Here is a 42,791-nt window from a genome sequence, read left to right on the forward strand (position 1 = left end):
CAAGCCTTATTTGAGGCTTGATACCCCGCCATGCCCTTTCGCTGAATAGTTACCCCGCAAGCAGACCTTGTGCCACTTGCGGGGATCATTATGATTGCTCCCTATGACGGGAGAACATTAGCTGGGAATGGGATTAGATAATCTCCGTCCAATCCTCCTGGCTCTTGCGGACGTAAGCCTGGTAGCGACGCTTAGCGCTCTTCTCCGTCTCGCAGAAGAGCTCCTCTGCGTGCTCGGGATCGGCCTTCTTCAATGAAGAGAAGCGAACCTCGCCCATGAGGTAATCCTGGAACTTATCCCACTGCGGAGCCTTAGAGTCGAGCTGGAACGGGTTCTTGCCCTCCTTGGCGAGCTCAGGATTGAAACGCCAGAGGTGCCAGTAACCGCACTCAACGGCCAGAGCCTCCTCGTGCTGTGAGCGACCCATGTTACGCTTCTCCTCCTTCGTACCCTTAATACCGTGGTTGATACAGGGAGCGTAAGCGATAACGAGCGATGGTCCGGGATAAGCCTCAGCCTCACGGATAGCCTTCAAGGTCTGAGCGTTGTCGGCACCCATAGCAATCTGAGCCACGTAGATGTAACCATAAGTGGTCTCCATCAAACCGAGGTCCTTCTTGCTCACACGCTTACCGCTGGCGGCAAACTGTGCAATGGCACCGATAGGAGTAGACTTAGACGACTGACCACCTGTGTTAGAGTAAACCTCGGTGTCGAGCACCAGGATGTTCACGTCCTCACCGGTAGAAAGCACGTGGTCAAGACCACCGTAACCGATATCGTAAGAAGCACCGTCACCACCGATGATCCACTGTGAACGCTTCACGAGGTAGTGCTCGAGGGTCTTCAGCTCAGCGCAAATGGGGCAGCCCTTCTCTGCGCCAGCTGCGATCAGCGGCTTCAATTCGGCAGCTGCGGCCTTAGAGCCGTCGGCGTCGTTCATGTTGGCCATCCAGTTGTCGGCGGCTGCTACGAACTCCTCAGGAACATTCTCGTTGCCCTTGGCCTCATTGAGCAAGTGGCAGATGCGCTCCTTCATCTTCTTGTTGGCCAGTGACATACCCAGACCAAACTCACAGAAGTCCTCAAACAGAGAGTTGTTGAAGGCAGGACCCTGACCCTTGTCGTTCTTGCAATAAGGAGTAGAAGGTACAGAAGCCGAGTAGATGCTTGAGCAACCTGTAGCGTTGGCAATCATCTCACGGTCACCGAAAAGCTGGCTAATGAGCTTCACATACGGAGTCTCACCGCAACCAGCGCATGCGCCAGAGAACTCAAACAGAGTGTCGGCGAACTGAGAGTTCTTCGGGCTCTGCTTGATATCGATGAGGGCTTGCTTTGACTTCACGTTCTTCACGAGGTAAGTCCAGTTGTCGGCCTCCTTCTTCATTGCGGGATCGTCCACGTTGAAAGGAACCATCTTCAGGGCCTTCTCAACCTTGCCTGTCTCCTTGTTCTTCTTACCCGGGCAAACGTCAACACAGTTGCCGCAACCCAGACAGTCGAGAACAGAAACCTCCATACGGAACTTCATACCCTTGATTGCCTTTGGAGCCAAGATATCCTGAGTCTCGCCATCAAAGCCAGCAGCCTCCTGCTCGTCGAGAACGAACGGACGGATACAGCCGTGAGGACAGCAGAACGAACACTTGTTACACTGGATACAGTTCTCCACATTCCAAACAGGAACGAATGCCTCCACACCACGCTTGTCGTAAGCGGCTGTGCCTGTCTGCCATGTACCGTCAGTAGTGTTGAACTTAACGAAGTCAGAAACCTTCAGCAGGTCACCGGCCTGAGCGTTCATCGGGCGAACAATCTCCTTCACGAATGCGGGAGCGTCGTCCTCGACCACTGCGTCATCAGCGAGGTTTGCCCAAGCGGGGTCAACAGCCAACTGCTTATACTCGCCACCGCGATCAACGGCGGCGTAGTTCTTATTGACCACATCCTCACCCTTCTTGCCGTAAGACTTCACGATGAACTTCTTCATCTGCTCCACAGCAAGCTCAGTAGGAATCACCTTAGTGATGCGGAAGAATGCTGACTGCAGGATGGTGTTGGTGCGGTTGCCAAGGCCAATTTCCTGTCCAATCTTCGTTGCGTTGATGTAATACACCGTGATGTTGTGCTTAGCGAAGTAGCGCTTCACCTTGTTGGGGATGAAGTTGACCAGCTCATCGCCATCGAAAATTGTGTTGAGCAGGAATGTACCACCGTCGCGAAGGCCACGTGTCACATCATACATGTGCAGGTAAGCCTGTACGTGGCAAGCCACGAAGTTTGGCGTGTTCACCTGGTATGCGCTGTGGATGGGCTCGTCGCCGAAACGCAAGTGTGAGCAAGTGAAACCTCCCGACTTCTTAGAGTCGTAAGAGAAGTATGCCTGGCAATATTTGTTGGTGTTGTTACCAATGATCTGCACCGAGTTCTTGTTGGCGCCAACGGTACCGTCTGAACCCAAGCCGAAGAACTTAGCCTCGAACAATGAGTCACCACCCATGGGGATTTCCTCCACCTCAGGCAGGCTGGTAAACGTAACATCGTCGACGATACCCACTGTGAAGTGATCCTTCGGAGTGTTGAGATCGAGGTTGTTGAACACAGAGATGATCTTGGCGGGTGTGGTGTCTGATGAACCGAGACCATAGCGGCCACCAACGATCAGCGGTTTGCGAGGATCGTCGTAGAGGGCAGCCTTCACGTCGAGATACAAAGGCTCGCCATCGGCTCCAGGCTCCTTGGTGCGGTCGAGCACGGCAATGCGCTTCACCGTGTCGGGGATAGCCTTGCGGATGGCCTCCACGCTGAACGGACGATAGAGGTGAACGGCGACCATACCGACCTTCTTGCCCTGCTTGGTGAGGAAGTCAATGGCCTCACGAGCGGCCTCGGTAGCCGATCCCATGAGCACGATGATATGCTCTGCATCGGGTGCACCGTAGTAGTTGAAGAGGTGGTATTCGCGGCCGGTGATCTTTGAAATCTCAGCCAAGTGCTTCTCCACGATGGCGGGGATGGCTTCGTAATACTTGTTGCAAGCCTCGCGGTGTGTGAAGAATGTCTCAGGGTTCTCTGCGGTACCACGCGTGTCAGGACGCTCAGGCGACATAGCACGGTCGCGGAAACGCTTAATCCACTCAGGATTAACGAGCGGGCGGATGTCCTCCATGTCCATCTCCTCAACCTTGTGATACTCGTGAGAGGTGCGGAAACCATCAAAGAAGTTGATGAAAGGCACAGAGCTCTCGAGCGTGGAGAGGTAAGGCACAGCAGAGAGGTCCATCACCTCCTGCACAGAGCCTGAGCAGAACATGGCGAAACCTGTCTGGCGGCAAGCCATAACATCCTGGTGGTCACCAAAGATACAGAGTGAGTGACTGGCCAACGTACGAGCGGAAACGTTGAATACGCAAGGCAGCAACTCACCGGCAATCTTGTACATATTGGGGATCATCAGGAGCAAGCCCTGTGAAGCTGTGTACGTAGAGGTCAAGGCACCGGCCTGCAGTGAGCCGTGAACAGCGCCAGCGGCACCACCCTCAGACTCCATCTCCTGTACGCTGACAGTCTGACCAAAAAGATTCTTACGCCCCTTGGCAGCCCATTCGTCGACGTGCTCGGCCATAGGAGAAGACGGGGTGATGGGGTAGATACCAGCAACCTCGGTGAACATGTAGCTCACGTGCGCGGCAGCGGTGTTACCATCACATGTCATGAATTTCTTTTCTTTTGCCATTTTTCTTAAAATAGATGATTAATGTTTATGTATCGTTTTGTTTTATTGTAAAGTATCGTTGGGGTGTTGGTCGGTGGTTTGTGGCAACCTAAGCTATGGTTTTTGGCGACTCCATTGTTAGCCATTGGCTAATAAAGGAAGCCGAAGAGCCAGAGCGGTATTTGGTTGTCGCGGCCCACCTCCGTGTTATATCGTGCGTAGATGGTGTCGCCCGTGTATCTCACTTTGCCTGTGGCTCGGGCGTCGCACACTCGGTATTTCTGCTTTCCGTCGATGAGGTAGAACTGGTTTTTGGTGCCTTGGTTGACGAGATGGTCCTTCCACATGGTGTTGACAAAGAACGTTTCCATGAGGTCTTGCTCATCGACCTTGATGGGATAGATGGCGTACATCAGGTTGGGGTTGTGCATCATGACCTTTGCCGGCTTCTTCGGGAACCTTTGTCCTGGCGAGTAAATCATGTTGATGAGCCGCGCATCGGCCAGGTATTTGATGTAGTTCATCACCGTGGCGCGGCTGGTATCGATCTGCTGAGCCAATTGCGAGACGTTGGGCGCCTGCGGCCCGTCGACAGCGAGCAAGTAAAACAGCTTCTTGATTTTTGTGAGATACTTCAGTTCTATCTGCTTGATGAGCAGTATGTCCACCTCGGTCATCATGTTCATGGTCTTGAGCAGGTTCTCCGAGAAGTTACTGTTTTCCAGGAAGAATGGGTAGAATCCATGGTGCAAATAATCGCCAAAATAGCGAGCCGGACTACAACTGGGCAGGATTTTCTTAACGATATGCTCGTGGTTATTTACGATTTCGTCGAGCGTATAGGGCTGGAAATTCTCTCCAGTCATGAGGTTCAGATACTCGCGAAACGAGAAACCGCGCAAGTTATAGCTCTTTACGATGCCGCCAATCTCTGGGTTTTCCTCCTTCAATCGCATGACACTCGATCCCGTGAAGATGATTTTGAGTTGTGGGAAACGGTCGTAACACAACCTCAGTTCACGGCTCCAGTTGGGCTGTTTGAACACTTGGTCGATGAGTAACACACGTCCACCTTGATTCACAAAATCCTCGGCGAAATCGGCTAACCCACGTCCTTGGAAGTAGAAGTTGTTCATGTTGATATAAAGACACTTACGGTCTTCCTTGCCATAGTTTTCCTTGGCATATTCCAACAGGAACGAAGTCTTTCCCACTCCGCGCGTTCCCTTAATACCAATGAGCCGTTCACTCCAGTCAATCTCGTCCATGAGGACGCGCTTGACTGTCGCTTTGTTATGCTCCACGAGGTAGGCGTGTGTACGAAAGAAAACCTCCATAGCGATCTTTTTGATTAGCTCGGTAATTCGATGCAAAGATAATACTTTATTTTATTATTGCAAAGTCAAGGTTGCAAAAGTTTCGCATTTTATATTTTTTAATCTTATCGGAACGCTCGTGAGGAGCCGCCTCTATGCAACATTGGGGCGGAGAGCGTCGGCAAACGGGGCGAAGCAGGCAATTCGACAAGGCATCCATGACAAAAGATGCACAAAATGCGAAGTAAGCCATGGTTCGAAGTCGTCAGAAACATCGACGAACAAAGGCGACAAGCCAACCCTGCGAATGCCGGAGAACCCACCGAGCACTCCAAAAGAAAGCCAAGACACCCAGAAAAGAAAGGACTTCTTACCGCAAAAGAATGGGCTTATCACCGCAAAAGAATGAGCTTCTTACCGCAAAAGGTTGACGCTTTCGTCCTCCCGTTGGCCCTTTTTTCGTAACTTTGCGCTAACCAATTGAACCCTGACAAACGATGGATTTATATATTTTCAACCCCGAACACGACATCATGCTGGCGGCCAACCGCGACCGGATGACACCCCCACGAGCCGCCCGCGAGCTGCGCCACGACCTTGGTTTCCTGCCTGCGTTGTGGGCCCCAAAGGGCGATGTGGTGCTGGTAGACGACGCTTCCTTTGCCCATGAAGCCTTTGCGTCAACAGGACGCGACCTACAAGCCACATTGGCCGACCGCCACATGGCGCGCCAACTGTTACGCTCCGTGCCGCCATCCGAGCTTCGCCTATGCCCTTGGGGTTGGGATCGCTCCATCGTGCACGAGCTTCGCGAGATAGGAGTGGCCTCCGAATGGCTTCCCACCGACGTCCAACTCGATGCCATTCGCCGCATGAGCCACCGCGCCTGGGCGGCTGAAAACCTGCTCACTCCCCTACGCGAAGCGCCCGGAACGATTGGAGAGAGCCATGCAGCAACCACTCTCGACAGCTGCCTCAACCTCTTGCAACGCCACAGCAACGTTATGGCGAAGGCACCTTGGAGCAGCAGCGGGCGCGGAGTCAGACCGTTGTCGGTCCATGACCTGACACCTTCAACACAAGGGTGGCTCACCCGCATCATCGCCGACCAGGGTGCCGTGATGATAGAGCCCTATTATAATAAGGTGTTGGACTTCGGCGTTGAACTGACGAGCGACGGCCACGGCTCGGTCCATTTCAACGGCCTCTCGCTCTTCTACACCGAACATGGCGCCTATGTGGGCAACCTCGTGATCGACGAATCGGCCAAATGGCAACTGCTCAGCGCCTACATCGACCGCCAACCGCTGACCCACATCATCGACCGCCTGTGCCTTTTGCTGGGCGACGCGCTGCGCAACGTCTACGCCGGACCGCTGGGCATCGACATGATGGTGGTGCGGCAGGACGACACCTTGCTGTTGCACCCCTGCGTAGAGATGAACCTGCGCGCCACTATGGGCCACGTGGCATTGCTCGTCTGATGAGGTTCGATGTGTTAATCATTCCTATATTTTAAGGCAGAATACGGTGTGTTGCGTCATTTCTTTGTAACTTTACAAAGATTAACAGAATAAGAAGGATACACATCCAACCTGTCTGACGGCCACGCTCCTCCCCCATTGCGCAAGCCGCAGCACAGCAAACAAGCATACAGCTATGCCTAAACAAAACGAACCGATACCCTACGAGGTGGGCGAAACCTACGTGTTCACCGTCCACACCATCCACGACGACCTCTGCGACCTGGTCGACGACGCAGGTCTGCACGTCTATCTGAAGCACACCGCCGGCCTCCACATCACCAAAGGCCAGGCCCTTCGTTGCCGAGTCACCGCCAAAGGGCAGTTTCGCCCGAAGGTGGAGCTCGACGAGGAAGAAGCCCTTGCCGCCTCCAACAGCCAAGTCTCCGAAGAGGCCATCAACACGCTTCTCGACACCGTTCGGGGCGACTGGAACGGCGCTGGCTTTGCCTCGCTATTGCTGATGAGCGAGGTGGAGGACCTCACCTATACCGCCGCTTGCCGCCAATGGATCGACAAGCTCATGGCCGACGAGTGCGACCTCACGGCCGTTCGGCAGGCCGTGACGCGCTTTATGGAGGAAACCGACTTCCTCGGCCTCTGCACGCCCGCCGAGCGCGACACCTACCAGCAGCGTCTCACTGAGGCCATCGACACGCTCGACGGATACATTCGCGCCTGCGACTTGCTCGACGAGGGCAACGCCATGCAGTTTGTTGACCAATTGTTAGACAAGCTCGACAAGGCCGGATACGTGTATCAACCCGACACCAACTTCCGGATACTGGCATGCCTCTTCCTGATCGACCGCTCACTTGTGGACAACTGCATTGGCCGTTTGTTCGACGTGGTGCGCCGCTGGCCACTTGCCATCTGGACCAAACCGCCCTTCAACAACACCCTGTTGAGGACGTTGCAACTGTATATCGACGAGAACATTGGGCGCGTGGACCGCAGTTCCGAGAACGGCCGCCTCGTGCGCAACCTCATGCAGGCACTCAGCATACTCCTATTGTTGGGCGAGCAAACCAACGACGCCACCCCACCCACCCTCGACGAGCGCGTGAACCTCTCACGTCTCTGCGTGCTATCCACCTACATCGACAATTTCAACAACAAGGGATTGCTCAATGTTGCCATCAACAGTTTGCTGGGCAACCGATTCTACCGTCCCAAATACTCGCTGGCCGAAACGGCTGGCGACCATGTGGCCTATGCCCTGAAACGCAGTCCAGCCAACGCAGCGTCATGGCCCGTAGGCACCAACAGTTGCTACATCGACGGCCAGGTGCGCCTCAATGTCGGCCCAGAAGGCATCACCCTACAGACCGACAACCCGAAAGCCAAGACGGTTCTGCCCGACCAGATAGCGCTCTGGGGCCATCTGCAGGTCATTGCCGACCGCCGCGCCATGCCCTCGCTCTCGGGCGACATCACCGTGAAGGACAGCAAGCGCCTATGGGAAGCCATCGAGCGCGACCTCTTCACGGCCAACGCCGCCTCATCGGTCAGCCCCACAGCCTCTGCCCAAGCAGCCAAGCCAAAGTCGCTCCATAGCGTGGGCGACAGGGTGAACATCTGCATCCGACGTGTGGAAGAGGGCGTGGACGACGACGACTTGCTCTACTGCTCCTTCGAGGGCGAACGCGAGGAGCGTGGCTATCTATACCTGCACGACGTGGTGGGATACCTGCGCCATGTGACTCTGTGGATGTTTGAAGGCACCACTGGCCACCCACTGGTGCTCGAAGCACGCATCGTCGACGAGGACAGCGACGGCCTGTTCCGCCTCTCTATGAACGAACTGATCAAAGACTTCGTGTGCGAAAACTACAATCCCGGCGACCCCGTGGTGTGCTCGCTGGGCACGGCCCGTAGCGCCTCATCCAACAAACCCTACGTTCCGGCCATCAGCGTCTACGGCGAGAGCGTCAGCCTCACGGGCTCCTTCGACGAGGACTTGCAGCGTGGCGACTTGGTGAACGCCATCTACGAGAGCAAGGCCGACGACGCCTTCCACCTTCGTTGCCGCATTGTCGACCGCGCCGACGGCGAGAAGGTGAACCCGATGGTGGCCTTCCACGAGCTGCTCCTCGAATATGCGGTGGGCGACGACCAAACCCTCGACGAGCCCACCGTTCCCCAGCCCGACACCCAACCTACCGCAACCGACGTGGAGAGCGACGCCAAGTTGCTCGACGCCACCTATGTGAAAGAACTCATTCGCATACTTGATCGCATGGCGGCCATCGACGCCGACTATGTGCGCTCCTACAATTACATTGCCTACGCACGCGTGCTCTGCCTGATGATGCCCGATGGCGAGGCGCGCGCCGACTACTATCGCGGCCGCAAGCAACTCATCGAGATGCTTTACGACTTTGCCGTGAACGACACGGTCGACGCGGCTCAGCTCGACCGTCTGCAGAGCGAGGACGGCGAACTCTTCGCCGAGGACACGCCCCTGCGCGACAAACTACAGCAGTTGCGCATCATCAGCTACATGGGCTACCAAGTGCACGACGATGAGTTGCAGCACCTGCGCGCCACCACGCAGGGCCTGACGCGCGAGATGGCCTCGCTCGCCATGGCCTACAACATTCTGCGCGAGAACAACATGGAGCCGCAGGCCAACGACATCTTGAACCGCATAAAGAACGCCCTGCGCCTCAACGGCTACGAGTCGCACCTGAAGACATACGGAGGCGGCATCGAGTCGCAAACGGTGGAGTTTAAGACATCCATCGTCTATCCACCCGACAACGACTCTTATCCCGACATGGCGCGACAGATGCGCACCATCCTCACCGTCATCGCGGCATTCCTCAACACCGACGGCGGCACGCTCTACATCGGCGCCAACGACAGCGGTGCGGGCGTGGGTGTGTACGACGACCTGTGCTACAAGGAGTTTCACGGCGACAAGGACAAGTACCAGCGCGCCGTGCTCGACGGCGTGGCGCTCACCTGGGGCAACAGTGTGGCGTCGTTTGTGAGTGCCGCCTGGGACACCGACAACACCAGCGGCAAGGACGTGCTGGTGGTTACGGTCAATGCCTACGCACCTGGCGTCGACATCGACGGCAAGTGGGTGTACCGCAACGGCAGTGGCAACCGCCACCTAACGAAGGTCGAATTTGAGCAGTACAACGCGCGCCGACAGGAGCAACGCGCCAAGGAACTACAGGGCACAACCCCAACGACCGAGGCTCCGACGACGCCAATCGCCAAGCCTGAGGAAGCCCCCCAACCGGCCACGGCCGTCCAAGCGCCGTTAGCCGCGCCTCAACCAGAGGCCCCTGTGCCAACAGCGCCGACAATTCTTACCAGCAGTGGGCGCAAGAACGTGTTGGTGGAATATGCCGAGGGATTCCTGCCTTACGAGGCATGTCTGAAGTTTATGCCCAACGGCAAGTTCTGCAAGATTACCGATTACGACTTTGACGACACCTCGGAGCTAACGTTGCCCGTCTACGAGGACGACCTGCGCGACCACTACCTGATACTGGGCTACGAGGATTTCACCATAGGCAAGGTGCCCATCAGGGAACTGATAAAGGTTGACGACTACATTTCCTACAACCGTTACACCGGCTCGCGCCTACTCTTTGCCGCCATCGCCTCCAACGACGACGGCCTTGTCAGCGTAACGCGCGAGAGCAAGACGGGCGGCCGTGTCATGGTGCGCCTCGACACCATCGGGCGCATCGCAGAATGCCGACTGTCGAACCGCGGCGACCGACTGGTGAACGAGGGCATTGCCGAGTGTGCCTTGGGTTACGAAATTGCGCCCGCCTCAGTATTCGAGCAGGCCAAGACCATCCTCGACCGCGACGCGCGCACCCTGGGATTCCCCATTGCCACCATGTCGCCCGACGTGAAAAATGCGCTACCCTTGCCTCCCACCTTTTAATAAGGTGTAGGCATTGATGCCACTATCATACACAACAGGTGTTTATCGTTCAGCAAACATGACCATAAATTAACCACGAATGATTCTATATTTCAGTCTTTATCCCAAATCGGTCATTAGATTTCAATTCTTGTTTGCGTTTGTTTCGAGCAGATTGCAACGGGTGCGTTGAAGCCATAGCGGGCTATGGCGAAACGCAACCGGAAGCAAGATGCCGAAAGAAACGCTGACAAGAGTTGGAAAGAAACCATAAAATCATAATAACTCACCCATTTCGGTCTAATGACCGATTTGGGTTTATCCAAGAACACACGAGAGTGTTCGCTTGGACGCAAAAGGATTCTTTTGATGAATCGTTCATGGTTAATTTATGGTCTGTTGTATGTTTCGCACAAAAACTTCGCAACCACGCGCCTATCACATAGCCGATAGGCAACCAGCCTCAACCCCCACTTCCTTCGGGCTTTGGCACCTTGAAAACAGCCGACAGGCCTCTCCTTATTTTAACACTTATTCCCAACGACAAGCACCCTCGCTCTCAAATGCGCAATTCTCAGCGACATTTGCAAACGCCTGTCAATCAACACCTTAACACAATCCGCATCTTCTCTGCGCTCCGTCTTCCATCTTCCACGCTGCGAAACATGCCTTTTCGAGGTGCGATAGATGGTCTTTCGCAACACGATCGATGGTCTTTCGAGATGCGATACATGCCAAACCTCAACTCAAAACATGCCTTTTCGCAAAACGTCGGGGCGAAAAGGCCGTTCCGATTCCACCAAAACGGCATTTTGGCTTTATGGTTCGCGCAAAATCACGACACAAGTTTCTAACCAAAAAACACGACAGGCGCGTCTTCGTTACCATTCGCCTCAGCCAACGCCATTAGGCTTTGCTGGGCGCATCTTCGGTTTCGCCCTGCGATGAAGCCGACGCCTCGCGCTTGGCATACTCGGTGGGCAGACAACCGAAGTCTTTCTTAAAACACGATGAGAAATACTTGGGGTCGTTGTAGCCCACGGCATAGGCTATGTCGGACACATGGGCATTGGGATTCTTGCGCAGCAACTCGATGGCCGATTTCATGCGGATGGAGCGTATGAAAGCCGAGGTACTCAAGCCCGTTATCATGCGCAGCTTCTTGTAAAGCGTCGACTTGCTCGTGTTCATCAGTTCAGCGAAGGTGGGCAAATCGAAATCGGCGTTGTCGAGATGCTGCTGCACCATTTCGATGCATTTATTGAGAAACTCCTGGTCGGAGCCCGTAATCTTCACATCCTTGATGCCTCCAAAGAGCTTGTCGCTGATTTCCTTGTCGGCCTTTTCCTTGTGTTGCAACAGGTTCTTGATGCGCACCTGCAGCACCGATGTGTTGAACGGCTTGGTGATGTAGGCGTCGGCGCCTGCCTGGTAAGCCTCAGCGCGCGCCTCGTCGTCGTGCTTGGCGGTAAGCATAATGATGGGGCAGTTGGGGGCGTCCGGCCTATTGCGCAGCTCCCGCGTCATCTCTATGCCGTCCATCACCGGCATCATGACATCTGTCAGGATGAGGTCCACCTTCTCGTTGTCGACCACCTCGATGGCCTCGCGCCCGTTGTAGGCGGTGAGCACTTGGTAGTTGGGTTCGAGCAAGCGCTTGAGCAGGAGCAACAATTCCTCATTGTCCTCCACAACAAGGATGGTAGGTGCCTGCTTGTTGGCCGGCCTCACGGGCTTGGTGTCGGCAGTGGTGCTCATGTTGGCCACCATCATCTGGTTGGAGTCTTCTATCTCTTCCTCCGCAAAAGCATCACGATTGATGGGGAGCGTCACCGTGAAGGTGCTGCCCTTTCCCAACTCGCTCTCCACCGCAACCGTACCATGGTGAAGCGTCACAAGGTCCTTCACCAGCGACAGGCCAATGCCCATGCCATAGGTGTTGAAGCGGCGGTGCTCGCCTTCGTAGAACCGTTGGAAGAGCGAAGGCAACTTGTCGGCGGCAATGCCCGCGCCATCGTCCTTCACACGGATGATGGCCCATTGGCCGTCGTCGCAGGTGAGCGACACCTCGATGTGGCCATCCTCACGATTATACTTCGTGGCGTTCGAAATGAGGTTGTAGAGTATCTTGTCGAGCTTGTCGCAATCAAAGTAGCCCTCAATGTGTTCGGGCTGGCAGTTTACCGACAACCGGATGTTCTTTTTGTACGTGATGGGCATGATGCTCTCCACCTCATTGCGCACAAAATCGCTCACAGAGCCCTGCGACACACGCAGGTGCTGGTTGCCCGTCTCGGTCTTACGGAACTCCAGAATTTGCTGCAACAAGCGCATCAGGCGGTTCACGTTGCTATTGATGGTTCGGCAATCGTCCTTCGCCTCGGGGTAGGTTTGCACCAATTGGCTGATAGTGGCCGATATGATGGTGAGCGGCGTCATCAGGTCGTGGGTGATATTGGTGAAGAACTGCAGCTTCTTGTGGTTCAGTTGTTCAATGTTATGGCGCTCCATGTGTGCCAACTGCAACTGGCGGTTCACTTCTTCCTTGTTCTTAAAATAGCGCACCACCATGTAGATGGCACACCCCATCAGGATCACATAGACCACCCACGCATACCAGCGCAGGTAGAAGGGCGCCAACACATGGATGTGTATAACCTGCTCGTCGGCGCTCCAGTTGCCCGATGCGTCGGTATGGCGCAGGCGGAAGGTATAGCTTCCCGGCGTCAGATTACTATACACCACCTCGCTCTGACTGGCGTCGGGATACATCCAATCGTCGTCGTAGCCCTCCAATCGGTAAGAGAAACGCGGACAGGTCTCACTGTTGTAGTTGAACGAGGAATACCTTAGCGTCAGTTCACGCTGCATGGGCGCAAGTGTAAGCGTCTCTGTGTAGGGAGGCAGCAGTGGGCTGACATCGTTGCGATCGTCCTCTTTCATAACACTAATGGGTGTGCCATCAACCAAGATGTCGGTAATCATGGGGCGGAACGGATTGGCCTCGCCGGCAGGAAGAAGGTCGGGGAACGAAACGAAACCGGTGTTGAAACCAAACGTGATGCCGTCGGCGTTGTTGGCCGACGACTGCCCGTAGCCAAAGTATTGCGATCCGATGACCATGCGTCGCTGGTAGGTGCGCATGCCACCCACAATCCCATCGGTGTCGAACGAGAGGCATATCAACTCGTTGCGCATAGCGATCCACAGGTTGCCGTTGACGCTCTCCTCGATGCTATACACCTCCTTATCGGGTATTCCGAAGCGACTGCTGGCGCTCACAAACATGTCGCTCTTGGCGTCGTAAACGAGCAGACCCTCCTCTTTGGTACAGGCCCACACACGTCCGCGGCGGTCGACGAGCAGTTTGAACACGTTGCGCAACACCAGTTCGGTGTCGGCCAATCGAGTGTATTGACGCAACGTCATGTCGTTTGGTTTGCTTAGGTCGCCCCGCAACCTAAGCAGTCCGTTTTTGCGAGTGCCCAGCCAGATGGTTCCGTCTGCGGCGCTCGTGATGGATCGGATGTCAGAATTGGCGAGCAAGCCAAGCTGCTTGCCCTCCACATGCACCCCCTTTCCATTGGCAAAGCGCACGCTCAAACCTTGATAGGTGCCTATGAGCCAGTTGGAATGTTTGTCGAAAGCAAGACAGTAGATATTGTCCGTCTTGATGAAAGGGCAATTATCCTTGTTGAATTGCCGCGTAATCTTGCCATTCTCAACGACATATAGTCCCGCAAACTCTGTTCCCACAAGGGCGGCGTTAGCCGTCAGGGGCTTGATGAAACTGGCGGACGACGGTAAAGACACCAGGGAGTAGTTGTCCTTCTTGTTGTCAGGATAAACGAGAAGTCCCTTGCGTCGCAATCCCACCCACACGTTTCCGTTGGGCATGACCTCAAGACACGTAATGACATCATTGTACAAATAGCGCGGGGGCAACAAGCGTTGGCTGAAAAACAAAGGGTTAGTTTGAGCCAGAACCATTCCATGCTGACCTGCAACCGCCCACATCTGGTTGTCGCGGTCGCATAAGAAACATGAGGCACCCCTGCCAAAATAATCGGGCTCCGGATTCAGGGAAGCCGGCAAGGCCAACAGGTTGCTATGGGGCTGGTCGGCATTCTCCACAAGTGTAAGGCCTTCGTTGGTTCCCACCCAGAGCAGTCCCGTGTTCTGGTCACGGTTGATGTCCCATATAATGTTCGACTGCAACCGTCCGTTTGTGTTGACCAAGGTGTACTGGGTGAGCCTCAGGGGCTTGTTGGTGTCGTAAGGATTGCTGATCTTATAGAGTCCACTGCCCCATGTTCCAACCCACAACACCCCATTGCTCTCATACACGACATGAGCCGATTGTTGCGGATTAAACGAGGGCATGGCGTAGAAACTCTTATCGGATGGATTGTAACGGTAGAGCCCGTGGTCCCACGTGCCAATCCAGACATATCCCTTATGGTCCTCAAACAACGTGGTGATGGATGCTTGTGGCACCTTGGCATTGCCCCTTTCGCTGCATTGAAGCACAAAGGTGTCGTCCTTCGGCTGATAGCGATAGAGTCCTCCCTCACTTCCGATCCACAGCGTCTCGTCGCGGGTGAAGAGCATACATTTCACAATGTTGCTATTGGCGAAGTCCTTGAAGTCATAGCTTTGGGTGCTTCCATCCTTCAGGTTCATGCGGCACACCCCCTGGCGCGTGCCAATCCAAAGGTGGTTGTTGCCATCGTCAAGCATACAGGTGATCTCATTGGAGGGAAGCAGGTGCGGGAAGAGCAGCGTGTTGCGATAACACTGCACATGACGGCCGTCGTAACGGTAAAGGCCGTTGGATGTGCCAATCCACACAAACCCGTCGTGGTCTTGGTAGAGTGCGGTGATGTCGTTGTCGGGGATGGTCTCCGACAAGTCGATGGGTACAAGGCGCATTTGGGCCAACGACTGGCCTTGAATCGTAAGGACACACAACAACAGGCTGGCCATGAGCATGCACGTCCAACGCCCCAAGGGGTTGCGAGTTATTAGGGTTTTCATTCCGTTATGTTCCGTTTTGGAAGATTAGCCTGCATCGGCCGACAAACCGACGATATGGCCACGGCCATTCCGCATGGCCGAATCATGTATTGGGTGCCCATTCCGCAAGCGCCCATTCTCTATCTACATAGGTGCAAATATACACATTTTTCTACATGAAAAGGGATGAACGCCCCACTTTTTCGTCGAGAAAGATGCCAAAAGACCATTATCGTTGTTTAACGGTTCGTTTCTCACCCACATTCGACGAGCCCCCATCGGTCATTGTAACGGAACGGAAAGGAGATAAGGATGTTGTTGATTCTTGTCAACGTTTCTTGCATTGGGAAACACCATTCTACCAAAAACAAAGCCGCCTCGCCCATGATCTTGTCGACGGCATGGGTGAGGCGGCAGTAGGGTTAATGCGCTACCGAATGTTGGCGAAGCGCTTATTTCACTTGGACAGACGCCTTGTGTGCGGTGCGTTCCTTCTGTATGATGGCCTGCATTTGGCTCACGGTCTCTGGGTTTTCGGCGGCCACATTGGTCGTTTCATACGGATTGCCGTTGAGGTTGTAGAGCTGTGGTAGCTTGTCGTTGCCCGTCTCGATCTTCGGGCCCCAAGTAATCATCTTCGGGCCATTGCTGGGCTCAATGTACTTCCATTGCTTGGTTCTGACCGACAGCACACGTGAGGTGCTCTGTTCCACCACATAATCGCGACCAACCTTGTCCTTGCCGAGCCACGATTGCAGTTGGTCGCGACTGTCGGCGGCATCGCGCTGTGGAATGGGAACGTTCAACAGGCTGGCCATGGTGGCCATCAGGTCGATGTGGCTGATGAGCGCATCCGACTGCTGTCCGGCAGCAATGGTCTTCGGCCACCTGGCGATAAACGGAACCATCGTTCCTCCCTCGAAGCTGCTATACTTACCTGAGCGGAACGGTCCCGAGGGCTTATGGTTGCCCAGAAGTTCCTCGGCGCGGTCCTGATAGCCATCATCGAGCACCGGACCATTGTCGCTGGTGAGGATGACAAGCGTGTTCTCGTCGAGGCCAAGCTTCTTCAAGAGGCTCGTAACCTGACCCACCGTCCAGTCGAACTGCGCGATGGCGTCGCCACGAAGGCCCAAGGTGCTCTTGCCGCGGAAGCGCTGATGCGGGAAGCGGGGCACGTGAACGTCGTTGGTGCAGAGATACATCATAAACGGTTCGTCGGCATGACGCTTGATGAAGTTCAAGGCATGGGCCGTAATCGAGTCGGCAATGTTCTCGTCCTTCCACAGGGCCTTGCCACCGCCCTTCATGTATCCGATGCGGCCAATGCCGTTTACCACAGCCATGTTGTGGCCATGGCTCGGCTTGAGGTTATACATCAGCTCGGGGTTTGTCTGCCCTGTCGGCACCCCTTCGAACGGCTTGCGATAGCTCACTTCAATGGGAGCCGATGGGTCGTGGTTAGCCACGATGCCGTTCTCGATGAACACACACGGCACACGATCCGACGTGGCGGCCATAAGATACGAGTAATCGAAACCCAGATCGCCCGGTCCGGCAGCAAGCGGAGCGTTCCAATCTTGCTCGCCTGTCTTGTCGCCCAAGCCGAGATGCCACTTTCCTATGGCAGCCGTAGCATAGCCGCGACTCTTGAAAAGGTCGGCCACGGTGAGCTGTTGGGGCTTGATAATCATTGCCGCATTGCCCGGAGCCACATCGGTGTCGGGACGACGCCAAGCATATTCGCCCGTGAGCAGCGAGTAGCGCGATGGTGTACTGATCGACGCCACGGCATGGCAGTCGGTGAAGCGCGTACCCTCCTTGGCCAACTTATCCACGTTAGGCGTGGACACGCCCTGCGCCCCGTAGCATCCAAGGTCGCCATAACCAAGGTCGTCGGCCACGATAAAGATGACGTTGGGCTTGTCGGTGCGTTGGTGATGCGACTTTTGCACTGCCGTGGCGGTGAGTGCCAACGGCATGAGTAACGCCGAAGCCAAGAGGACGTTGCTCTCTTCTTGATGTTTCATAATGATTTGTTGGTGATAGAATAGGTTGTTTGCCGAGGCTCGAGCGCCCCCGACATGTTCTTTTTGATGTTTGACGCGACAAGCCAAGGCGCGTTGTCTGAGAGAACGCGCCCCGCTTAGGCCCCAATCAAGCCCCGTTGAGTGAGCGCACAAGACGCACAAAACCATTGGGCAAGACCTCCGAGACGGCAGAGCGTCGGGCGCCGAGCGATGGGCCGACAGGTCACTTCACGGAGATGAAGTCGCCCTCAATTTCCACTTCGCCGACGATGTATTCGGCTGGGATCACACACTGGCCGTTGTTGAATTGCTTATCGCCTATATACGCCTCTTGCCACATCTGTTGGCCGCCTACCTTCTGAGGACCAGCAAGCTTATGACCAAACCTCACGCGCAAGCCCTTGCAGCCGAAGCCGGGGGCAGGCAGAACCTTCACGACAAGAGCCTTGTTCTTCTCTGCGAGGAAGTTGTTGAGCGTCTGCCCATCGGCAGCCACCACAGTACCATTGCGACTGGCAGCCGTTACGCTGGCTGTGGTTTGCTGGGCGTCGGCGGCCTCTTCGGCGGCACCCTTGGCGCTATTAAGACTGATGCGAGGTTCGCTGCTGTCGTCCACGAGGATGTCGTCGACATAGGCAATCCAGTCGGCAGCCAGTGTGTGTGTCGACTCGGCGTCGGGCACCAGCACCAAACTGTGGATGTCTACGCCATTGGCACTCTTGATAGGGAACACCGCATCGGCCCACTGTCCATGAGGAACGTCGGTCGTGGAGTAGACCCAGAACTGCTCCACATCGGCGGTTTGGCCCACTCGGTCGTGGCGTTTGCCAAGTCCCACGAGCATCACCCTACCGCCCTGCGGGCGATTAACGAGCACGTGAACTACCTTTCCTTGGGGCGTAAGGGCAAAGGGCTTGGCGAGATCGATGCGCACACCATAGATGTTAGATGCCAGATGCGAACGCCTGAAGGCCACGACATTATCGCTGGTGTTGCCCCGACGATCGGGGTTCGTTGTGATGGCGGTGTGACCTTCGAGCCTTCCATCGCGGAAAGGCGAGTCCTCCCAACGGTCGTAAACGCCGATGGCGCGATAATCTTTCTGCTCAAAGCCGATATGCTGGGCCATGGCAGGCATGGCGCAAAGGAACGATATGAATAGGAATATGCTATTTTTCATGATGTGAAATGTGGTATGCGAAGGGGTGTAAACAGATGATTGACACATGTAATGGCACGAACACACGATTAGTAAACGGCCACCTTCTGCAGCAACGGGCACGCCTTGCTATCATCGATGACGATGCGCAGGGCCTTGACCGTCAAGCCTTGGTCGTAGTTCTTGGCCGTGCTGCCGTTGAGAGGCACTATGCGACGATAGCCGATGGTTGTAGTCTTGCAGCCGTTGGCCACACGTTTCCACTGCTGTCCATCGGTCGAAACCTCAATGTGGAAGGCCCTAACACGCTGTCCGCGACGTATATGCTCCATGAGATCCACGTAGCGCACCGTCTGCGGGCGGCTCCATGTGAGGGTGAGCGTAGCCGTTTTCACATCATCGTCGGTGGCCCAATAGGTGAGCGTCTTGCCGTCGGTGAGGTGCTTCACACCATAGTTGCGCTTGCGACCCGCCTGCCTTATGTTGGTGGCTTGTATCTTGGCCTTGCGCGCCAAGTCGTTGCCCAAGCGACTCTTGAGCATCACTCCAAACTCCTTCAGCACCGTAACGTCGGCCTCGGGCAGGCGTCCGTCGGGTCCAGGAGGGCAGTTGAGGATGAGCGTTGAGTTGCGTCCCACCGTCTCAAGATACATACGGAACAGTCGTTCGGCCGACATGGGCTTCTCTCCGTTATGCCAGAACCATCCGTGGTCGGTCAGTTTGGCGTCGCTTTCGCCCGCCTCCCAGGCCCATCCGTCCTCGGTGCCGTACATACCATTGTTCTCTGGGGCGTAGCCCACTTCCTCGGCCGACCAGTTGGTCTCACCTGCCCAGCCCTCTTCGTTGCCAATCCACCGGGCCTCACCGCCCACACCCCACAAGATGATGTCGGGGCAGACCTTATGAATGGAGTCGCGCAAGTTGGGAATGTCGTAATACGTGGAGCGGTCCACCTTCAGCGTGGTGTTGCGTCCGCCATAGTATCCGTCGCCGCCATTGGCGCCATCGAACCACATCTCAAACTGATCGTCGCCATACTGAGCCAGCTCAGCACACTGGCGCAGGAACACATCGTTGACATATCGGTCGGTTCCGTAGTGCAGGTTGTGGCGATCCCATGGCGACACATAGAAGCCATATTTCAATTTTAGCTGACGTGCCGCCTTGGCAAAGTCGCGTGGAATATTGGTCTGTCGGCCGTTTTCGTTGCCCGCCAACTCCACCGAGTGGGTAGTGGTAGCCGTGGGCCACAGGCAGAAACCGTCGTGATGCTTCACCACAGCAATACCACCCTTCATGCCAGCGGCCTTCACGGCCTCGAGCCATTGCTTGGGATTGGGTGGCAAGGTGGGAGCGAACGTGCGCTCATCCTCACTTCCCAGTCCCCACTCACGGTTGGTGTAGGTATTCATGCCGTAGTGGAAGAAGGCATAAAACTCCGTCTCCTGCCAGCTCATCTGTCGGCGCGTGGGCACAGGAAAGACGTAAGCCGGCTCATTGTCGGGGTTAGCCAGTTGCTGCGGCGTCATGTCGAAGGGCGCCGACTGGGCATGGATGGCCATGGGGAAAAGTAGGCAGGCCACAAAGGCCAGAATGGGTTTGGTCATAGGTAGATAATATATGAAGATAATGATGTTGCAGAATTTAGGTAGTAGTGGAGACTATGTTTACTGGTCTTCGACCTGAAACTTATCGACGAAATACTCTACGGCAGTCAACAAATCATCCAAGTCGTTTTTCACGACATCCAAAACCATATCACCGTCAATGTCAAAATAGCCATGCGCAATATGGTTACGAATACCGATTACGTCTTGCCAAGGTATTTCGGGACGTTCACATAGTAGCTTCGATTGGGATATTTTATCAATCTGCCTTACGCTCTCACCGATAGCTTCTATTAGCATACAACTCGCCGCAAGCACCTTCATTCCCTCGGGTGAACAGTAATAGTCGTCAGAACTGAGTATGTCTTGATTCCATTCCTTTAGGTGAAGGATTGCTTGCCTGATTTGGTTGAAAAGCCCTCTTATTCTATTCAATGACATAGATACCATCTTTATTTATTTCCTCAAGTAAGAAAGGATTCATGTGTTTGTGGATTCTCACCACATCAACCGAGCACTGAAGCAGATCTTCCAAAAAGCGCTTCAAACGAACCATCATGTAAATTTTAGGTTCCATATCCACGCACACATCAATGTCGCTGCCGTCATTTTGCTCATTTCGCGATACGGAACCAAATATGCGCAACGACTTAACGCCGAACAATGTTTTCAGCTCTTCGGCATGTGAAGCAATCAGTGATATGTATTCCTTGGTGGTCTTCATAAAGGTATTCTTTGCAAAACTGCTTTAAAGAGGTAATTGGGGCAATGCGTTATTGTCATTTATTTAGGTCTATTCGTATGCAAAGGTACGACAAAGGATTGACATTTCGGTTGTGATAACCGAAAAAAACATGGTCGTAGAACAATTATCCTATCCAAATGGCAGAACGTAGGGTTATAGACCATATATCCCCACGGAACAGGAGAAAAGCACCAGGACGGAACAAGAGCAGGCGCAAGGGCAGAACGACGGGATGATAGGGGAAGAAGAAAATTGGGCAATGGGTGGGCGAAATATGGGCGAGAATAAAGCGAGAAACGTTCGATGGGCGGGCGAGAAAGCCGCAACCGCACGCAACGCCGAGGCTTTTCGCACCCCGACGAGCCAGCCAAGTCCAGCAACACAAGAAGCCTCGCCCAACAACACAAGAAGCCTCGCCCACGCGACGAATAACGATTGGGACGAGGCTCCTTATGATAGGGCTATTGGAAAGCGAGGGATTAGTTGCCGTTAATCAACTTTTCCACTTCGTCGATGATATGGCCCACCCCCTTCGAGGTGGCGCTGTCGGTGCTCTCATTCACCTTCTGCTTCACGGTTTTGGTAACCTGCTTCACCACGGCGCGACCAATGGCTCGACCAGCCTCATCAACAATCGTGGTGTCTTTCTCGCTACGCTGCACCTGAACATCCTGGTCGGGATCGGCCTGGTCGTCGGCCGACGCATCCTCATCGCCCAGCGAGAAACTTCCGGCACCTTTCAGCACCGCTTTCTTAATGGCGCTGGCCACCTTGTCCTCATCGGCCGTAAACACGTTGCCGAGGAATCCCAGCGACACGCCTATGTCCTTCGGTCCAACCTGAAGCGTGGTGGTAGAGAACAGGAAATAGTTGTGATACTCGATCGTTTGGTCAATCACCATCTCGGCAACGCTATTGCCAACAACTTTACCAAAGAGGTTGATGCCCTGCGAAAGGGGGTCGCTGTCGCCATTGTCCATGGCTTGTTCGAGGCCGTTGGTAATGTTTTTCATGATGGCACGCTTGTGCGCCCGCTCCGACGGGTTCGACACGGCCAGCACCACGACGGTAATCAGCAGCACGACCAATGCCCAAAGCAGGTTGCGGCGACGAGAAGCGGGCTGCTGCGCCCCATTGCCAGGCGCCGCGGTGGGTTGCGCCTGAGAGCCACCCACCGAAGAGATGGGAGGTGGTGGCGGCACCGACGCTCCAGCCGTCTGGTTCTCGAAAAGAGGGCGCAACTCCTCCACCTGCCAAGCGGGAGCCCACTCAGCCATTCCATCGGTCCAGACCAGCGTGTCTGACCCAATGCCTTTCAGTTTCAGCTCAGCCACCGAGAACGGTCCTTGCTGAGCATCGTTTTCAATGATAAAATAGTTCATGACAGAATCGGTTATTCCACGGTGACACTCTTGGCGAGGTTTCGTGGCATGTCTACATTAAGTCCTTTCTCCACGGCGATGTGGTAAGCCAACATCTGCAAGGGGATGACGGAGAGCAGCGGGGCCAGCGGGGCCAACGTGTCGGGCACCTCAATGACGGCGTCGGCAATCTTGCTCACCTCATCGTCGTTGGCCGACACCACAGCGATGATGCGTCCGCCACGCGCCTTCACCTCCTGCATGTTCGATATGATCTTCTCGTATCCCTTGTGGTGCGTGGCCACAAAGAGGCACGGCATCATGTTGTCGACCAAAGCGATAGGGCCGTGCTTCATCTCGGCTGCGGGGTATCCCTCAGCGTGGATGTATGATATTTCCTTCAGTTTGAGCGCTCCCTCCAGGGCCACCGGATAGTTCCAACCTCGTCCGAGGTAGAGGAAATTGGTGGCGTAGGTGTAGGTACGCGCCAGGAGTCGAATGTCCTCATTGTGCTTCAGCACCTCCTCGATCTTGGCGGGGATGGCGTTAAGCTCATGAATCATATCCACATACTCCTTCTCATCGATGGTGCCCTTGGTGTGTCCGAGTGCCAAGGCCAGGAGGATGAGGCATGTGAGCTGACCCGTGAAGGCTTTGGTGGAAGCCACGCCAATCTCCGGTCCCACATGGATATAGATGCCCGTGTCGGTCTCGCGTGCGATGCTCGAGCCCACGGCGTTGACGATGCCGAAGATGCAAGCGCCCTTCTCCTTGGCCAGCTTGATGGCGGCCAGCGTGTCGGCGGTCTCACCACTCTGCGAGATGGCTATCACCACATCGGTGGGATAGATCACCGGGTCGCGATAGCGGAACTCCGACGCGTAGTCGACCTCCACCGGAATCTTGCAGTAGTGCTCAATGAGCTGCTTGCCTATGAGACCAGCGTGCCACGACGTTCCACACGCCACGATGATGAATCGCGAAGCTGAGAGCAGACGGTCGCGGTTGTTGCGCACGGCGCTCAGCACCACATCGTTGTGCACATTGGGGTCGGCGTAACCTGTCGAGGGGTCGTAGGCGTCGTTGCCACCCATGTCGTCCTCGGCGAAGAGTCGGCCACGCATGCAGTCGCGCAGGCAATTGGGCTGGTCGAATATCTCCTTCAGCATGTAATGGGGGAATCCTCCCTTGTCGAGCATGTCGAGATCCATGTCGATGGTCTTCACCGACACGTCTACGTGCTGGTTTCTGAGGTCGGTGATGTCGAGTGGCTGTCCGGGATGGCAAACGGCGATCTGCTCATCATCCACATACACCACATTCTTCGTGTACTCGGCGATGGGAGTGGCGTCGGAGGCGATGAAAAACTCGCTATCGTTCTCGCCAATGCCAATCACCATAGGCGAGCCCTTGCGTGCGGCCACCAAGGTGTGGGGATCGCGCTGGTCGAGCACGGCGATGGCGTAAGCGCCGATACACTTGCGCAGGGCATGGCGCACCGCCTCAGCGAGGTTGCAATGGTGGGTTTGCTGCGCATATTCAATGAGGTTGACGAGCACCTCGGTGTCGGTGTCGCTATTGAAATGGAACCCACGCTGCTTCAACTGGTCGCGAAGCAAGGCGAAGTTCTCGATGATGCCATTGTGAACGATGACAAGATTGCCTGAGTTGGAAACATGGGGATGGGCGTTGCGCACCGACGGCTCACCATGGGTGGCCCAACGGGTGTGGGCTATGCCTACCGCGCCGCTGCAGTCTTTGCCTTCGGCGGCATGCTCCAGGTCGCTCACCTTACCCTTTGCCTTATACACATGCAACTCGTCGGCACCATTGATGAGCGCCACTCCCGACGAATCGTAACCACGATATTCCAAACGATGAAGTCCTTTCACCAAGATGTCGAAGGCTTCACGATATCCAATGTATCCTACTATTCCACACATAATCTACCAAAATTATGGCGGCAAAATTACAAAAAGTAATTGAGTAAGCCCAACATTTTGCTATGTTTTTTGCTACATTTCTAACATAACGTAACCACAACCCCCTCCAAAGGGGTAACATAGGGCACCTCGGGGATTCATTGGGAGAGCGAGGGTTATATATATAATAAGGTGTAGCGGCAACCTGCCTCAAGCCACCTTAAACTGCCGTTGGCTCTCGTCGTAATAATAGCCGTTGTTGCGCAGATAAGCCTTCAGCTCCTCGGGGTCGCGCCCGTAAGCGTAGCAAAGAGCCTCCAGGGTGTCGTACATCTCGTCGCGGAGATAGAGATTGATGCTCGAAACCAAAATGGCTGGGTCGTGAGGAAGATAATCCATAGCTTAAATATTTTAGGGATGCGTTGTGAATCGATAGAATGAGGAATCGGAGCGCTGATGAATGGAATGTTGAAACGTACTGAAAAACAGATCCGTAGAAAACGAAAAAAGATTGAAATCGGCCTACTTGCCGAGATCAATCTTACCGCACAGGATGCCCATGGTGCACACGAGGGCCATGACAATGGCGGCGAATCCTACATAAATCATCATATTGAATCCTTTCTTTATAATAAGACATCTGTTCGGTTGGAGAAAAGCCCGCCAAGCTTACATTTTGCCATCATTGGCAAAACTCCTTAACGGCAGGTTGCTTTCAAGCGAACCTTGCAAAGGTACTGACTCTTTCCGACCCACGCAACCATTCTCCAAACAAATGTTCCCATGGGTCGTTCTTCTTGACATGGGTCAACGGAACGCAACAAAAAAGAAGAATTCTCCACCAAATAGCCAAATTGATTTACATCAAGTGTAAATTTGACATATATCAAATAATTAAGCGTGAACCCATTTTTCTTCGTTTCAGATGACGGATATATCGCACCACCTGATTAACTTTGCGGACGTATTAAAGGATAAAAGGATTGTAGTATGAATGACAAATTGACAACGATGAACGAATTGAGCAGTCGCCAGATTGATCTCAAGGTTTCTATGATGCTGAGCAGCCGTCGCGCCGCCTTGGCAGAGAAGAAGGCCAAGAAGGCCTAACCATCGCTGGTGCTCGTTGGCCTTCTTGAAAGGCTAAGGGCCAAAAATCTTTAGGCTGATTACTTGGCAGATATGCCGGTAATCAGTTTTTTTGTGCCCCAACGTCATCTTTTGCACAAACATCCAAGCCATTACCCAACGCCCTCGGCCCACCTCCTCGCTCGCTTAACGCCCCCACCCCATCACGACAAAGCCATAGACCCATGAGCGCCTCATCCCCATGGCAACCTGTTTTGTATCGTTTTTTGGTTAAAAAGTTGTGTGGAGATTTTGCGCGAGATAGAGAACCCAAATGGCGTTTTTGCGGTTTGGCGAGATGAAATCTAAGAGCAGGGCTCACCGTTAGGCATGTTTCTTCTTGAGGTTTGGCATGTTTCGCACCTCGATCGGGCATGTTTCGAGATGCGAAAGACCATGTTTCGCACCTCGGTTAGGCATGTTTCATGGCAAAAAATGTGGAATCGGGTGAGGGAAAACGCCACGCGCAATCATAAGTTCCTTATTATTAGCCATTTGCATAAAACACGCAAGAATCGCGTATTTGCAACCAAGAGCTTCCTCGCTGGCGGATAAGTGTTAAAAAAGGGGGATACATGCCAACCTTTTTCAGGGGCCACAAGGTTGCCCGTAGCAGTTCTCACGTTCAGAAACACTACCCGTCCCACCCATCGCCCAAGCGTCAGAAAGGGCAAGCCACCTCTGTAGCTTGCCCTTCACCATGCTGGCTTGCAACCAGCTATCATCCTAAATCCTCATAAACATGTTCATGAATCTTTCAACCCATTGTCCTGAGGTTTACATCAATCCTCCATAAACTTCTTGGCGGAGCGCAACTGGTGGCGCATCACGCTGAGCAGCTGCTGGGTCTCCTGCAAGAGGTTCAGGTAAACCATGTCGACCTGCATCATCTTGCTGGTGCCACTCTTCTGCATGCGGTTGATGTGGGTCTTACGAATGACCGAGAGGTCGTCCTTGCACACATCGGCCTCAGCCAGCACACCGCGATACTGCTCGTAGCGGTTGGTCTCAATGGCCTCGCAGGTCATCTTCATCAAGTCGTTCACACGGCGTCGAACGGGCTCATACTCGCTGATGTAAGCGGCGGGCACCGGGGTGAAGTTGTTGTCCACATGCTCCTTCACAGGCAGCATCATGCGGCGCAAGGTGTAGATATACTGTTGGTCGGAGTTGATGCCCACATGGAACCACGTGTTGCGCTCAATGGCAATATCCATGGGCGAGCGCTTCAAGCCGAGCAACTCCTGGCGACGGTATTTCTTCAGCACGTCGAGCTCGCGGCGCAGCGTCTTGTCGCTACCACGCAGCATCTTCACGTTCTGGGTGTTGAAGCCGTCGAGCACAGCGTTATATTGCTCCAAGGCCAAACGGCACACCTTCGACTGTGTGTTGCGCACATGGTTGCGAAGCATCTCCCACACCAGTTCGGGGTCGCGGGTACGCATCATGAGGCGGAAGTTGTCGTCGTCTTTCTTGGTCGTCTCCTGCTTGCGCTTGTACTGGCGGTTGCTGCGTATGAGCAAGAAGATAACCAGCACGATGAAGGCCACCTGCACGGCGATGCCGCCATACCACATGCAGAGGCAAACCAAGGCGCAGGCGAGGAAGGCCACACCAGCCGTGAGGAACCATCCACCAATCACACTCAGCACACCCGTGATGCGGAACACGGCGCTCTCGCGGCTCCAGGCGCGGTCGGCCAGGCTCGTACCCATGGCCACCATGAAGGTAACGTAGGTGGTAGAGAGGGGCAAGCGGTGGTTGGTACCGAAGGTGATGAGCATGGAGGCAATGACGAGGTTCACGGCAGCGCGCACCACATCGAAGGCGGCCTTGTCGTCTTTCAGCTCCACGTCGTTGGCATTGAAGCGGCGGTTGATCCACTGACGCAAGCCTACAGGGAAGATGGCCACCACCATCTCGATCATGCTTTGGCAGAAACGCACGATGGCGCGGGCGGCACGACTTGAACCGAACATCTCATCGCCCTCGTCCTGACGGGCCAGGTCGACCGACGTCTTGATAACGTTCTGGGCCTTCTTAGAGGTAGCCATCGCCACAATCATGATGATTCCGGCGGCCATGAGGTAGAAAGGCGGGGTCTTTGCGCTCTCCATGAGCGACGACATCATAAAGCCATCGATGCCGACACCATGGCCGTTGGCAACATAATCCTGGTAAGAATCGAGACCTGCCAAGGGCACACCGATGAAGTTGACCAGGTCGTTGCCGGCGAAAGCCATGGCCAGGGCAAACGTGCCCATGAGCACCGTGAAGCGGAAGATGTTGACCTTCATCAGATGGAGCACCTCCATCACGATGGTGGAGACGATGAACGTCAGCACCAAGAGCATATTTGTGTTTGTGTCGATATAGCCGCGAACGCCGTCGCTCAGATAGGGACTCTTGCCCACTCCCTTCATAAAGATGAAATAGCTCAGGGCCGTGAAGGCTATGCCGCCGAAGATGGCGATGCTGTAGCGCGAGTGTTTGCCGTAATTGAACGTAAACACCACACGACTGATCCACATCACCACCATACCCACGACAAACGATATGGCCACCGAAACGAAGATGGCGATAATAACCTGCAGGGCCTTGCTGGAGTTGAGCAGCATGCCATAGTCGAGGTCGGGGTCGGCCATCACCTTGAGCATGGCCAGCATGGCCGTACCACCCAAAAGCTCAAACACAAGCGAAACGGTAGTTGACGTGGGCATGCCGAGCGTGTTGAACATGTCGAGCACGATCACATCGGTCACCATAACGGCCAAGAAGATGGTCATCACCTCGTGGAACGAGTAGCGGTCGGGCATCATGATGCCGTGGCGCGCCACATCCATCATGCCCGAGGAGAGCACCGCCCCGAGCACCACACCCACGGAGGCAATGATCAACACTGTGCGAAAGGCGGCCACACGGGCACCCACCGCCGACTGCAAGAAGTTGACGGCATCGTTGCTCACACCCACAAAAAGGTCGAAAACGGCCAGGCAGAGCAGGAAAATAACGATGCAAAGATAAATGGTTTCCATTGAATCTTTTGTTTGATTGGTTCTTTCAGGTTGCAAAATTAGGTTGTGCGTGTTACACAGTTTTTACAACCATGTTACAATATGGTTACAATTAGTCCCCAACCGTTAACCAAAGCGATTGGGGATGATCTGTGTGTTAGAAATGGGTCATGAACTCCACCACAATCTTATCGCGCTCGCTCACCTTCGGCAGGGCGTCGTGGCGGTAGAGGTATTTCTCGTAGTTGACGCGTATCTCCGAGACAAACGGCTTGTCGAAGCTCAGCGTGGCGCCCGCCGTGATGCGGCTTCGCTTATAATCGTTGATGACGAGTTGGCCGGCGGTGTTGGCCTTGTCGTCGAGGTAGCGCTTGCCATCGCTGTGGTCGCTCATATAGTCGTAGCGCACCAAGGGCGACACCTTGGTGAACAGGCACTTGCGAAGGGGAATGTCGTAGCTCACGAAGCCGTCGAAGGCATGCACCGGATGGAAGGCGCCGTCGGCATAATGCTTATAGAGATACTCGGCCTCGGCAATGAAGCCTCGGCGGTGATAGGTCAGGCCGGCGTCGTACATCATGACGGTGGCGGCGTCGGGTTTCACCTTCTGGGCGCTGAGCACCACGTCGAGACCGAAAGGCAACAAAAACTGGGCCTTGGCTGAGAAGTTCACCTGATGGGTCCAGAAGTCCTTCTGGTTGGTGAGCCCCGACCCGTTGAACATACCAGCCTGCACAATGATCGGGAATCCCACGCCGAAAGTGTAGCCCAGGCTCGCACCCACATCGCGCACGTTGCCAACCTGTTTGGCGATGAAAGAGCGGTTGGCAAAGTACTGCTGGTGGGGCGAGCGATGGGCGTCGATGGTAAAGGGCACGCGCATCTGACCAATGGTAAAGTCGAGCGTGCGCCACGGTTTAATCTTGGTGTAAGCGTCGAGCATCTTGATGCTGCCCTCGTCGCATAAGTCGATCTCGGTCTTGTACGACACCATGGGGTTGATGTCGCCCGACACGTTGACACGCGCCGTGCGCACCTCGAAACGGCCTTCCTTCTCGTGGGTTTGGTACTCGTACTTGCCTCGCAGCGTTCCGCCTACGCGAACGTTCTGCGCTTCCATAGGTGCCGCAGCAACAAGGCTCAGCAACAAGAATGCAATCTTTTTCATTTCAGTCCTATTATCATTTCATTGATCATTCCATCGGCAAGACCCATATTGGGCACAATGATGCGCTTGGCCTTCGCACTGTCGGCTATGAGGGTGAAGTCTTCACTATGGCGTAGCGGGTCTTGCCGTCGTCGCCAGTTTCCTTGCGCTCCACCAACAGGTAGATGCGGTTGTCCTCAAGGCGTCCGAGGTCGTCGATCTCGTTGAGTCCAATGGAGTTGACCAGTCCGTTCAACTTGTCGTAGAAGAACTGGCGGAGGTAAAACTTCTGGTCGTCGGTGAGTTGCGTCTCGTCGACAAGGCGTATGCCGTTGTCGGCCAAACGGGCAAACACCTCGTCGACGGATCTCCATATTTTAATATGGTGGCAAAATTACGACGATCATGTTACAGGTTTTTTGCAGGCATGTTACAATGGTATGACAATCACAACGCATGCTTGTTGCGCTTCCCTACGAGCCAAAATAGGTGTTACAAAACCGTGTGGAAAACAAAAACATGGGCTATGGCAACGCCTTGTGGACGAAAAAGCGTAATTTTGCAAGAAGAAAGCAAACGTTGGTTTACACCTATTATAATAATATGAAAGAGTTATTGATTGTGAGTTTGGGCAGTTTCTTTGGCGGTGGCATGCGTTACGGTGTTTCGAAACTAATTGCCACGCATGCAAGCCTCAACTTTCCATTGGGCACATTCACCGTCAATGTGCTGGGCTGTCTGCTACTGGGGTTCCTATCCGGACTGAATGTGGGTAGCGGATGGTTGTCGCCCTCGGCCAAGCTATTGCTCACCACAGGCTTCTGTGGCGGATTCACCACTTTCTCCACCTTCATGAACGAAAGTGCTTCGCTTGCCAAAGGAGGCGACTCGCTCACCACGCTGCTCTACGTGGCGGGCAGCGTTGCCGTGGGCTTTGTGGCCGTAGTGGCCGGCCATTTGTTGGCCAAGAGTTGTTAAACAGTAAAGCTACAAGGGCTCGTTCGCACAAGCGCGTTGAGCCCTCATGTCGTTGGTGCGACTTCGCATTTACGCAAACGCCTCACGCCATACGGCTTGCGCTGCAATCATTGCGGCGGCCGTATGGGTGAGGCGTTATGAGGGGCGGGGTGCGCAGCCTACTCTTGCACGAAGAACTTGCCGTCGGCGGCTTGTCCTGCGGCAGAGACCTTGACACGGGTGTCCTTGCTGTTGTTGTAAACCGTGGCGGTAAACTCACCATTCTCGTCGAGCACGGCATTGGGGTTCCAATAGAGTGTGCGACGGTAATCGGTAGGTTCGGCGGGCTTCTGCGTACTATAGTCGGGACTGTAATGCTCCTCGGGATAGGTGAAGCCTTCCAACATGATGCGGCGATCACGATAGGTGAAGCGCTTGCCATCGTCGGCAACGGGCACATAAACGACCACAACATCCTCCAGATTGAGCTGTTCCGTATGACGATCGGTGTAGTTGCGTGGCTCAAAGTCGGTATAGAACCTGATGCTGTCTACACGGTTGAGGTGCAGGTCCTTGAACAGGGCCGCATCGGAACGGTTCTTGATGATATCCTGCATGGGGATGAAATTGGTGTAGAACGTGTAGCGATCGAGCTTTCCTACCACATTGTAAGAGCGGTAACGGTTCATGTTGCCGTAGACGGTTTGGCAGGCCGTGGGTGGAAAAGCGCCCATGTTGATCACACCCCACGACAGTCCGCGGTCGGTGGCCTCATTGTAAACGTCGTAGGCGTCGGCCACATAGGCGGGCTTAGAGTAGTCGAGGGCGCGACGGGTGCGACGCTTGGCCTTCACGCTAATGTTGCGAAGCGTGCGGGCGCCATCCGACGAGCTATTGTCGATGCTGTCCTCACCGATAACCAATGAGGTGCCAATATCGGGCAGGTGGGTCTGATAATAGTTGTAGGGATGGGCGAAAACGGGATAAAACAGATGGCGAGTGACATAATAATCGGGGTACCTCTCCTCATCGAAACGATACTTATCCTGACCGGCCGTGAGGCAACGCTTCAGCGAATCCTTACGGTCGTAAGCGGTGAGGAACAGCACGGCCTTATCGTAGAATGGGGGTATCTGGAAGAGGAACTGGCCTCCGTCGTGGGTCTCTTGCACGCTACCGGCGCTCATTCCATCCTTTTCCACTTCGGCCTCAATGAGCACCTCGTGCTTGATGGAACGCTGATTGACGCCCAAGTAGCTACCCTCGGAAGTGCCTTCTTGCGTGGCATTGGCATCAGAAGATGCGTCGTCGGTCGACGAACTGCCGTCGGGTTGTGAGTTCTCGGTGTCTTCAAGACTTCCCTCAGCCACATTGTTGCCTGCGTTCCAACCACTCATGGTGATGCCTCCTTGGCTCACGGCATTGGCGGCCTTCTCGGCCATCAGGCTCGCAACGCTCGTTCCGGAACTGAGACCCTGCACATCATCGACAAACAACATGGGCACATCGAGCTGCTTGCGAACGATGCCTTCCACGGTAAGGGTCTTCTCGGGTGTATAGCGCAGGCGGCGAAACGCCATCTGGCCCAGCCCCACCTGTTTCTTATCGGTGGCGAGCGGCGTATATTTGCGCCATCCCTGCACCAACATCAGCACGTCGAGGGCCTGCCGACGCTCAGCGTCGTCGCCTGCAAAATAGTAGGCGGGCGATGCAATGAAGCCCTTCAGGTCGCTGCTAAGCAACAGGTCGGTGAGCATGTTACCATCGTCGTACGACGAGTCGTCGGTGCGGGTGTCGCGCAAAGACACGGAAACGGGCATACCCGACGTGCCATCGGTGGCGGCAATATGGAGCTGGATGGGCTCGTAAGGCTTATAGTCGAGCTTATCGGTGCTTACCTGCAGCGGCGTGCCCATGTCGTGATGGTTCACGAAGAAGAGACGGTCGGCAAGCACGTTGGCTTCCGCATCGAATATCATCAACTCGTTGACGCCAGTGGGCAACTGGCTTACATCGGGCGTAACAGTAGTGGAGCCCTGCAGGCGTTGGAACTGAAGCAACTTGCCTCGGCACAACACGGCGTAGGCGGCTGGTGCGCAACCACGGCTGCGCAAGGCGAACGTAGGACTCTGGGTGTGCCCATCGAAGTCGGGATTTTGCAGTTCAAGCACGGCGCCGGCTTCCTCGGCCTTGGGTAATCGGAAGTTGTATTTGTCGCCTTTCCATTGGAACGTCACCCGCCCATGTGTGCTATCTGAAGGCGTATAGTAGAACGTGCCACGCCCCATGTGGGTGGGCTTAAACTTAGTTTTGCCGTCGAGCGTGCCGCCAATGGTAAGCGCCTGACCGTCTTGGTCGGTCACCTCAAACGCCACTCGGCTCTTAAGACCCTCGACAAGCGTGCCTCCCTCGGGGAAGAACTTGCAGAGGAGCTTGTCTTTCTTTACAAACGGAGCCTCACGCTTGGGGCGGGCGTACATGTATTTGCCATCATAGTCGCCTGCCTCACGGGGACGGCTATACACGGGAACCACACGACTGTACAGGTCTTCCCAATCGCGGTAATAGTCGGCGGCCATCTGATAATTGTAGAACAGGGCGCGATCGTCGCGGGTATAAGGACGTAACTTGACGTTGAAATTGAGCATCCAACGGGTGTAAGCGCGTATCTCGTAGTAACCACTGTACAGGCTGTCTTTTAGGGCAAACTGTCCACAGGTGTAGTTTTTGTCGCTTACCACCACGCGTTGGCGGTCGACCACCACGCCATCGGGGGCCAACAGTTCCACATAGAGCATCTTGCTCATGTCGGTGGGGTGCAGGTTGTCGGCGCGAACCACGTAGGCTTTGTACCAGATGGTGTCGCCAATGAAGTAACAAGTGTTGTCGGTGTGTACGTAAACCTTCTCTTGTATCTGTTGATTTTGGCGCAGACGGTTCTCCAACGCATCGAGATTGTCGGCACGAAGAAGGCCACTACACAACGGCATCCATAAGAGGAGCGCCGTCAATAAGTATCGTAAAGCACATTTCATAGGGCAAAAGGGATTGACGATTGTTTGATTCCGCTAAAGTAATAAATAATGAACAAAAAGCAAACAATCGTCAATCTCTGGCTCCAAAAATTATACAAGTTTAACGCAAAGAGAGCGCATAAGCCACCATTTGGTCAGCAACCAAAGCGACTGAGCGCAAAGATCACGCACGAGTTAGATTGAGTCCATCAGTCGGCGCATGGTCATGAAGGGACGCCCCACTTCCGTGTGGCTCTTGCGGGCGAGCCAACGGAGCGCACGATAGGGTGCGCGTTGGTGGTTCATCTTGCGCACGGAATAGTAGAAGCCAATGGTGTTGAGCAGACCAACTACGACCACAACGATGAACTGCTCAGTGGCATCGCCGCCAAAGAGGTAGCAAAGGAGCCAACAAAACACGTTGAACGCATTGAGGGAAATGACCGAAACGGAAGTGCCAATATGCGAGAAGCCCAACTCAATGAACAGGTGGTGAAGGTGGCTTCGGTCGGGATGGAACGGCGATATGCCGCGGAAGATGCGACCAAACATAACGCGCAAGGTGTCGAAGACGGGCACGGAGAGCACGCTCAACGAGAATGCCACAACGCCAAGGCGCGGGTGGTTCAAGGCCGCCAGCGAAGTGTTGTCGATCATTCGCATGCAGAAGATGCTCATCAACATACCCAACATCAATGTGCCAGAGTCGCCAACAAACATCTTGCTCTTCAATCCGAACACATTGTGGAAGAAGAATGGCACCAACGCTCCTGCCGCCAGGGAGGCCATGACGGCCATCGTGCCATCATAAGATGAGCAAAACACAATGCCGAAACATAAGCAAGCGAATATGCAGATGCCGCTCGAGAGACCATCGACACCATCGATGAGGTTGATGGAATTGATGATACCCACGCACGAAACGGCACACAACGGCAGACTGAGATACACAGGTAGCTTGCCAATACCAAACAACCCGTGCATGTCATTGATATTGGTTTTGTCCATGTAAACAATGAAACCTACCAAGCATATCTCAATGATGAGACGGAGAATGGGGCTGAGCCCCAGCAGATCGTCGACCATACCGACATACATCATCACCGTGAGCGTAATGATACAGGTGAAAAGGGCGTAACTGTTGAAGAACACACTGGTGGCTCCCGCGCCCACCACGATACCGAAGAACACGGCCATTCCGCCCATCACAGGCACCGGACGCGACTGCAGTTTGCGGCTGTCGGGAACATCAAACATATTGCGGCTGGCGGCCATTTTCACGATCAAAGGGTGAACAAGGGCCGTAAAGCACATGGCCAAAAAGAATGGTAACACAACGCCAAGCATCCACAGCCTTGGGGTCATGTAACTAAACATGCCATCTAAGGAATAGCTTAAATTATCTATCAAGCGTTCTATCATGCGACTGTCTTAGTGAGATAACATTCGCAAAGATACAAAAAATTATTTAATATTAGGGTAATAACAACAAATATTCCGACGTTGCCCTCCATAATTCCACATTTCTCGACCCTACAACGACTATTTGGTTCCAATCGGTTAAACCCTTGTTACAAGCGAGTTACAATGATATTGCAGAAAACATTGGGTGCGATCACATAACGGGAAAAGCGACAAAAAGCAACGATGGGCAAGTCCAGGGGGCTCCGGCTGTAAAAAAGGGAACTTTCATGGGGGAAAGCGCAAGGACGCATAAACGCGGCCCACGAATGCCAAAACCCTTAAAACCGACGGACGCCAGAGACTATTACAAAGGGAAAAAACAACCTAACCAATTGACAACATGGTGTGTTCCAAAGGGGAAAACCAACCTAACCGATTGACAACATGGTGTGTTCCAAAGAGAAAAGCCAACCTAACCAATTGACAACATGGTGTGTTCCAAAGGGAAAAACCAACCTAACAGATTGACGGTTCGTCTGGTTTCTTCCCACCGAAGACGCCCTTGTCAATAAGCATATTTTCGTTCCCTATTGAGGATTCGTGGTCTTTGCGGATTGTATTTGCGGCTCAACACATCATGAACGGGCGAATACCATGGCGTTTGAATGCCTGCCAAATGCAACAACACGTGCGAAACCGCGTCGGTTATGAAGGGTCGGCGCCGAGCGTCTTGTATGTCATGCCACATCCGAGGATGGCACGACTTGTACCTCTCGGTGACATAAATCCAAAACGGGATGTCGTATTGCTGACGTATATTGGCCGCACTCCACTCCAAGGTACGGCCCCATTCCTGTGTGTTGTCATCGAAAATGCGCTCGCCATGGTCAGAAAGAAACACTACAATCGCCTCCTCCTGATCAACCATCTTCACGATCTCGCCTATGATAGAGTCGTTGTAACGATAGGCGTTGTCGTAATCTGCCAAGAGCTTAAGATGTTCGGCGTTTAAGTCCTTGCGGCTATAATCGGTTTCCGCAAACACGACCCGTGAGGCCGGATACCGCTGACTAAAATCGAAATGGAGCCCTAAGAAATGAAAAACACTCAGTTTTGGCTTGTTCGACTTACCCGTCAGAGCACGATAATCGTCAATCAACCCATCGTCGAAGCGATGGAGCGAATCGTTGCGAACATCAAACATGGCATGGCTAAAGCGCGCGTTGCTCATAAAGATCTCCTCCTTAAACGCGCTAAAACCTACGGTATTGGCCAAATATTGATTACTGAAGAACTCCGTATGATAGCCTGCCAGACGAAACAGGTGCGGGAACAAGGGCTGCGACGCCCACGTGCCGTCCATGCCTATGCAATGGGTGGTCATGATCGATTGGAAGGCTTCACATGTAACATTCCACGGACTCACCACGTCGGAGAATACCGCCAGTCGTCCGGTATCATACATTCGCTGCTGACAAGGCGTAGTCAACTTGTCATAACCATACAACGAGGAATGTCGCTTATTGCAACTCTCACCAATAATAAGGACAATATGGGGCCCGGAAGAAAGGCGCGACGTCACCACCGCTTTGTCCAACGACTTCGCAAGATCGCGACAGATGGCAGCTTGCTGGATATTCTCCGAAACCGAATAAGCCAAGCGATAGATGGGCAGATAGTATTTCGTCTTGGGCTCAAAGTCCTTCATTCGCTGCACGTTCAGTTCGTCAAGACCACATATTACACGATAAAAGACATACTCGCGACTATCGATTGTGGCAAAAAATCCTACAAAGAAAAGGCAACATACGGGAACGGCACAGACGGGCTTGCATAGGTTCCGCATCTGGGCCACCCCCATCCATTTGGGTTTCCGAGGCCAAATGGCTAAAAGGATGTGGGCTCCAAGAAGCGTCAGAACCAACCCGAAAGGCGACCACAGATCGCTCCACGTGATAAGCGAAAGGAACTCCGAACATTCGCGTGGATTCGTATAGATGACCTGTTGCAGAAACGTTGGACAGAAAGCGGTACCAAGATGGGCATAGCAAAAGGCATCAATCAAGGCAACAACGTAGAACAACGCATATAACACACCTTTCGTAAAGGGCCGAAAGCGCTGCGGAACCAAGAGCAGAAAAGCGCACAACAGGTACAGGTCGGCAAAGAGTTGGAACACCCCAACCAACCGACTGCTATCGTAAGGGACAAACAACACACATACGACTCCCAACAAATACATGGAGATGAAGAAAGCCAAGCTCTCCCCAATAGGCCGCATCAGAATGCCGCCTAACGATTGCAAGAAATGGCTTATGCGCTGTTTTGAAATCATTTACCTACGCTATGATGATTATCTATACTACCACTTCAAGGTCCACGCCTATTGGTTGTCCTTGTTGATCAGGTTCACCACCACCTTCACCATGACGTCCTTCTCCTCCGTTCGGCTCTCTGCGATCATCAAAGTGAGGGCCACAAGCGTGTTGTCGGCAATGCGTTTGTGACCATCTTCGGCATAGAGCACATGGTTGTTGTTGAGAAACCACAGGAAGAGCATGGCCGCAATGCGCTTGTTTCCGTCGCTGAACGAATGGTTCTTCACCACGAGATAAAGCAGCATGGCCGCCTTCTCCTCTACGGAAGGGTAAAGTTCCTGTCCATCAAACGTTTGATAAATCTGTCCGATACTACTCTTGAACGACTCGTCTTTCTCGTTTGCAAACCATTGGCTTCCACCAAACTTAACCTTCAAAGCATTGATGGCCTCCATCGCATTGTCGTAAGTGGCATGGAAAGAGGCGTCGGATGTAGTCTTCTGAATGGCAAGCGACTGGTAGTCATAATGGTCGAGCGTGTCGAGGGCATACACATAATCGCTAATGACATTGAACAACCCGCCATACTCCTCGTTGCTAACCTCCTCTTGCAACCCAATGGCACGCGACATCAAACGCACCACATCCTTCAGCTCTTTGTAACGGTCGAGCTTTATCTGCTGGTTAATGGCATACCCCTTAATGATGTATTGCTTCAGGACAGAGGTAGCCCAACGACGGAACGACGTAGCATTTTTACTATTGACCCTATATCCCACAGAAATGATAACATCAAGATTATACAAGGGAATCTCGCGGACTATCTGTCGTTGACCTTCCATTCGAACCTGTGCACTTTTTGCACAGGTTGACGATTCATCAAGTTCTTCCGATTTATATATATTTCGAATGTGACGGACAATAGACGTTCTATCCACACCGAACAACTCCGCCATTTGGCTTTGGGTCAACCAAACCGACTCATTCTCCAGTTTAACGTTAAGTTGTACCGTTCCATCCTTAGATCGGTATATTTCTATTGAATTAAGTTTACTTTCCATTAGGCACCAATCAATTTTCGCTATGTTCTGTTCATTAGTTAGTTAAAGCCCTCTCTCAGCCCAGTCGCTGCGGTCGAGTTGGCGGTACGTGATGGCCTCAGAGATGTGTTCGGGACGGACGGTGGGCGAGGCGGCGAGGTCGGCAATGGTGCGGGCCACCTTCAAGATGCGCGAGTAGGCACGGGCAGAGAGCGACAATCGCTCCATGGCCAGGCGCATAAGGTCGAGCCCCTGCTCATCGGGCTCAGCATACTGGTGGATCATGCGTTCGGTCATCTGCGCGTTGCAATGCACGCCCGGCACATCCTTGAAGCGGGCGGTCTGGAGGGCTCGAGCGGCGATAACGCGCTCACGAATCTTCGCCGACGGCTCACCGGGAGCAGCCTTCGACAGCTCCTTGAACGGCAAAGCGGAGATCTCGCACTGGATATCGATGCGATCCATCATGGGACCGCTGATCTTATTGAGGTACTTCTGTATCTGGCCAGGTGTGCAAACACAATGATGCGTAGGATCTCCATAGTATCCACACGGGCAGGGATTCATTGAAGCCACAAACATGAACGAGCAAGGGAAGGTTACCGTATACTTGGCCCTACTGATGGTGATCTGCCGATCCTCAAGCGGTTGGCGCAGAACCTCAAGCGTGTGCTTGTTAAATTCGGGCAACTCATCGCAGAAGAGCACGCCATTGTGGGCCAAACTGATGGCGCCAGGCATGGGGTTATTGCCACCGCCCACGAGCGCCACCTCGGATATGGTGTGGTGGGGCGAGCGGAAAGGACGTTGCGAAATAAGCGTTGAACCGGTCTTGAGCAAGCCAGCAACGGAATGGATCTGCGTGGTTTCGAGACTCTCCGAGAGGGTCAGAGGAGGCAGGATGGACGGCAATCGCTTAGCCATCATGCTTTTTCCCGAGCCCGGAGGACCAATCATAATGAGGTTATGACCACCAGCGGCGGCCACTTCGAGGGCGCGTTTTACATTCTCCTGTCCGCGCACATCGGCAAAATCGAGTTCGAAATTATATTGTTGCTCATAAAACTCCTTCCGTGTGTCGACAACGGTGGGCGCATATTGCACCTCGCCCGACAAGAGTTGGATAACCTCAACCATCGAGTCCATTCCATAAACCTCCAGGTTATTGACAATGGCCGCCTCGCGTACGTTCTGCTTGGGTACAATCAAGCCCCGGTAATGTTCGGCCCGTGCCTTAATGGCAATGGGCAACACACCCTTGGCAGGCTGCAGATGGCCGTCGAGACTCAACTCGCCCACCATCATAAACTCGTTGAGATGCGGCGCGTTGATCTGCCCATCGGCCGCCAGGATGGCGATGGCCAACGGCAAGTCGAAGCTGCTTCCCTCCTTCCTAAGGTCGGCAGGCGCAAGATTGACCGTAAGGTCAGCACGTGGAAAGATGTAACCATTGTTTTGCATGGCGGCAGCTATGCGATCGCGTCCTTCGCGCACCGCCTCATCGCCGAGGCCCGTAAGATGATACATAATGCCTTTCGCGAGGCTCACCTCGATGGTAACGGGAGTAACGTCGAGGCCATTAACGGCTGCACTATAAGTCTTTACAAGCATGCAAAAATGGGTTAAAGTAGTAGGTAGGTTAATAAAAACAAGAAGGCGCGGGCTATCCCTACGCCTATCGTATCAGTAGTTTTACTCTGAAACATCAGAGGTACGCACCTATGACATCAGAGGTTTTCCTCGATGCGTTGCACCAGATCGTCGATGGAAAGGCCACGTGCTATGACGCGCCCATTCTTCAGCAACAAGGTGTTGGGAAGCGAATAGAGTCCCAGTTTTTTCACGACGTCGCCTTCAAACATCTTTCCGTCGCAGACGACGGGCCACGTAATGGAGTCGTATCGCAACGAGTTGTCACATTCGGTCTTACTCGCATCGATGGAGAAAGTAGCCACTTGGAACCGTCCGCCCTTCTGACGGCGCAGCACCCTAAGGCGTCGCAACTGCTCCATGCTGTCGTAGTTCCACGACGCATAAAGCGTTATGACGGCGAGGCCTTTGCTCAACGAGGCCGACGAAACCGTGTTGCCTTTCATGTCGCGCGCGGTGAACGCGGGCAACGTAGCCCCCACCCCACACTGCGTGATGGCCTTCAGCGCCTGCTCCATACGCGCCAGGTCGCCATTGCGCTCCTGCTTTTCGAGCAGAATACGCGTCAATCGCAATGCCTCCTGATAATCGGGCTTGGGAGCCGCCACAAGATACGACTTCACCAGATAAGCGCTGACCCTCGACGATGGATGGTCTTCGGCAAACTTGGCAGCGAGCTTCATCGCCTCGGGCGGCGACGCTTCAGCCACCTGCTTTCGAAAGGCCGTCATGAGTTCATTGTCGTCGGTGCCCGTCACCTCCATCTCCTTGAGGTGCGAGGCGTCACCTTTAATAGAAACAGTCTTCCCCGGCTCCGCGAAGATAGGTTGTCGCGAGAAGTTGGGGAAGACCAATACAAGCGTGGCGGGATGGTCGCAAGCCATCTCATAGGCAAAGCGACCACCCTCCACTTTAATCGTGTCGATGCCACTCACCGCTCCATCCTCGCTGTAAAGATAGAACTCTCCCTGGTTCAAGTGAAGAAAACGGCCTTCAAACTTGAAATGCTTTCCATCGGTGCCACACGACACGAGGAGCACCAAGAGCAGTGCGAGGAGGAACAGTTTATGACGCATACTTACTTCTTAAGGTTTGCAAACTCCAGGTCGTTGTCAGCATACTGACTCAACGCAGAGTTCTTCTTGATGGCGCTGTTCAGGTAATCCTGAGCGGCAGCGGTGTTGCCCTGACGGTTCTGCACGATAGCCATGAGGTAATCAGAGAGTGCATCGGCGTTCTTCTGATCCTTCAGCGTAGCCACAGCGGCGGCATAGTCCTTGTTGAGGATCTGAGCCAGAGCGGCGCTGTTCGACTTGCTACCCTCGAAGTTCTTCACGGCAGTAGCGTAGTTGCCCTTGGCGATGTTGAGGTTACCCATCACCTCGCCGAAACCGTTGGCGTTGATAGCGTTCGAGAGGTTGCTCTCAGCCTCGGCGATGTTGCCATTACGCAGAGCGATGAGCGCCAAGTTGGCGTAGCCCTCGGGAGCCTTCTGGTCCTTAGCGAAAGCCTGCTTCACATAGCTCTTGGCAGCGTTCTCGTCGCCCTTGTTGAAAGCCATGACAGCCAGGTTGTTGTAGGCGCGATAGTCCTTATCGTAGCACTCGGCAGCCTTCTTGTAGATAGCCTCCTTCTCGTTGGCGTCGTTGGTCAGCGTAGCAGCGTAGAGAAGCTCGTCGGCAGAGAGCTGTGCGGCGTCGGCCTTATACTGTTCCTTGATCTGCTCGTCTGAGCGACCCACTGTCTCATAGTTGATGATGAGGCGGCTACGACGCAACTCAGGCAGGATGCCGTCGGCCAGCTCACGGAAGCCAGCGCTCATGTTGCGGATCTGCTGCTCGCGCTCAGCGGGGTCCTTATACATCTCGAGAACACGCAGGATGACATCCTTGTCCTGGATGTTGCTGGCCTGCACGAGGCGCTTGAAGCCGTCCCAGTCCTGTGCGGTGTAGTGAGCGTCTACGTTGGCGCCGCGCAGCTTGGCGGCCTTCAGCTGCTTGTCGACATAAGCCTCGCTCACGTTCTGGCGCTTGCCAGCGAGCTTATCATTAAACTTGAATCCACCCTCAGGAGAAGCGTAGGCAGCCACCTCGACGTTCTTGAGGTTCAGGCCCTCGCGGTCGGCGTTGATCTTCTTCAGCATCTCAACAAACTCCTTCACAGAGCCGTTCTTCAACTCGCTCTTGCGGAGGTTGGCCTGGTTAACGAGGAACTTGATGTTGGCCTCGACGCGCTGTGCTCTCACACGCTGGAAAGAGTCGGTAGCGATGCAACCGCCAGCGTTCATCAGGGCCTGCTTGTAAAGCTCCGAAGTGGAGAGCACACCCGTAGCGACCTTCACAGCGGGAACCTCCACCTTCTTCTTGCCCAGGCGAGCGTCGAAAGTGAGATACATGTCGCTCTTCTGCATCTCAGGCACGTAGGCGAAAGATGTCTTCATCGTGTAGCGGCCGCCCATCTTGTAAGAGATGGTCTGGTCGTTACCCATCACACGCTCACCCTGGAACGTGGCGCTCTGACCCTTGGCAACCTTGCCATCGGCGTAGCGAAGCTCGGGAGTAACCGTGACGACAGCCTTAGGCTTCATGTACTTCACGGGGAACACACCGTTAACTGTAGCGGGCACCTCACCACCGAGAGTCTCGAGCGGGTTGGGCTCAACTGTGAAATTGTCGGCCGACAAAGGACCTAACTTAGAGCACGATGAAAATGCGACTAATGAGATTAAGGATAAAGATAGAATGGAATAATTACGCATAATAATACTAAAATGTGAAGTGCCGCGAGCGGGACTCGAACCCGCACAGCCATTACTGGCCAAGGGATTTTA

The 42,791-nt window shown here is 54.1% G+C and carries 24 protein-coding genes; 3 read left to right on the forward strand and 21 right to left on the reverse strand.

What is annotated here, in order from left to right; translation table 11 throughout:
• Nucleotides 1–133: 133 nt before the first annotated feature.
• Nucleotides 134–3,739, reverse strand: a complete 3,606-nt coding sequence (gene nifJ, locus WKK33_RS03985) for a pyruvate:ferredoxin (flavodoxin) oxidoreductase (RefSeq protein WP_337932590.1) — start codon at nucleotides 3,737–3,739, stop codon at nucleotides 134–136.
• A gap of 128 nt (nucleotides 3,740–3,867) precedes the next feature.
• Nucleotides 3,868–5,055: an AAA family ATPase gene (locus tag WKK33_RS03990; RefSeq protein WP_337570377.1), complete on the reverse strand. Its 1,188-nt coding sequence runs from the start codon at nucleotides 5,053–5,055 to the stop codon at nucleotides 3,868–3,870.
• Nucleotides 5,056–5,531: 476 nt separating this feature from the next.
• Between WKK33_RS03990 and WKK33_RS03995 the strand changes: the two genes are divergently transcribed.
• Together WKK33_RS03995 and WKK33_RS04000 are read left to right on the forward strand one after the other, a co-directional pair.
• On the forward strand, nucleotides 5,532–6,518 hold the full coding sequence (locus WKK33_RS03995; RefSeq protein WP_337932592.1) for a hypothetical protein: 987 nt from the start codon (nucleotides 5,532–5,534) through the stop codon (nucleotides 6,516–6,518).
• A gap of 175 nt (nucleotides 6,519–6,693) precedes the next feature.
• Complete coding sequence (locus WKK33_RS04000) at nucleotides 6,694–10,470, forward strand: ATP-binding protein (protein ID WP_337932593.1); 3,777 nt, start codon at nucleotides 6,694–6,696, stop codon at nucleotides 10,468–10,470.
• 885 nt (nucleotides 10,471–11,355) lie between these two features.
• Here WKK33_RS04000 and WKK33_RS04005 read toward each other — a convergent pair.
• The 12 genes from WKK33_RS04005 to WKK33_RS04060 form a co-directional block, all read right to left on the reverse strand.
• On the reverse strand, nucleotides 11,356–15,486 hold the full coding sequence (locus tag WKK33_RS04005) for a two-component regulator propeller domain-containing protein (RefSeq protein WP_337932595.1): 4,131 nt from the start codon (nucleotides 15,484–15,486) through the stop codon (nucleotides 11,356–11,358).
• 431 nt (nucleotides 15,487–15,917) lie between these two features.
• The gene (locus WKK33_RS04010) at nucleotides 15,918–17,495 is read right to left on the reverse strand and encodes an arylsulfatase (RefSeq protein WP_337932596.1); all 1,578 of its coding nucleotides are present in this window, start codon (nucleotides 17,493–17,495) and stop codon (nucleotides 15,918–15,920) included.
• 223 nt (nucleotides 17,496–17,718) lie between these two features.
• Entirely contained in the window at nucleotides 17,719–18,675 is a 957-nt protein-coding gene (locus WKK33_RS04015; RefSeq protein ID WP_337569443.1) for a hypothetical protein, read from the reverse strand.
• A 68-nt stretch (nucleotides 18,676–18,743) separates the two neighbouring features.
• Entirely contained in the window at nucleotides 18,744–20,261 is a 1,518-nt protein-coding gene (locus WKK33_RS04020) for an alpha-L-fucosidase (RefSeq protein ID WP_337932597.1), read from the reverse strand.
• Nucleotides 20,262–20,321: 60 nt separating this feature from the next.
• Nucleotides 20,322–20,702 (reverse strand): HepT-like ribonuclease domain-containing protein, encoded by a 381-nt coding sequence (locus WKK33_RS04025; RefSeq protein ID WP_321104810.1) that lies wholly within the window; start codon nucleotides 20,700–20,702, stop codon nucleotides 20,322–20,324.
• On the reverse strand, nucleotides 20,689–20,985 hold the full coding sequence (locus WKK33_RS04030) for a nucleotidyltransferase domain-containing protein (RefSeq protein WP_215758676.1): 297 nt from the start codon (nucleotides 20,983–20,985) through the stop codon (nucleotides 20,689–20,691). The genes WKK33_RS04025 and WKK33_RS04030 overlap by 14 nt, the downstream gene beginning before the upstream one ends.
• A 500-nt stretch (nucleotides 20,986–21,485) precedes the next feature.
• Nucleotides 21,486–22,388, reverse strand: a complete 903-nt coding sequence (locus WKK33_RS04035) for a GYF domain-containing protein (protein ID WP_337932599.1) — start codon at nucleotides 22,386–22,388, stop codon at nucleotides 21,486–21,488.
• 11 nt (nucleotides 22,389–22,399) lie between these two features.
• Nucleotides 22,400–24,310, reverse strand: coding sequence for a glutamine--fructose-6-phosphate transaminase (isomerizing) (glmS, locus tag WKK33_RS04040; protein WP_337468178.1), 1,911 nt, complete (start codon nucleotides 24,308–24,310; stop codon nucleotides 22,400–22,402).
• A 189-nt stretch (nucleotides 24,311–24,499) separates the two neighbouring features.
• A complete protein-coding gene (locus tag WKK33_RS04045) occupies nucleotides 24,500–24,688 on the reverse strand; it encodes a DUF4250 domain-containing protein (RefSeq protein ID WP_287769311.1) in 189 nt (62 codons plus the stop codon).
• Between the two features lie 1,511 nt (nucleotides 24,689–26,199).
• Complete coding sequence (locus tag WKK33_RS04050) at nucleotides 26,200–28,452, reverse strand: inorganic phosphate transporter (protein ID WP_337932601.1); 2,253 nt, start codon at nucleotides 28,450–28,452, stop codon at nucleotides 26,200–26,202.
• Between the two features lie 136 nt (nucleotides 28,453–28,588).
• Nucleotides 28,589–29,599, reverse strand: coding sequence for a porin (locus WKK33_RS04055; RefSeq protein ID WP_337932602.1), 1,011 nt, complete (start codon nucleotides 29,597–29,599; stop codon nucleotides 28,589–28,591).
• Nucleotides 29,600–29,684: 85 nt separating this feature from the next.
• Nucleotides 29,685–29,933, reverse strand: coding sequence for a hypothetical protein (locus WKK33_RS04060; protein WP_337932604.1), 249 nt, complete (start codon nucleotides 29,931–29,933; stop codon nucleotides 29,685–29,687).
• Between the two features lie 248 nt (nucleotides 29,934–30,181).
• Between WKK33_RS04060 and crcB the strand changes: the two genes are divergently transcribed.
• The gene (gene crcB / locus WKK33_RS04065) at nucleotides 30,182–30,556 is read left to right on the forward strand and encodes a fluoride efflux transporter CrcB (RefSeq protein WP_215758663.1); all 375 of its coding nucleotides are present in this window, start codon (nucleotides 30,182–30,184) and stop codon (nucleotides 30,554–30,556) included.
• A 158-nt stretch (nucleotides 30,557–30,714) separates the two neighbouring features.
• Here crcB and WKK33_RS04070 read toward each other — a convergent pair whose 3' ends face one another.
• The 7 genes from WKK33_RS04070 to WKK33_RS04100 form a co-directional block, all read right to left on the reverse strand.
• A complete protein-coding gene (locus WKK33_RS04070) occupies nucleotides 30,715–33,570 on the reverse strand; it encodes a hypothetical protein (protein WP_337932606.1) in 2,856 nt (951 codons plus the stop codon).
• Nucleotides 33,571–33,744: 174 nt separating this feature from the next.
• A complete protein-coding gene (locus tag WKK33_RS04075; RefSeq protein WP_337932615.1) occupies nucleotides 33,745–34,830 on the reverse strand; it encodes an MraY family glycosyltransferase in 1,086 nt (361 codons plus the stop codon).
• A 688-nt stretch (nucleotides 34,831–35,518) separates the two neighbouring features.
• Entirely contained in the window at nucleotides 35,519–37,288 is a 1,770-nt protein-coding gene (locus tag WKK33_RS04080; RefSeq protein WP_337932608.1) for a phosphoethanolamine transferase, read from the reverse strand.
• Nucleotides 37,289–37,336: 48 nt separating this feature from the next.
• Nucleotides 37,337–38,332: a virulence protein RhuM/Fic/DOC family protein gene (locus tag WKK33_RS04085; protein WP_337932609.1), complete on the reverse strand. Its 996-nt coding sequence runs from the start codon at nucleotides 38,330–38,332 to the stop codon at nucleotides 37,337–37,339.
• Nucleotides 38,333–38,374: 42 nt separating this feature from the next.
• A complete protein-coding gene (locus WKK33_RS04090) occupies nucleotides 38,375–39,922 on the reverse strand; it encodes a YifB family Mg chelatase-like AAA ATPase (RefSeq protein ID WP_337932611.1) in 1,548 nt (515 codons plus the stop codon).
• A gap of 116 nt (nucleotides 39,923–40,038) precedes the next feature.
• Nucleotides 40,039–41,037, reverse strand: coding sequence for a DUF4369 domain-containing protein (locus WKK33_RS04095; RefSeq protein ID WP_337932612.1), 999 nt, complete (start codon nucleotides 41,035–41,037; stop codon nucleotides 40,039–40,041).
• A gap of 2 nt (nucleotides 41,038–41,039) precedes the next feature.
• Nucleotides 41,040–42,719 (reverse strand): hypothetical protein, encoded by a 1,680-nt coding sequence (locus WKK33_RS04100; protein WP_337932614.1) that lies wholly within the window; start codon nucleotides 42,717–42,719, stop codon nucleotides 41,040–41,042.
• Nucleotides 42,720–42,791 lie beyond the last annotated feature (72 nt).

Origin of the sequence: Hallella sp. (assembly GCF_037460745.1) — a bacterium.
Taxonomy (GTDB): domain Bacteria; phylum Bacteroidota; class Bacteroidia; order Bacteroidales; family Bacteroidaceae; genus Prevotella; species Prevotella faecis.

Bases quoted from the DNA above. Each gene is read 5' to 3' on its own strand.
- glmS (WP_337468178.1), bottom strand. From the start codon at position 24,310: ATGTGTGGAATAGTAGGATACATTGGATATCGTGAAGCCTTCGACATC.
- WKK33_RS04100 (WP_337932614.1), bottom strand. From the start codon at position 42,719: ATGCGTAATTATTCCATTCTATCTTTATCCTTAATCTCATTAGTCGCA.
- WKK33_RS04080 (WP_337932608.1), bottom strand. From the start codon at position 37,288: ATGATTTCAAAACAGCGCATAAGCCATTTCTTGCAATCGTTAGGCGGC.
- WKK33_RS04070 (WP_337932606.1), bottom strand. From the start codon at position 33,570: ATGAAATGTGCTTTACGATACTTATTGACGGCGCTCCTCTTATGGATG.
- WKK33_RS04015 (WP_337569443.1), bottom strand. From the start codon at position 18,675: ATGAAAAATAGCATATTCCTATTCATATCGTTCCTTTGCGCCATGCCT.
- WKK33_RS04055 (WP_337932602.1), bottom strand. From the start codon at position 29,599: ATGAAAAAGATTGCATTCTTGTTGCTGAGCCTTGTTGCTGCGGCACCT.
- WKK33_RS04045 (WP_287769311.1), bottom strand. From the start codon at position 24,688: ATGGATTATCTTCCTCACGACCCAGCCATTTTGGTTTCGAGCATCAAT.
- WKK33_RS04050 (WP_337932601.1), bottom strand. From the start codon at position 28,452: ATGGAAACCATTTATCTTTGCATCGTTATTTTCCTGCTCTGCCTGGCC.
- WKK33_RS04005 (WP_337932595.1), bottom strand. From the start codon at position 15,486: ATGAAAACCCTAATAACTCGCAACCCCTTGGGGCGTTGGACGTGCATG.
- WKK33_RS04035 (WP_337932599.1), bottom strand. From the start codon at position 22,388: ATGAACTATTTTATCATTGAAAACGATGCTCAGCAAGGACCGTTCTCG.
- WKK33_RS04090 (WP_337932611.1), bottom strand. From the start codon at position 39,922: ATGCTTGTAAAGACTTATAGTGCAGCCGTTAATGGCCTCGACGTTACT.
- WKK33_RS03995 (WP_337932592.1), top strand. From the start codon at position 5,532: ATGGATTTATATATTTTCAACCCCGAACACGACATCATGCTGGCGGCC.
- nifJ (WP_337932590.1), bottom strand. From the start codon at position 3,739: ATGGCAAAAGAAAAGAAATTCATGACATGTGATGGTAACACCGCTGCC.
- WKK33_RS04020 (WP_337932597.1), bottom strand. From the start codon at position 20,261: ATGACCAAACCCATTCTGGCCTTTGTGGCCTGCCTACTTTTCCCCATG.
- WKK33_RS04025 (WP_321104810.1), bottom strand. From the start codon at position 20,702: ATGTCATTGAATAGAATAAGAGGGCTTTTCAACCAAATCAGGCAAGCA.
- WKK33_RS04000 (WP_337932593.1), top strand. From the start codon at position 6,694: ATGCCTAAACAAAACGAACCGATACCCTACGAGGTGGGCGAAACCTAC.
- WKK33_RS04030 (WP_215758676.1), bottom strand. From the start codon at position 20,985: ATGAAGACCACCAAGGAATACATATCACTGATTGCTTCACATGCCGAA.
- WKK33_RS04010 (WP_337932596.1), bottom strand. From the start codon at position 17,495: ATGAAACATCAAGAAGAGAGCAACGTCCTCTTGGCTTCGGCGTTACTC.
- WKK33_RS04085 (WP_337932609.1), bottom strand. From the start codon at position 38,332: ATGGAAAGTAAACTTAATTCAATAGAAATATACCGATCTAAGGATGGA.
- WKK33_RS03990 (WP_337570377.1), bottom strand. From the start codon at position 5,055: ATGGAGGTTTTCTTTCGTACACACGCCTACCTCGTGGAGCATAACAAA.
- WKK33_RS04095 (WP_337932612.1), bottom strand. From the start codon at position 41,037: ATGCGTCATAAACTGTTCCTCCTCGCACTGCTCTTGGTGCTCCTCGTG.
- crcB (WP_215758663.1), top strand. From the start codon at position 30,182: ATGAAAGAGTTATTGATTGTGAGTTTGGGCAGTTTCTTTGGCGGTGGC.